The following is a 55,727-nucleotide window of genomic DNA, read 5'->3' as shown; positions in this document are numbered from 1 at the left end:
CGGGCCGCTGGCATCTTTTCTGACCGATCTCGGGGTGCCGCTTTCCGAGTCACTGCTCCAGACGGTCTCGGTGGTTGTAATCACACTGGTACTGTCCTACTTCACCCTCGTATTCGGTGAACTCGTGCCGAAGCAGCTTGCACTGCAGAAAACGGAAGGCATTTCAAATGTTGCGGCCGGCCCACTCACGATATTGTTCAAAATCACACTGCCCGTCGTCAAGTTTCTGACGTTTTCGACAAACACAATCGTACGCCTTTTCGGACTGGATCCCAATGCAAGGAACGATGAAGCGTCGGAAGAGGACATAAGGATGCTGGTCGAGCTCGGCGGGGAGAAAGGGAACATACAGCAGGCCGAAAGAATGATGATCAACAACATTTTTGAACTGGATGATACGAAGGTGACCGGCATCAGCACACACCGTACTGAAATAGCCGCCATCCCGCTCGATGCGGATCTCGGGGAAGTCATCTCCACCGTAAACAGCGAGAAGTATACGAGATTTCCGGTCTTTGACGGGGATATAGATAATATCGTCGGTATACTGCGGGCGAAAGATCTGCTGGAACTCATGGAGGATGGAACAGAGAAGGCGTTCAATCTGTCGGAGTTATGCCATGAGCCGTTCTTCACGTCATCAAGCCGGAGCATCGACCGTCTGCTCCGGGATATGCAAAAAGGCAATGCCCATATCGCCATCATCCTGGATGAGTTCGGCGGTACCGAAGGTCTAGTTACGATCGAGGATGTCATCGAAGAAGTCGTGGGCGAGATCCTGTCAGAACACAATGATATCGGGAAAGAAGAACCGATCAGGAAAGTTTCACCCGGGAAATACCGCATGAAGGCAACCATCCATCTGCTTGATGTGGAGGATTTCTTCGAAAAAGAACTGCCGGTCGATGAATATGAAACGCTGAATGGTTTCATGATCGGCCGGCTGGGGTACTTCCCGGAACCCGGCGACCAGCCGGAACTCACATATAAGGGCCTTCACTTTAAAGTGGAGGAGTCCGGAGAGAGGCGCATAGAGGAAATCACGGTATCGGTAAACGAGGAAAGTGAATAGACGATGGACAAAGCTCCGGGCAAGGGTGCCGGAGCTTCTATCCGTTCAGGGCATATATTTCGCGGGCCATCGCTTCAAGTGCATACATGACGGGGATCTGTGTGGTGATGTTGGCGTTTTCAAACCACTCTTCAGTAATATAATACGAAATGTTCACATCTGATATTCTGGCGATGGTGGAGTGTTTATGATTCGTTATGCTGATGATGGTGCTGCCCTCCTGCTTGCGCTGGTTGAGGTGCCTGACTGTGGATTCATTTTCACCGGATACGGAGAGGGCGATCGTCACGCTGTTATCCCTCAAGTTCGAATGGATGGGAAAATAGGGGTCCTTGATGTACATGGAGAATTTCCCGAGGCTTGAGAAGTAGCGCGCGCCGTATTCGGCCAGGATTCCCGAACTGCCGATACCGATGAAGATGACGTTATCGGCACGGGCTATGAGGGCGGCTGCGTGTCTGATTTTCTCATCAACATCCCCTTTCAGTGTCCGTTCGAAAAACTCGGCAACGGTGTGCTGCACATTCTGCGGTATTGTCGTCTTTTCCTTCTCAAGCTGCATTTTGAGCCGGACTTTGAATTCGGAGAACCCCTCACAGCCGACTTTCCTGCAGAAACGCAGTATCGTGGTAGTGGATACATGTGTGGCGTCGGCAAGCTCGCGTATCCTCATGTAGGCAACCTTGTCCATATTGCCTGCGATGTAGTTATACAGAGACGTTTCGAGTTCATTGAATGATGCGATTTCTTCCTGGGTAAACATATGCGGGCGCCTCCTTTATCCGAGAGTGGTCCGATCAGTTAAAGCGTATCATAATATATTTATAAAACACAGTGTTACATATAAGTGACAAATTCCTAAACGGGGCACTCTGTACTTAATTTCCATGATGACTGTTGCCAAGGGACATGTACAGCTACAATTGGGATATCAATTATTTATACGGAGGTACTCAAATGGATAAAGGTATAAAGATTGCAACGATTGGCGGCGGATCAAGCTACACCCCGGAACTTGTGGAGGGGTTCATTAAAAGATATGATGAATTTCCCCTCAGTGAGCTCTGGCTGGTCGACGTTGAATCAGGCCGTGAAAAACTGGAGACCGTCGGTAACCTGGCAAAAAGGATGGTCCAAAAAGCCGGCCTGCCGATTGATGTCCATCTGACACTCGACCGCAGGAAAGCATTGAAGGATGCGGATTTTGTCACGACACAGTTCAGGGTGGGGCAGCTCGATGCACGTGCAAAAGATGAAAGTATACCGCTGAAGTACGGGGTGCTTGGACAGGAGACGAACGGGCCGGGCGGGCTCTTCAAAGGACTGCGCACAATCCCGGTGATACTCGATATATGCAGGGACATGGAGGAGCTCTGTCCGGATGCATGGCTGATCAACTTCACAAATCCTGCGGGCATGGTGACTGAAGCGGTGCTCCGCCACTCGAACATAGAAAAGGTGATCGGTCTGTGCAACGTGCCGATTGGCATGGAGATGGGCATCGCAAATCTTCTTGATGTCGACCATTCAAGAATCCGTATCGATTTTGCAGGACTGAACCATATGGTCTACGGGCTCGACGTCTACCTGGATGGAGTGAGTGTCAAGTCTCGGGTCATTGGAAAACTCTCAGATCCGGCAAACAGCAGTTTTGTCAAAAACATCGACGGGATGGGCTGGGAGCCTGAATTCATGGAGGCGCTCAATTTGATCACCTGCCCGTATCATATGTATTATTATAAATCCGGCGAGATGCTGGAGAAGGCGAAAATCAGCGAAAAAGAGGAGGGGACGCGCGCCGAAGTGGTGCAGGCGCTTGAGAAGGAGCTTTTCGAGCTGTACGAAGATGAGAGCCTGGACATCAAACCGCCGCAGCTGGAAGAACGCGGGGGCGCCTACTATTCGGATGCGGCGGTCCGTCTGATCACATCGATCTACAATGACAGGCGGGACATCCAGCCGGTGAACACGATGAACCGCGGGGCCATCAGCAGCCTGCCGTACGGCTCGGCAGTCGAAACCAGTTGTGTCATCACAAAAGACGGGCCGGCCCCCCTCGCTTTCTGCGATCTGCCGGTGGCGGTCCGTGGCCTCATCCAGCAGATAAAATCATTCGAGCGCATCAGTGCAGAAGCTGCTGTGGAAGGTGATTACAATAAGGCGGTGCTGGCGCTTACAATCAACCCGCTGACGCCGTCCGATAAGGTTGCGAAAGACATCGTCGATGAAATGATGGAAGCCCATAGAGAGTATCTGCCGCAGTTTTTCCAGGCGGTAAAATAGAGTGAAACCAGGTATAATGGAGTACAGATGCGCTAGTCGAGGAGGATTATATTGACAGTAAAATTGATTGCTGTGGACATGGACGGGACATTCCTGAATGACACGAAGGAATATGACCGGGAAAGATTCACAGGGCTCTATGGAAAGATGAAGGCCGCAGGCATCAAATTCGTCGTGGCGAGCGGTAACCAGTATCATCAGCTGAAATCATATTACGGCGATATCCAGGACGAGATCAGCTATGTCGCTGAAAATGGGGCATTTGTCGTGGACGGGGGCGAGGAAGTATCCTCTGTAAGCATCCCGAAGGCACATGTTGAAGTGGTGACCGGTGAAATTGCCAAACACGACAAACTCGAAACAATAGTCTGCGGCAAAGAAAGTGCCTATGTACTGGATTATGTGACGGATGAATATTTCGAAATGATCCGGAAGTTCTACCGGCGTCTCAGGCGGGTGGAAAGCTTTGACGACATAGATGATCAGGTATTGAAATTTGCCCTCTCATGTCCGGCGGAGGATACCGACGGGTTGAAGGGTTTTCTCGGGGACATACTGGGAGATTATGTGACACCGGCATCCAGCGGCCACGGCAGCATCGACCTGATTGTGCCCGGGCATCACAAGGCAAGCGGCATAAAAGCACTGCAGGAGCGGTGGAACATCAAAGACAGCGAGACAATGGCATTCGGTGACGGGGGCAATGACCTGGAAATGCTGGCCCACGTGGAATACAGCTTCGCCATGGAAAATGCACCGAATGATGTGAAATACGCGGCAAAATACACCGCCCCCCATAATAACATGAGCGGTGTGCTTGAAACGATCGACCAGTACTTTAAAAAAGAAGGGCCGTTCAGGTAGAAGTTCAAAACTCCTTTGGGTATGATTGCCCAAAGGAGTTTTTTATATGTAGTAGCCCAGCACCTGCCAGCCAAAATAGAATGAAACGAGTGTCAGAGCGCTGAATATGAGATTTTCAGCCAGGCTTCCGGTGCGTATCGTTACCGGAAACCTGACTTTGAAGCTGATCGGAAAGAACAGCTGGATGCCGCTCCTGGTCGCCATATCGAGCACGAGATGGCTGATCATGCCCACCATCAGACCGTTTTTAAGCGCCTCGTACGGCAGGAGCCTGTCCATCAGAAATGAGATGATCACCAAAAACAGCAGGCTGTGAGTGAACGAACGGTGGCCGAATATCAGGTTTATCAGTTTTGATATTATGGGCAGTGCCCTGCCCATCCTGCTGCCGCCGTGGCAGATGTCGGGAACGAGGGAGCCTATGATGCCGGCACCGACCATGATGACGGGGTCCAGTCCCGTTAGTTGTGCGAATGCAAGGCTTGAGGCGATGCCCCCGATGATATGTGTCTTACCTGTCATGATGTCTCCTCCTCCAGTCTGTATATGATATCACGATGGATATACCAACGATAGGAGATGTGTAATATTGGTATAAAACAAGTTTTTGGAAATAAGAAAAGGTTCATCGATCTGCTTCTCCTCGCCGATGAAGAGGAGGAGATGATCGACCGCTACCTCGGCCGGGGTGATATGTTCATCCTGGAAGCGGCCGGGGTGAAGGGAGTCTGTGTCGTGACGGATGAAGGCGGCGGCGCGTTTGAAATAAAGAATATTGCCGTGGCTCCCGGTGAGCAGGGGAAGGGATACGGCAAGAAACTGGTCCGGCATATTCTGCATTTATATAAGGACAGGGGCACTGTCATGTACGTCGGCACAGGCGACAGCCCGCTGACCCTCCCGTTTTATGAAGCATGCGGCTTTGAGAAATCGCATCAGATCGATAATTTCTTCATCGACAATTACGCAGAACCGATATTCGAAGCGGGGAGACAGCTGAGACATATGATCGTATTGAAGAAAAACCTTTAAAGGAGGCAGGACGGATGCAGCATATTAAATGGGTGGAAAACCGGTTTAAAGGCAGATCGCAGCACATGAAGTCTGTGGATCTTTACTCCGCAGAGCGGATGGAAAAAGTGAATGATTTTCATGCATCGATGCCGGGTTATGAACAAACGCCCCTCCATGAACTGAAAAATCTGTCTGAATTACTTGGAGTCGGCAGCATCTATGTAAAAGATGAGTCTGAACGCTTTGGTCTGAACGCGTTCAAAGGTCTCGGCGTATCCTATGCCATGGCTGGATACTTTGCCGGAGAACTGGACATTGAGCTGGATGATTTCACATTCGATCAACTGCTCGGGAAGATCCTGGACCGTCCTCCTGTCATCTTTTCGACAGCAACAGACGGCAACCATGGCAAAGGTGTGGCCTGGGCATCAGAACTGTTCTACCAGGAGGGCAGAGTATACATGCCGGAAGGCACTGCAAAATCGCGGCTGGACGCCGTACTGGAATACGGCGCTGAAGGGGTAATCACTGAAATGAACTATGATGAAACGGTTGAATATGTCCAGGAGATTTGCCGGGAAAATGGCTGGGTCCATATTCAGGATACCGCATGGGAGGGCTATACAGAGCTGCCGAGGTATATAATGCAGGGATATACGACAATCGTTGCTGAACTAAAAAGGCAGCTGCAGGGCACAAATCCTAGCGAAGTGACCCACGTCATCCTCCAGGCGGGTGTCGGCTCATTCGCCGGGGCAATGGCTGCTGCCATATATAATCTGACAAACGGCCGGCCGCCCCGCATCATTGTGGTTGAACCCCAAAAAGCGGACTGCCTGCATCAGTCAGCAAAAAGCGAGGACGGCAGCCCGGTCCGGGTGCACGGCAGTCTGGATTCGATGATGGCAGGCTTGTCATGCGGAGCACCGAGCCCGGCCGGCTGGGAAATATTGAAGTCCGTCGCAGACGGCTTCGCCTCGTGTGGCGACTCCGTCAGTGCAACAGGTATGCGCGTACTCGGAAACCCGGCAGGGGAGGACGAAAAAGTGATATCAGGCGAATCCGGTGCAGTCCCGCTCGGCTTCCTGTATGAAGTGATGACGAAGGAAGAATACAGGCGTCTGAAAGAACAGCTCGGGCTGGGTGCAGATTCAAAGGTATTGACGATCAGCACAGAAGGCGATACAAATCCGGACAACTACAGAAGAGTGGTATGGGACGGCAAAGACGGATACGGATGAAACAGACGGCCGCCCGGATGTTATAATGAATGTATTAAGCTATGATCCAAAGACGGAGATCAAAGGAGAATGAATATGCAGGGAACGAGAAGAGCGGATATAAAACCGGGACAGACGGTAAAAGTTGTCCAGAAGCAGGATCAGAGGTCGGGGAAGCTGACCGAAGGTGTTGTGGCGAGGATACTGACGAATTCACCGCAGCATCATCACGGCATCAAAGTAAAGCTTGAGGATGGCACTGTCGGCAGAGTGAAGGAAATCATGGGTTAGACATATAAAAAACTTCCCGAAAATTTTTCGGGAAGTTTTTTTAATCATGCCTTCATATCCGACTGTTCCATCGTCATGCTGTCAGAAGGTTTGGCACGATAGACGAAAAACGACATGATTACAGCAATGATGGAAATGGTGAAGGCGATGAAGTATACGAGTTCGACGCCTGCCACCATTGCCTGGTCGATTGTGGCAGGATCATTTGGATCCGATGCATTCCCCAGGAAGTTCATCTGTCTGGCATTCATGATGCTGATGAAGACGGACACGCCGATGGCTCCAGCCACCGGCTGCAATGTTGAAACGACGGCGGTGCCATGGGGGTAGAGCCTTTTCGGCAGCTGATTGAGCCCGTTCGTCTGTGCGGGCATCATTGTGGCAGAGACTGAGATCATCAGCAGCATGAACCCGACGAGGATGACCCATGGCGGGCTTTCTGTATCCAGGCGGCTCATCATGAACATCGTGCCGCTCAGTATGAGCGTTGCGGGTATCATGAGCGGCCGGGGTCCGAGTTTATCGAACAGCGCCCCCATGAAAGGGGACAGTGCACCGTTCAGAAGACTGCCGGGCAAAAGCAGTATGCCGGCAGCGGCCGCGCTCAGCGCAAGCGGCCCCTGCATGTAGATCGGCAGGATGATTTCTGAAGCGAACATCGTCATGATGATGATCAAAAACAGGATTACTGCGTGGGCATACATCGGGTACTTGAACACACGCAGATCCATGATCGGTTCATCCAGTCTGAGCTGTCTGAAGGCGAACAGTCCGATGCCGATCACACCGGCTGCGATTGCAACCATCACTTCCGGGCTCATGAATCCGGCGTCACTTTTACCGACGGAGCTGAATCCGTAGATTGTGCCGCCGAATCCAATTGTGGAGAAGATGATGGATGGAATATCGATCTTCGGTTTCGTCACTTCAGATACATTCACCAGGAAGATGAAGGCGAATATGATTGAGAACAGTGAGAACGGGATGACCGTGATAAACAAAAATCTCCATCCGAGATATTCGACGATGATTCCTGACAACGTGGGGCCGATTGCTGGCGCGAACATGATGACCAGGCCGACGATGCCCATGATCTTACCGCGCCTCTCCGGCGGATAGAGCAGCAGGAAGACGTTGAACATGATCGGCATCAGCATGCCGGTGCCGATCGCCTGTATCAGACGGCCGGACAGGAGTACCGGGAATGTCGGTGCCATTGCACAGATGGTGGTGCCGACTGTGAATATGATCATCGTCCCGAGGAACAGCTGTCTGGTCGTAAACCACTGGAGCAGCAGGGCCGAGACAGGGATGACGATGCCCATGACAAGCATGAAGCCCGTTGCCATCCACTGTACCGTCGGCAGTGTAATATCAAACTCATGCATCAGGGTTGTCAGTGCAATATTCAACAGCGTTTCATTCAGAATGGCGAAAAATGCACCGATGATCAGAGACAGCATGATAGGGAGTGTTTTTACGTCCGGGTTTTCGGATAAGTATCCGTATTTGGTGGTATTATCCATATATGTTACCTCGCTTTAATGATTATCGGCTGCAAAAGGATGGCAGCTTAAATCAGCCGACATTAGATTATAATATGCACATAAAATAAAAACAACAAAAACAGATACTGGAAAAGAAAAATATTTTTTCTGACTTTTACGGCAGACCGACTCTGTTCTAAATTGGGCAAAGCTTATGTATAATGGGTATATAAGCAGAGGTGAATGCCATGGAAACAGATTTTCTTTCAAAGTGGCCGCAGTATAAGACGGAAGTCGCAAGGATCATATTCGAACGTTTCCATCTGGATGAGCGCAGGAAGGGGACATTCAAGGAAACAGTGAAATTTTTTTCACAGTCGGGGATCACGGACTATCCGATCACCATGATTGCGCTGAAGGGCGGTAAATGCATCGGGACGGTCTCCATATACAGGAACGATCTGCCGGAACGGCCGGAATACCAGCCCTGGCTGACGGCATTGTATGTCCTGCCGGATTTCAGGGGCCAGGGCGTGGCCGACAGGCTGGTCCGGGATATGCTCAATCATCTCTCGGGCCTTGGATATGAAACCATCTATGCGAAGACAGAGACCCAGTCAAGATATGACTACTACTTGCAGAAGGGCTGGAAACTGCTCGAAACGGTTGATGTTGACGGCCGGGATAATTATATATTCAGGAAAAGGAATGACTGATATGAGATGCGGGACAAAATGCTTCATCGTTACAATTGAACAGGATGATGAACAGACTGTAAAGGAAGTGCCGGCACGTTCACAGGTGGATGCGAGAAAGATGGTGCGGAAGCGTTTCGGTGAAGATATGACAATCAGATCTGTTAGAAGAAAGTGATCCGTGCGCGGGAATCGTATCCGGATCATTTTTTAATCAGGATATCAGTTTTTAGTAAATTGAATTTCTGTTACTCTTGTAGATGACAAGAAATGAGGAGGGCTCAATTTGGCTGAAACAGCGATGGAACTCAATGGTCTTACGAAGAAAATCGGTTCCAAAAAGATCATTAAAGACCTGGATTTTGAAATACATAAAGGGGAAGTATTCGGATTTCTCGGACCGAATGGAGCGGGGAAGACGACAACGATCAGAATGATGGTCGGATTGATGGGCATTACGGGTGGTGACGTGCGGATTCTCGGCAAGAGTGTCAAATCGGATTTCAAGGACGCCATTCGAGAAGTGGGCGCGATTGTGGAAAACCCGGAAATGTACCCGTTCATGACCGGTATGCAGAACCTGAAGCATTTTGCGCGGATGAGCCCGGGAGTGACGAAGGAACGCATCAGCCAGGTGATCAGGCTCGTCGGGCTTGAAAATGCAATTAAAACAAAAGTCGGGAGATATTCCCTCGGCATGCGCCAGCGACTGGGAATTGCCCAGGCGCTGCTCCATGATCCATCGGTGCTGATACTTGATGAGCCGACCAACGGACTCGACCCTGCCGGCATACGCGAGATCAGGAAGTATATCAGAAGGCTTGCCGACGAAGAGAATGTGGCCGTGATCATATCCAGCCATCTGCTGTCCGAGATCGAGTTGATGTGTGACAGGATCGGCGTCATAAAAAACGGCGAACTGATCGGCATCCAGTCTGTGCATGAACAGCAGGCAGAAGAGGATCCGGTGCGTGAAGTTCGGGTGGAGGCCGACCCGGCGGACTCAGCGGTCCAGGTGCTGAAAACCCATCATGGCATTGAAGCCGGAGAGGATCAGGGATTCCTCACTTTCAGTGCGAAGAAATCACTGATGCCAAGCATCGTGACCAGTCTGGTTTCAGCCGATGTACTGGTGTACCGGGTCGAAGTATCAAGCGCATCACTCGAAGATAAATTCTTCGATCTGATTGGAGAGAATGTCATTGGGTAAAATATTCAGTCTGGTTTGGAATGAAGTTTCGAAGATATTCATACAGAAGTCAACGTGGATCATGTATATCTTCCTCGCCCTGCTTGTGATTGCTGTTGCCCTCATCACAACAACAACTGATATGGCGGGCAAAGAGTACGGTGCGGACTGGCAGGAGGAACTCGAAGCCGAAAACGAACAATTGACAGAAGAGATGCAGGAAGAGGAATTCCTGACTGAAGTGAATACCGGGGAGATCGAGATGAATCAGTATCACATTGATAATGATATCAAGCCCGTGCCGTATGATGCGTGGCAGTTCGTCATCGACAATGCCATGCTGTCGTCGGTCATCAGTCTGCTGACGATCATCGTGGCCGGCGGTATTGTGGCGAATGAATTCAGATGGGGGACGATTAAGCAGCTTCTCATCCGTCCGATTCCAAGGAGTATGATCCTCTTATCCAAATACATTGCTGTGCTGATATTCGCCCTGATCACCCTGGTCTTCCTGCTCGTCCTTTCATGGCTGACGGGCGCGCTCGTTTTCGGAGTGGCGGGAAGCAACCCTGAACTTGTGATCAGAAACTATGAAGGCATCGTGAGTGTATCGGCCATCGGCGAAGTGGTGAGCGGATATGGATTCAAGCTGGTCAACCTGTTCATGATGGCGACATTCGCGTTCATGATCTCGAGCATTTTCAGGAACAGCGCGCTGGCAATCGGTACTGCTGTGTTCCTGATGATGGCGGGGACTTCAATTGTCCAGTTCTTCGCAGATAAGGCATGGTCGAAATATATACTGTTCGCGAACACGGATCTGACAGTCTATGATTCCCGGCCGGGACCGGTCTCGGAAGAGATGACGATGGGCTTTTCAATCGGTGTGCTGGCCGTATACTGGATAGTATTCATGGCCGCGGCCTGGCTCTTCTTCACAAAGCGGGATGTTGCAGGACAGTAATGGCAAATGACGGACCGGTGCTTCGGCGCCGGTTTTTTGATTTCAGCCGTAAACTTTAACAGGGGTAATATGGTAGAGTGTTAAGTAAATATTTCGGGACGGGTGATTTTGTGCTGGAAAGACTGAATGGTTTCATACAGAAGTGGATTGCCGTCATCACGCCAATGAGCCTGGCGGTCGGGGTGATGCTCGGTGATTTCGGCGCGCAGTTTTTATTCCTCATTACGTTCCTGTTTGCATTCATGACGTTCACAGGCGCATTGGGGATGGATTTCAAAGATTTCAAAACAGTGCTGCATCACCCTGCAGCGATCGTGATCACCCTCGTCTTCCTGCATATTCTGATGCCTGTGTGGGCATGGCTGCTGGCATCGGCGATATTTGACGATCCGCTCTACACCATCGGCTTTACACTGGCGGTCGCAGTGCCCACCGGCGTTACATCGGTCATCTGGGTCAGCGTGACACGGGGGAACCTGCCGATCACGCTGTCGATCATACTGATTGATACACTGCTCGCGCCGATCATCCTGCCGCTTGTACTGAGCATCATCTCCGGTGAAGCGGTGGCCGTGGACAACCGTGAGCTCATCATGGGGCTGATATGGATGATCGTGCTGCCGACACTGCTCGGGGTGATTCTGAACCATCTGACAGGGGGAAGGGTCCGGGAAACACTCGGCAGACCGCTTGCCCCGTTTTCAAAGATGAGCCTGATGCTCATCATCATGATCAACGGCAGTGTGATTTCCCCGTATTTCTACGACTTTTCCGGGGAAATAATCGGGGTACTGCTGCTGGTGCTGTTCATCACCATATCGGGCTATGCCTTCGCACTGCCGGTGGGCCACTATCTGCTGAAAGATCCGGGAGTCATCACAGCCTTCACATTCAACGCAGGAATGAGGAACATCTCCGTCGGCGTCGTCATCGCCACTGCATATTTTCCGGCAAAAGTGGCGATGCCCGTCGTATTCTGCATGCTGTTCCAGCAGGTCATGGCCTCGCTTTTCAGCAAAGTGATCGAAAGGTATCAGGCGCGGGTGGGCTACTGATGCAATTTGCATTTAATCGTGCTATGCGTTATGATAACGAACATAACATTTTATCAAATATTCAGAATTTGATATCTGATAAAATGTTATAAATAAAAGCACCATAAATTATGGAGGAGATTTATTTACATGTCCAAACTTTGGAGCGCTGTGGACGATTATTTCAACGCAGAATTGAATGCCGACGACGAAGTGATGACCGGCATTCCCGCACAAAACGAGCACGGAGAGGAGGAGTTCGCCGCCCAGAGCAAACACCTTCATCTGCTTGCCAAGATCAAAGAGGCAAAGTCGATCCTTGAAATCGGATCTTTGGGAGGTTACAGCACCCTGTGGCTTGGGAAATCACTTCCTGAAGAAGGGAAGATGGCGTCGCTCGAATCCAACGCGGAATATGCGGAAATTGCTGAAAGGAATATCACAGCAGTCGGACTTGAAGACAAAGTTGAAGTGATTCATGCACCTGCAGAAGACACACTGCCAAAATTGCTTGAAAGAGGATATCCACGCTTTGATTTCATCTATATAGATGCAAACCAGGCACTCTACCCGGACTATCTGGAAGCGGCAATCGATATGGCAAAATGCGGATCTGTCATCATAACAGAGCGCAAGATCGAAGACAGATTCGAAGAGGAGGCAAACGGTCCTGAGATGCAGCGGTTCCTGAAAATCTTAAAAGACGAACCACGCATCGATGCAACTGCATTACAGACAGTAGGTGCCAAAGGACATGACGGATTCATAATGGCAGTATTGGATTAGATATAAAGAGGAAGCGGGCGGAGACTCAGTCTCCGTCCGCTTTTTAGAGTTATATGGACATCGCGGCACCGGACGGCGTCCGGAAACCTGCTATCCTTTATCAGACGGGCTGTTGGCGGAGATGGTGAACGCCATGGCTGTATGGCCGACGCTCTCTGAAACATTGCTGAAGGATTTTTCCAGTATCCTGAATATATCGCCCGCTTCCCCGTCGAGGCGTGTCGCCCCCTGGGCGGGTTTGACACTGATATCCGATTCCGCCGACAGGTCGGTCTGCGCTTCGATTTTTTTCATATAATCCATATCGCCGAGCGGATAGAGTGAAAATTTGGCACCGGCCTTCTGACTCACTTCTGCAGATTTCCCACTGTTCAGCGGTGCACCCTGCCTTGTAACGCCTTCTGGCGACGAGCCGCCCGGGCACCCGATCGCACAAGTCCCGCTCAGCGCAACGTGCTCACCGGTGCCTGCGCCATGCAGGAATATAGACTGCATCACATCGAAGATGTTGTCGATGGATCCCCTGATTTCAGTGCTGACGTTGTCGGTCTCGATCTCCACATTTTTGGTGTCTGTTTCATCCAGCGCGCCGAGTATGATGTCCGCAAAATTCCCTGACATCGGAAACAGTGTGAACTGTGCGCCTGCTGTTCTCTTTTCTGCTGTCATATAAATCCCTCCAGTAATTTTTGGAATAAAAAACTGCACCCGGCAGGGGCGCAGTCATCTATAACGAAACGGATCATAGTGTTCACTGCACTTCCCCACGCTGGTGTTATCCAGATCGGGTGATAGGGGTCCGGTTTTCCGTCTCAGCCATTTCAGGCGCCCCCAGTGTCTTCAGGTATGCAGTTTTTATTCATCCCAATCATAACAGCAGGAGAGTCCGGCAGTAAAGCGGACGGGTTCCGACAGGCCTTCAGCCGATACAGCGGAATGCATATGTATTATAATGGGGGTAACTTTGATACAAATGGAAAGGGTGTATGTGTACATGGATCGTTTCAAAGCGCTTGTAGTGGATAAAGTGGATGAGAAGATGGAGATGGAAGTGAAGGAGATCGGGCTGGATGACCTTTCGGAAGGGGAAGTGACGATAAGAGTCGCGTACTCCAGTGTCAACTATAAGGACGGTATGGTTGCGGTCAAGGGCGACCTGGCTGAAATCCTGCCGCTCGTGCCCGGCATCGATCTGGCGGGAACTGTCATCGCTTCCGGGGACGACCGGTTCAAAGAGGGGGATGAAGTCATCGCCACAAGCTATTTCATCGGTACACGCCATACGGGCGGCTTCAGTGAAGTGGCCCGGATACCGGCGGAATGGATCGTTCCGCTGCCGGAAGGCCTCACGCTGGAGGAATCGATGAAGCTGGGGACGGCGGGGTTTACCGCCGCCCTGTGCATCCAGCGGCTGGAGGACAACGGCCTCACGCCTGAAAAGGGGCGGGTGCTGGTCGACGGCGCGAGCGGCGGTGTCGGAAGCATCGCTGTGAATATGCTGGATGACCGCGGATATGAAGTCGTTGCAAGTACGGGCCGGACAGAGGAGGCCGAATACCTGAAATCCCTCGGGGCGGCGAAAGTCATCCACCGAGACCAGGTGACGGATTTCAGGGGCCGGGCGACGCGGACAAGGCAGTGGGCGGCTGCAATCGACCCGGTCGGCGGGAAGACGCTGCAGTATATACTGAGCAGTCTGGACTACGGAGGCTCGGTGGCGACATGCGGCCTGGCCGGAGGCGTGGAAGTCCAGACGACGGTGCTGCCTTTCATCTCCCGTAACATCAACTGGCTCGGCATCGATTCGGTGAAGCATCCGATGGAGCACCGCCTCAAAGTGTGGGAGAGGCTTGCAGGTGATATGAAACCGTCCGCCCTTGAGACCGATATTTCACATCAGATCGGCCTCGACGACCTGCCGGAGACCCTCCACGATATTCTGAAAGGGAAAATACGCGGCAGAATCATAGTGAAGATGTAAAAAACGCGCCAATCCGGTTTGGATTGGCGCGTTCAGCTTATCTGGCGTAATATCCCTCTTCGAGTTCCTGAATCCGTTCCTGAACGAATTCTGAGGACAGTTTATTGTCAATGACATATCTGTTTTTCGGGCTCTTTGTACACTCAATGCTGCAGCCGCCAAGATGCCTGTCCTCGTTTTCCTTAGAAGCGAGGATCTGTGCATTGCAGTCCGGATCGGCACAGTTGATATAGCGTTCACAGGGAGTGCCGTCGAAATGGTCCTTGCCGACCACCGTGTGCTCGACCTGGTTGACCGGTACTGTCAGCCTCTCGTCGAAGACATACATCATGCCGTCCCAGTTCTGGCCTTTTGCCACAGGATCCTTGCCGTATGTGGCAATACCGCCGTGGAGCTGTCCGACATCATCGAATCCTTCGCGTTTCAGCCACCCCGAGAATTTCTCACAGCGGATGCCGCCGGTGCAGTATGTCAGTATGCGTTTGCCCTCCAGCATTTCACGGTTCTCTTCAACCCATTCCGGCAGGTCGCGGAATGTTTCCACGTCCGGACGGATGGCGCCCCTGAAATGGCCAACGTCATATTCATAAGTGTTCCTGGCATCAAGAACAATCGTGTCGTGATCCTGCATCTGGCGCAGGAATTCGGCCGGTTCAAGATATTCGCCGGTCAGTTCCCGCGGGTCGATATCATCCTCCAGGCTCAGGTTGACGAGCTCCGGACGCGGACGCACATGCATCTTCTTGAAAGCATGGCCCTCTGCCGGATCGATCTTGAAGGTGATGCCTTCGAACAAAGGATGATTCTCCATATATTCCCTGTATTTTTCAGTATCTTCGACAGTACCCGAAACGGTACCATTGATGCCTTCTCCCGCTACAAGAATCCTCCCTTTGAGGTTCATGCCTTTGCAGAGTCCAAGATGTTCCCGGGAAAATTCCTCAGGATCTTCAATGTCTGTGTAGTAGTAGTAAAGTAATACTTGATATTCCATATTCGGTTTCCACCTATCAATTATATTTGCAGGATATACCTGATAGAACGCATGAAACTTCTTTCATGCAATATTAGATTATATCAAGTTTACGGGAACTTTTAAAGAGTTTTTACATCATTCGGCGCCTCTTGCATCCCCCGGGCGCGGGGAATCGGCCACGCCGTAAAGCAGATGGCCATCCGTCTGGTCGATCATTATGGCCTGCACATCCCCGAGTCTCGTATCGGCGGATTCGACTCTGAATGACTGGGTGAATTCATACCCGAGTGTCTCAAGTTCCTGCATCGCCTCTTCATTTATGCCGTCTTCCCACTCCCTGCCGAGCTCCGGCTCAATGTAGACGCGCGGTTCTTTGATCGCATCTTCGAGCGGCATATTGTAATCGATGACGTTCAGGATCGTCTGGGCGACGGAGGCGATGATGGTCGGTCCGCCGGGCGAACCGAGAGTGAAGAACGGTGCATCATCATGGAACATGATGGTCGGACATTTGGAGCTGGTCGGACATTTGTTGCTGTCCGGTTCATTGACCTGTCCGGGTTCAGGTTCAAAATCCGTCAGATCATTGTTCAATAAAAATCCGTAATTCGGAACCATGATGCCCGACCCGAATATCCTCTCGATGGAGGAGGTGCAGGAGGCAATGTTCCCCCATCGGTCGACGGCGGTAAAGTGTGTGGTCTCATATCCTTCGTTGTCAGTATAATGATTGTTCTTTACACTGCCTGCACTCTTTTTCTGGTATTTCCACGGATTGCCGGGCTCCACTTTGCCCAGGTTTTTTTCCAGGCTGATCTCACCGCAGCGCTCTTTTATATAATCTTCGTCCAGCAGCCCCTCAAGCGGCAGATCATGGAAACCGGGGTCGCCGATATAGCGCTGCCGGTCGGCAAGGACGAATTGTACCACCTGGGACACAAGATGATACTTTTCCCAGGAATGCGGTTCGTAACGGGAGATGTCAAGCGCCTCAAACATTTTCAGCTGTTGTGCGACCCCCAGGCCCCCGCCGCTCGGAGGAGCGGGGAAAGCGATCTTGTACCCTTTATAGCTGCTCCACAGGGGCTCATCTATTTTGACCTGATAGTCGAGCAGGTCTTCACGGGTGAGCGTGCCGCCGTGTTCCCGCACGGTTTCCACTATGGCATCCGCGATTTCACCTTCATATACGGCATTGAAGCCATCTTCCCTGATGATCTCAAGGGTTTTCGCGAGCTCCAGCTGGGTGATGGTATCACCCTCCCGCAGCGGCGTCCCTTTCGGCACGAATTTTTCGCGCGCCGTATCCTTGAGCCGGTGTTTGAACAGCTGGATGGTACGGTCCCACAGGGAATTGACCCTTAATTCATTTTTGGCCAGTGTGATGGCGGGATCGATCAGCTGCTCGAGCGGCAGTGTCGCATAATTTTCATGGAGGTATTCCATGCCTTTCATGATGCCGGGTACGCCGATCGATACGGCACTCTTCGTGCGCTCGTCAAACGGCATCGGCTCCCCGTCACTGATGAAGCACTCCGGTGTCAGCCCGGCCGGGGCACGCGAATGGGCGTTCACCACTTTGGTCTCTTTTTTATCGTTGTCGTAACAGAGTATGAAACCACCGGCCCCGATGCCGGTGTTCATCCCTTCCACCACCGCCAGTGACAGCTGGACGGCAATGAGTGCATCGAAAGCATTGCCGCCTGACTCGAGCATTTTATTGCCGGCTGCCGAGGCTTCTGCAATTGCACTGGCGACCATGCCGTCACGACTCGTATCCCCCTTGTTTTCATTGTCCATCTTATATCTTTTCTGTGCTTTGAATATATCTCCAATATCTGCCATCTGTATCACTCTTTCTCTGTATTGATTTGAATGCTGATTACCTCTTGATTACCTTCCGTGCCATTTATTAAACAAAATCATATATTTTTTACGGCGGCCGGACTGTGCGGTGGAAATGGCCGGTGAAAATTGTTAAACTCATATAATTACCATTGAATTGCTGGGGGACACTATAGAATGAGAGAGAAAAAAGCACTGGTAGTATTTTCAGGCGGGCAGGACAGTACGACATGCATGTTTCACGCGATGGCGCATTATGATGAAGTGGATCTCGTGACATTTGAATACGGGCAGAGGCACAGCCTTGAAATCGATGTGGCAAAACAGATTGCATCAGAACACGGTCTCAGGCATCATGTGCTGGACATGTCGCTGCTCGGACAGCTGAGTCCGAACGCACTGACCCGTCATGATATGGAGATCAGCGGGGAAGATACGGAGATGCCGAACACATTCGTACCGGCACGGAACATGCTTTTCCTGTCGTTCGCTTCGGCGCTGGCTTACCAGACAGGGGCAAAAACGATCATTACAGGCGTATGCGAAACAGACTTCAGCGGCTATCCGGACTGCCGGGATATTTTCGTCAAATCCATGAATGTCACCGCCAACCTCGCCATGGATGGGAATTTCGTCATTGAAACGCCTTTGATGTGGCTGGATAAGAAAGAGACGTGGGCGCTTGCCGACCGCTACGGGAAGCTAGATTACATAAGGGAGAAGACGCTGACATGCTATGAGGGGATAATCGGCGACGGATGCCGCGAGTGCCCCGCGTGCAGGCTGCGGAGCGATGGCCTGGATGCATATATTGAGGAAAGGGAGGGGGATTCATGATGTACCAGACACCTGTGCATGACTTTGAATACGAGCTCAATAAAGATCTCAACTTTTCGGCTGCACACCATATTCCCAATCGCCGGGCAGGGAAGTGTGCCAATATACACGGGCATACCTATTTCGTGAATATGACCATAGCAGGTGACATGCTGGATGACCTCGGGTTCCTGGTGAACTTTTCGGATGTCAAGAAACTGATCGATGAAGCTTTCGATCATACATTGCTGAACGACCACCCGCGATTTCTGGATATACCACCGACTTCGGAAACTCTGGCGAAGACGATCCATGAAATGGTCAGTGAATATTTGGCGACGCTGGATAACCGGCCTGTATGCCTTCAGGTTTTTCTGAGGGAGACACCCTCGAGCTATGTAATCTATCGTCCAAAGGAGTTCAGGAAATGATGAAAGTGCCGGTACTTGAAATATTCGGACCTACATTCCAGGGAGAGGGTGCAGTCATCGGGCAGAAGACGATGTTTGTGCGGACTGCCGGCTGCGACTACAGCTGCAGCTGGTGCGATTCGGCTTTTACATGGGACGGATCCCAGAAGGAGAACATCCGGATGATGACGTCCGAAGATATTTTCCGCTCACTGGATGGATTGGCGGCAGGGAACTATAATCACGTCACGATTTCAGGCGGCAACCCGGCTCTCCTTAAAAATCTGGAGCCGTTTGTGACGGCTGCGAAAGACAGGGGGATTGCACTCGCCATGGAGACCCAGGGAACAGTATTCCAGGAATGGATGGGCCGGGTGGATGATGTCACCGTCAGCCCGAAGCCGCCGAGCTCGGGCATGGAAACGGATTTTGACCGGCTTGACCGCGTCCTTGCAGGGCTTGAGGCGGGTTACGGGGCTTACAACCTCAAAGTGGTGGTCTTCGACAAAAGGGATTTTGAATACGCGGCATATGTCCACATGAAATATCCGTCGGTTCCGTTCTACCTCCAGACGGGCAACCCGTATCTTGGGGAAAATGTTGTGAACCATACGGAAAAACTTCTCGGACGCTATGGTGAACTGGTGGAGATGACGATGGGTGATGCGCGCATGAATGACGCGCGGGTGCTGCCTCAGCTCCATACGCTGCTGTGGAGCAACAAGCAGGGAGTCTGAGCGAGGCAGACAACAGGATAAAGGCCGCCGGGCCTGTTACAATATACATAAATAACCGGTTTTTACAAACCGGCAGGGAGGCATGTATATGAAAGTGGAAATCTGGTCGGATATCGGCTGCCCGTTCTGCTATATCGGCAAGCGGAATTTTGAAGCGGGAGTAGAGGAATTTGCCGGGAAGGATGAGCTGGAGGTTGTCTACCGCAGTTTCCAGCTCGACCCGACCGCAGAGAAGGAACCGGATGAGACTATGGCTGAGCTGCTCGCCAAAAAATACGACAAGAGTGTCAAGGAAGCGGAAATCATGAACAGTCAGGTCGCTGATACAGCAAAAGCTGCCGGACTTGAGTTCAATATGGAGAAAGTGGTGCCGTCAAACTCGAGGGATGCCCACCGCCTTGTCAAATTTGCCCGGGAGGAAGGGCTGGATGCCGAAGCGATGGACCGTCTCTACAAAGCGTATTTCACAGACGGCGTCAATGTCGCTGATACAGAAGAGCTGGTCGAGATCGGCACCGGTCTCGGACTCGACGAGGAAAAAGTCCGTGAAATGCTTGACAGCGATTTGTACAAGGAGCAGGTGATCGAAGATCAGAATGTGGCGAACCAGCTTGGTGCGCAGGGTGTCCCTCTCTTTGTCATCAACAGGAAGTACGGTATCTCCGGCGCACAGCCGCCCCAGGCATTCAAGGAAGCGCTGACCAAGGCCAGCGAGGAGTAGGAAAAGCATTCTTCCAATTGATGAATGGATATAGTATAATATGCCAGGTGCAAATGAATAGTGAAGAGGTTCTTAGCCCAAACCCTCTATAAAAAACTAAGACGCGGATCGATCATTGATGCCATGTGCCTTAGACGGGGTGCATGGCATTTTTTATTGGAAAATGCATTTATCTGAAAAGGAGAATCATGATGAGTGAAGATTATACAAAAGACTTGAGCCTGCTCGGCAGCCAGGAGGTCAAATATGATTTTGACTATAACCCGGATGTGCTGGAAACTTTCGAGAATAAGCATCAGGGCCGGGACTACTTCGTAAAATTCAACTGTCCGGAATTTACGACGCTGTGCCCGATAACGAACCAGCCCGATTTCGCAACGCTGTACATCAGCTACATACCGGACATCAGAATGGTGGAGAGCAAAGCTCTGAAGCTGTATCTTTTCAGCTTCAGGAATCACGGCGGTTTCCATGAAAACAGTGTGAACATGATCATGGATGATCTGATAGAACTGATGGACCCGAAATATATCGAGATATGGGGCAAATTCACGCCGCGGGGCGGTATCTCGATCGACCCCTTCTGCAACTACGGGCGCGCCGGGACGAAATATGAGCGCATGGCTGAACACCGCATGATGAACCACGACATGTACCCGGAGCACGTGGTCAACCGCTGAGTTTTTAGAGGGCTGATAAGGATTTCTTCCTGAAGATATGAGGAGGAAATGATATATGTTATTTTATTTGACCGCACTTTTCTCAGGACTGCTGGTCGTCTCCAACATCCTGGGAGTCAAGCTTTTCGCGGTGGGGGAGTTCATGCTTCCTGCTGCAGTCATCGTCTACATGGCAACGTTTCTGATCACCGATGTCGTCGGGGAGGTATACGGCAAAAGAAACGCAAGGCGGATGGTACAGGCGGGGTTCTTTACGCAGCTCGTCGTTCTATTGTTCATCTACCTGGCGATAGAGCTGCCGCCGGCCCCCGCCTTCACCATGCAGGCGGAATATGAAATGATACTTGGCGGGAGCTTCCAGGTCATCGCTGCCAGCCTCGTTTCGTACATGGTTAGCCAGCATCTCGACGTATCGATATTCCACAGGCTGAAAGCCCGCCACGGCAAGCGCAGGCTGTGGCTCAGGAACAATGTGTCGGCTGGTGTCACGCAACTCGTGGATACGGTCATATTCATCACCATCGCCTTCTTTGGCACAGTGTCTTTTGAAGCGATGGTCGGGATGATTGCGGCGCAGTACGCCGCCAAGATGGTCATTGTACTTTTTGATACACCGATAGTCTATCTGCTTGTCAGGATGGCACGTGTGAGGGAAGAGGGAGATGCGGGTTATGAAACCCGGGTCCAGATGTGAATTATCGGGCAACAAAGAAGAGCCGGCGCCAAGATGCGCCGGCTCTTCCTTCATTTATATCAGTTTTCCGCAGTTTCCGGATGCTTCCCGAATGCAGCGGCTTTATACAGGTGGTAGGCTGCCCCGAACAGTACCATGAGCGGCACGATTATGAGCACCAGGAAGAACAGTGATCCCCCGAATTCACGCAGTCCGAACGTTGCGAAAAAGTCCCCTGATGTCACTTCGGCAATGGGCGGATAGAAGCCGTATACGTAGATCAGACCAATCACAACCAGTGTGAACAGGTAGAAAATCATGTTTGAGATGTGGTAGGCCCTCGTATACTTATCGAATTTAAACATTTTACAAAACCCCTCTGTAATAATTCTCAATCACATTATACACTATTGATATGCACATATGAACAGTAAAATAGTGAAAATAGAGATTTGTGAGAAAATTGAAGGAGAGATCAATATGACTTTGAGGAAAGCGGAAAGAAACGATCTGGCGCGCGTGATGGAAATAACAAGGGCGGTCGTGCCATTGATGCAGGCTGCGGGCAATACGCAGTGGAGTGATGCATACCCCGGGCTGCCGCGTTTTGAGCAGGACTGTAATAACGGCTCCCTCCATGTATACGAAGAGGAAGGGGGAATAATGGGTTTCGTCGTGGTTGATGATGAACATCCGGAAGCCTATGGCAAGATTGGATGGAAGGTTCCGCAGTCGAAAAGCGCAGCGATGCACAGGATGGCGGTGGACCCGGAAAGCCAGGGGAAAGGATTTGCAGGACATATGGTGAAAAGTGTAGAATCCATGTTGGTGGATGCAGGATATGCGGGTATTCACACCGATACATCGTTGGAAAATGAAAAAATGCAGTACCAGTTTGAAAAGCGGGGCTTTGAATTCAGAGGCCGGCTTCATCTGGATGAAAATGAAGACGATTGGTACGTTGCGTATGAAAAGGTTTTCAAAATGGACAAATAGTGTACAATTTAAACCTTCTGTTATCCATGCCAATGAGGTAATATGGAATCATTACATAAGTAGGGGGAATTTTAGGTGAAGTTATTACTTAAGCTGATTGCTGGTATCATCGTCGGTATCACGGTCGGTTCACTGTATTATGGGGTGGATGCAACAGGGGGGCTGGAAACATTCCTTACGCTGCTTGCAAGGTTGTTCGTAACGATAGAATCACTGCTCGGCGGATTCATATTCTTCATGATTCCACTGATCATCCTGTTCTTCATCACGAACGGTATTTCAAAAATCGGGGAAGGATCGGGCAAAGTTGTCGGTGCGACGCTGGGTACGGCGTACCTGTCAACTTTGGGAGCCGGTACATTGGCTTATCTCGTGGCGATGTTCGTAATGCCAAAAATCACGGACGGCGGCAGTGTGCCGGAAGAGTCCGGCGGACTTGAACCATTTTTTGAATTTGAAATCGCGCCGCTTATGGATATTCTGACAGCGCTTGTGCTGGCATTTGCGTTCGGCATTGTCATCACACTTACGAAGTCACAGCTGATGGCAAAATGGTTCGAAGAAGGGAAGAACATCACCGAGTTCCTCATCGAGAAAGTGGTCATCCCGATCCTGCCGTTCTACATCGCGGGAGTGTTCGCGGGAATGGCTTCAGAAGGGACAATCTTTACAACACTTGCAGTCTTCGGTGTCGTCCTGCTTGTAGCTGTACTCTTGCACTGGGTATGGATCATTGTCCAGTACTCGATTGCGGGTGCCGCACTGGGCAAGAACCCGCTCAGAATGATCAGGAACATGATTCCGGCCTATTTCACAGCCCTGGGCACGATGAGCAGTGCTGCAACAATTCCGGTAACGCTCAAACAGACCAAACAGAACGGCATCCGCAACAGGATTGCGGACTTTGTTGTTCCGCTCTGTGCAAACATCCATCTCTCGGGAAGTACGATCACGATTGTCAGCTGCTCAATCGCAGTGATGTCGGTGCTTCCGGAATATGACCTGCCAGGATTCGGAGCCATGTTCGGCACGATCATGCTGCTCGGTGTTGTAATGATTGCTGCACCGGGGGTGCCGGGCGGCGCAATCATGGCTGCGAGCGGCATACTGATGTCGAACCTCGGATTCAGTGAGGCGGCGGTTGCATTCATGATTGCGCTCTACATGGCGCAGGACAGCTTCGGCACAGCTGCAAACATTACAGGCGACGGCGCTGTCAGCGCAATCATCGATGCATATGAACAAAAATTGAATAAGAAGGCGTGAATGACACAGCCGCCGGGTGACATACCGTTACCCGGCGGCTGGTTTATTTTCACACCTCTACAAAATGAGTGTCATCGCCTGAGCCATCCAGTCCCGCCGGCGTTGAAAAATTGTTATAATACAGAGTGGCAGTAAAAATCAGTTAAAGGAAAATTCAAATGCACAAATTTTTATATATAATTATTGTAATATGCTTCCTGGATCTGTTCATCCAGCTTCCGATCATCACACCGTTCGCGATTTCCCTCGGAGCGAGTGAATATACAGCCGGTATCATTGTTGCTGTGTATTCACTGTTCAACATGGCGGGAAACGTTTTCGGCGGGTATTTTTCAGATAAGATCGGCCGGAAGAATATGCTGGTGTTCGGCATGGCGCTCCAGGTGCTGATCATCCTGACGTACACGATTGTGCCGTCAGTGAGCCTGCTGCTCCTCATACGGGTGGTCCACGGGTTTTCAAGCGGTCTTTTGACACCGGCTGCATTCAGCCTGGTGGCGGACATATCCAAAAAGGCGACAATCGGCCGTTCCATGGCGCTGACCGGTGTCTCGATCGGCACAGCAGCGGTAGCAGGCCCCGCCCTTGGCGGAATCATCTCAAGCCAGGCCGGCTACCAGATGGTCTATCTTGTCCTCGCCTGCATATTTATCTTTGGGCTGCTCCTTCTGCTGCTGACGGTGAAGGAAAGTACGACAGAGGAGACGAGAGAAATCCACTATTCCACAAATTACTGGGAAATCATCAAAAGGCCGTCACTCATCGTGGCATATGTCTCTGCGTTCACGCTGATGATCTCCAATGGTTCCCTGGCTTTCGGCCTGCCGCTGAAGACCGCGGCCCTCGGTCTGTCCGACCAGTCCACGGGGGTGATGCTGAGCGTCTTCGGCATCACGGCCATCATCGTATTTGCCACGCCGTTCAACCGGATCTACAGCAGATACAGTCCGGTCGTCCTCGTAAGCACGGGCATTTTCATTGTTGGCATATCGATGATACTGCTGCATTTCATCCCTTCGGCAGCACTGGTGTATATGACCATGGTGATATATGGCGCAGGGTTCAGCCTCATCTTCCCATCAATGAATAAGATCATCGGACAGAATACGGAGATGCACGAGCGTGGCAAAGCGAACGGAATATTCTATTCCTACTTTTCGATCGGTTCCGTGGCAGGATCGTTCCTGTCAGGGATTTTCGCCACCTATTTCGAAACGCCTTTCCTGTTCATCGGCATCACGATCATCCTGCTGCTCAGCATCATCTTCACTGCCCACAGGAAATCGATGGGGAATGTTGAAGCACTGTAATGGTGTTTTTAAATACTGCATACGCGGGTAATCAGTACTAAGTAAGGAAGTGAGACTATGGAAAACCTGCTTTTGATGGGGATACACGGCAGAATCGGCCAGCATCTCTACCATGAACTGAAAGACAGTTATAATCTGTTCGCCTTTTCCAGTCCGAACCAGGATGACAGCAATCTCGACATCACGCTTTTGAAAAACGATCTGTTCATCCTTCCGGAAGTGGAAAAGGCGCTGTCGGATATCGATGCCGTCATCTTTTTCGAAGACCCGATCATGCGGCTGAACCGTCTGACACAGGGGCGTTTCGAAGATCTGTATGTGCTGATTGCGGATAATATCGCACGGGCGTGTGAAATGAATGAAGTCCATCAGATCATATTTGTGGAGGATGAAGTCAGCCCGGATTACATGAAGGATGTACTCGGTGCATACGGGGCGGATGTGAATGTCACTTCCACACCGGTGAAGAGGTACGGGAAGAACCTGTCGTACAAGACTTCGGATTACAACAATGTGAGGAGTGTGCAGCGGGCGCCGCTGCCGCCGGGCTGGACGGTGAAGGATGTCGGGCAGTACTATTTCGAATGGCTGGATGAGATACTGTACGGAATGATCAATGTGGAATTTTCCGGCCGACTTATAAAAGTGCATTTTGCCAAAATCGGCCGTCCCGTCCTGATCATCGAGTATGACGGGGAAGCAAGCTACAACGGCGTGGAAATATACCGCATAAAAGGCGGCGGGCTGTCGAAAAGGGAACCGAACAAGACACCGAGACTCGAGTTCCGTGCACTTACCGGCAGGAACGAATTCATCACAGCACTGCACGATTTTGAACCCAAGCTGCCGTGGGCAGTCTACATGATGACACAGGCACCGATACACAGTCTCGTCAACCGTATATACCAGGTGGAGATGATCATCAATACCGAAGCACCGAGAAGCGGATCAAAACAGCGCAGAAACGGACCGGGACACTAAAGAATCCCCCTCAGATCAATCTGAGGGGGATTTGTCATTAATGGATGAAGTTGTGTCCGGATACCTGGGAGGAACTGATTGTCCTGAAAGTCTTGACGCCCTGGCCGCTGCCAAAGTTCATCTCAGAAACAAGGATGGAACCGTCGGAGTTGATTCTTTCTACTACCGCAACGTGGCCCATGCCCCATGCGAAGTTTGTCCATGCATTCGCCTGCAGGATTGCGCCCACTGAAGGTTTGCTGCTTACTGAATAGCCCTGACTTCTTGCCGCGTTGTCCCAGTTGGATGCATTGCCCCAGTTGTTGCCGACCGGTTTGCCGAGCTGCTGACGGCGTTCGAAGACGTACCATGTGCAGTCTCCCCAATAGTAGTAGTTCTTACCGTAGGATACGTTGGACGGTGATGGAGCAGATACTGACGGGCTCTTCGACTCTTCTTTTTTCTCAGATGCAGAAGAGTTGTTTGAAGAAGACTGGGAGCTGCTGGAACTTGATGAAGAGCTGCCGTTCACAGTAAGCTTCTGACCCGGATAGATCAGGTGTGATGAAATATTGTTGTTGTTCATCAGAGTCCTGTAGTTCATGCCGTGGGCCCTTGCAATGCTGCTGAGCGTGTCGCCGGATTTTACAGTGTATGTACCGCCTGTCTGACTGCTTGAACTGCTGGAATTGTTTGAGCTGCTGGAACTGTTCGAACTGCTGGATGATGAAGATGAACCTGCGGAGCCGCTTTTGCTCACTGTCAGTGTCTGGTTGATCAGGATCAGATCTGAAGACAGGTTATTCCATGATTTAAGCTGTGAAACGGATACACCGTTTTCCTGGGAAATCTTCCAGAGTGTGTCCCCGCCTTTTACTTTATATGTAGATGATGCTTCAGCGTCGTCCGCCATGCCGTAGGCGGCAAAAGCAGCTGTTGCTGTAAGTGCTGTGATGACTTTTTTCATTTGATTTGTTATCCTCCCTGAATTCTAATAATATTATATGTATTCCATTATGTTTATGTTCAAAAACTTTCAGATGTCTGTAGTTCACTTTGAATATGATAGCAGATACTGAAAGATAATGGCGCTTTGTAATGCAATTGTAATATAAATAAAATATTTGGTATATAATCTGAAAATTCCAGCAGTGTAAATGTTGTACTGAGACGTTAACAGAGGAAATTTCAGGGTAGTTAAAGATATATGAATGGAGGCATTGGATGGCCAACTCAAAAAATCTGAAGCTCGTATGGCTGTATTTTGCCTATTACTGGGTAATTTTCGGCATCGGTACCTATTTCGGCCAGTATCTGCCCGATGCATGGCGGCCGACGGCATCCATGGTGGTGTTCGGCATCCTGATGATTTCGCTGTTCGTACGCGGATTCAACCGCAGCGGCCCGATCATCAGCCATATCTATGCAATCCTGATCGGGCTGGTCTCCTACGGCCTGTTCGAATCGTTCATCAGGGATTTCGGCCCCGGGGTATTCTACCGCATCGTACTGCTCGGGATACTTGTCTTCCTGTTCTTTGGTGTCATCGGCTATTTTTTCCTGCGGGACATCACGCACTGGGGCAGGTATTTATTCGTCGCGCTGCTGGTACTGATCTTTGCATCACTGATGAGCTTCTTCATCGATCTGCCATATCTGCACCTGGGCATAACGATTGTGGGACTCATCCTGTATGTGCTGTTCACCATGTATGACTTCAACAGGATGAAGAACAGGAAATTCTCCGAAAGGGAAATGGGCTTCAATCTGTTCATCAACCTGCTCATCATCATCAAACGCATGCTGAGACTGTACCGCTACATGAATAAAAATCGTTGAGATGGTATATTATATAAAAGAAATCTGATTTGAAGGAAGATAAGAACATGGGAAGAAAGTGGAATAACATTAAAGAGAAAAAGGCTCAGAAGGACCAGAGCACGAGCCGGGTGAATGCAAAATTCGGCCGTGAGATATATGTCGCGGCCAAAAAAGGCGAGCCGGACCCTGAGAGCAACCAGGCGCTCAAAGCGGTACTGGACCGCGCGAAGACCTATTCCGTACCCCGGCACATCATCGACAAGGCGATTGACAAGGCCAAAGGCAGCGATGATGAGTCATTCGATGAACTGCGCTACGAAGGCTTTGGACCAGAGGGTTCCATGCTGATAGTGGACGCCCTGACGAATAACGTCAACCGGACAGCCTCTGATGTACGGGCCGCCTTCGGTAAAAACGGCGGTAACATGGGTGTCAGCGGAGCAGTCAGCTATATGTTCGAATCAAGGGCGGTATTCGTCTTTGAAGGGTTCGATTCAGAAGAGACGATGATGTATCTGATGGAGAACGATGTGGATGTCGAGGATGTCACTGAAGAGAATGGATATACAGTCGTGTATGCAGTGGCCCAGGCCTTCCACGAAGTGAAGCGCGCCCTGGACGGGATGGGTGTCGATGAATACGAAGTCGCGGAGCATACGATGATTGCACAGAATGAGGTCAGCCTGGATGATGAAGCGCGTGAGCAGTTCGAGAAACTGGTCGAGGCACTGGATGATCTTGAAGATGTGTCGAACATCCACCATAACGTCAATCTGGGAGCTTAATTCACAAGGGGGAGAGCATATGGATTTCGGATATGAAGGCAAAGTGGCGGTAATTACAGGATCGAGCAAAGGCATCGGACGTGAAACAGCCGGCCAGCTGGCCGCGCTCGGGGCGAAAGTCATGCTTGTTGCCAGGGGTGAGGAAGAACTGATCAGGGCCAGAGAAGAAATCTCACAGCATGGTGAGGTGGATTATATCCAGATGGATGTGACAGCCCAGGATGCTGCGGATGAAATCATCGATGGTACCATCAGCAGATTCGGCAGGATCGATGTCCTCATCAATAATGCCGGCGGTTCGTTCGCCAAACCATTTGATGAAGTGGATATTCCAGACTGGGAACAGGACATCGACCTCAAGCTGATGGCGGCGGTAAAGGTATCCAAGGCAGCCCTGCCGTACTTGAAAGAACGGGGCGGAGCGATACTCAACATGACGGCAGTGCTCGGCAAGACGCCGCCCGCCTCCTCCCTTCCGACCACGGTTTCCCGTGCAGCGGGGATGGCTATGACAAAAGCGATGAGCAAAGACCTCGGACAATATGGCATCCGGGTCAACACGGTGTGCATCGGTCTGATCAAAAGCGACCAGATCATGAAAAAATGGCAGAATGACGCGCCCGAATTGAGCTGGGAGGAATATTCCCGGCTTGATAAGCACAATATACCGCTCGGCAGTATCGGTGATACACATGAAGCGGCAAATGTCATCACATTCCTGTGTTCGGACCTTGCATCATACGTAAGCGGGGCCGCTGTCAACATTGACGGCGGTGCCGGGCACGCTTTATAAGAAACACCTTCGGGTGTTTTTCTTATTGTCAAAAATCATTTCAGCTGCCGAATTAGAAGCTTCAGCTGTATACATGATACCTGGTGTTGAATAGTGCAGCCCTTCCGGGGTCATTTCCCTTCACATTCTTTCTGCGATTTCTGTATAATTGGGGGAAGGAGATGAGTGTGATGAAGACCAAGTATCTCGATAAAAGAGGGTGGAGACGTCTCCTCCAATCCGATTACCATGAAAAGATCATCCAGTATGACGGTGAAAAGATACTCACAGGCATCATAGAGATAAAGGCAGTCCGGTCGCCGCTTACGGTGCCTATACTTAATCAGGATGTACTGGTCTGCGATGCGGGTTTCCGCTGGCTGCAGATTCTGCCGGAGGGCCGCAATTACAGCATCACAGTGATGTATGATAAAGAGTGGAATGCGCTCCAGTACTATTTTGATATCAACTACAAACATTTCCTGGAACTGGGGAAGGCCCGCAGGCAGGATATATATCTGGATGTGCTGGCACTGCCTGACGGACAGTACGAGCTCGTGGATGAGAGTGATCTGAAGCGTGCATATAAACGCCGGGAAGTGTCAAAGGAGCAGTTCGATTTTGCCTATGCGGCAGCAAACGGGGTCATGGATGAGCTGGAAAGGGATTTCGGCTGCTTCGAGAGAATGGCGTCACACTGTTTGGAACAATTGGATATGAAACGATGAAACGCCGGTCCGATGACCGGCGTTTCATCGTGCTCGTCCTTAACTTGTCATATAGTCCCCGCCGTTTATGTGGATGACCTGCCCGGTCATATAGCTTGCGTCCCGGGAGGCGAGGAATACATAGGCGGGTCCGAGTTCCGACGGCTGACCGCGGCGTCCCATCGGCGAAGTGCCGCCGTGATGTTCCACTTTTTCAGCGCTGAAGCTTGCCGGGATCAGCGGGGTATAGATCGGGCCGGGGGCGACTGCGTTTACACGGATGCCTTTTTCTGCCAGGTTGCCCGCGAGTGAACGTGTGAGCGAAGTGATGGCCCCGTTTGTCGCTGAGTAATCCATGAGGTCAGGCGAGCCGTTGTATGCTGTAATGCTCGTCGTGTTGATGATGCTGTCGCCTTTTTCGAGGTGCAAAAGGGCAGCCTGTGTCAGGAAGATGATGCCGTAGATGTTGGTTTCGAATGTCTCCCTTACCTGCTCCTCCGAAATGTCCAGGAAATCCGTAGTCGGATACTGCACGCCTGCGTGATTGACGAGGATGTTCAGCTTCCCGAATTTCTCGAGAGTGAAATCCACAAGTGCACCGCATTCCTCTTTCTTCTTCACATCAAACGGGTAGATGGCGCATCTGACACCGTGGGCTTCGACCATTTCCTTCGTATCTTCAGCGTCTTTGTGCTCGTCAAGGTAGGCGATGACGACATCCGCCCCTTCCTTTGCATAGAGCAGTGCGACAGCACGGCCGATGCCGGAATCGCCCCCGGTGATTATGGCTGTCTTATCCTTCAGTTTCCCGCTGCCTTTATAGTACTCCGCCTCGTATAGGGGCTTGGGATCCATTTCCCGTTCAAAGCCCGGCTGCCGGTCCAGCGTGTAACCGTCAATCTGTTCGTCTATTTTCTCGAATTTGTTCTTCTCTGCCATTTTTAACATCAACTCCCGTCTTATTGTATGTGTAAGGCATATACCCATACAGGGCTGAATCCACACAAAATTACAGCTTGAAGATTGAAAGTGGTGGAATTTATGATAAGATTTCCTTATGTATGAAAGGATGTTGGCCATGAAAGTCGATGATTATAAATTGCTGGTTACACTGGATGAAACGAAAACATTGAGGCGTGCTGCTGAAAAGCTGTTCATCTCCCAGCCTGCGGTCAGTCAGAGATTGAAATCGATCGAGGATGAATGGGGAGTGAAAATCTTTGTCAGGACAAAAAAGGAGCTTTACGTCACGGGCGAAGGGGAAAAGATCATTGAACACGCAAGAAGTGTGGTGGAGAAGGAATCGCTCGTAAAGGAATATATAAGGATCAACCAGAATTCCATACAGGGTAACCTGTCCATCGGCGTGTCCTCCCTTATCGGGCATACAATACTGCCGGAGATCGTTGCGCAGTATCTGAATCTCTACCCGAACGTCAACATCAAGATCAAAGTGGGCTCCTCACAGCAGATCATTGAAGAGCAGAATGACTTCCATATCGCGATTGTGCGCGGAAACCGTATGATGAACAAGCAGAATGAACTGCTGTTCATCGACAAGCATTACCTTGTGACGCCGAAATCGAATGAAGGGGACAGATCGCTCCCGATCATCGAGTTCCAGGCGGATCCCATCTATCTGAGTGAAATAGAGCTGTTTTTCGAGCAGCGGTTCAACCGGAAATATGATCCGCAGATCAAAGTCGACCAGATTGCAACATGCAGGGCACTGCTGCTTGAAGGCATCGGTGTGACTGTACTTCCCGAAATTGTGCTGGATGATTTTGATGAGGACAAGTTCAATCTCGATGAAGTGCTCTTTGATGGCCGGCCGATCACAAGGGACACCTATATCGCATTTGATAACAGTGTGCTCGAACTGCCGCAGGTCAAAGCATTCCTGACGCTCGTCCGGACTTTTGTCAACGCCTCCTGAATCAGACTGAATGAAAGAATGGTATAAATGATCAGAGACCTTTTTCAAATACAGAACTATAAACTGTTCCTGTTCAACATGACGCTCCTCGGCATGGCCGTCTCCCTGACCGCGCCGTTTCTGGTCATATTCATGACGGAGACACACGGCATGCCCACTTCCACGTACGGTATTTTCATGGCGCTTGTTGCCGTCGGCAGCTTCTGCATGAATACGATCATAGGGAGGAAGAGTGACACCCTGAACTTCGACCGTAAATACCTGATACTCGCAGCACTTGTGATGATGGTCATTGCTTTCTCGACCTTCCTCGTCATCGGCAATGTCTGGCTGCTCGCTCCGGCGTACATCCTGTTCGCAGCACTCGGGGCGCCCGCAATGCCCCAGCTGTATGCCTCGGCGCGTGAATCCATAAACGCCTACCGCTCGAGTCTTGCTGTGATGGCCAATACAGTCCTCCGTTCCATGTTTTCGTTCGGCTTCCTCTTCGGGCCGCTGATCGGCTCGGTGCTGCTTGGCATATACGGGTTCAAGGGGCTGTTTTCCGGTACGGTAATCATGTTCATCGTCGTACTGGGACTGTCGTTCTTCATAAGGCCGGCGACCGGGAAAGTTGTGCCGGAAACGGCGCTTGATGTCATGAATTATGAAGAGCCAAAAGCGCCGAATCTGATGAAGAACATGATGCTTCTGATTCCGTTTGCAGCATTTACCATGCTTCATGTGGGACAATGGATGTACCTGCTCAACATGCCGCTCTACGTGACGAACTATCTGGGCGAATCGGAAAGTGCGGTGGGTATACTCGCAAGCCTCTGCGCAGGGCTTGAAGTGCCCTTCATGATATTCACCGGCTATATAGCCGGTAAGGTGAGCTCGAAAACGCTGCTGATTGCTGCCGGATTTTTAGGAAGCATGTACTTCCTCTCCATCGGGGCTTTCAATGACTTCACCATGATGGTGATCGGGCAGGTGCCGCTTGCTATGTTCCTTGCCGTGCTCCTCGGCCTCGGCATCAGCTACTTCCAGGATCTGCTGCCGCAGTTTCCCGGATACGCATCGACACTGTTTGCGAATGCCATGATCATCGGCCAGCTGCTCGGCAATCTGCTCGGCGGGGCGGCAAGTGACATGGTGGGACTTGAGAACTCATTCTTCATCTCCGGTGCATTTCTATTCGCGGCGTTCATATTGTTTTTCTTCACTAAATCAGAAATTAGAAAAGGAGAAGTTTGATGGATATACTTTGGTGGATTATTATTGCTGCTTCGATCATCCTCGGTTTTGCGGGACTCGTGTTCCCCGTACTGCCGTCCATACTCATGTTCTGGATCGGCTTCCTGGTGTTCCATTTCGCAGTGGACCCGGAGGCGCTGTCATGGATGTTCTGGGTCATCGTGTTCATTCTGACACTGCTCGTCCTGTTCAGTGACTTCATAGCAAACAGCTATTTCGTCAAACGCTACGGCGGCACAAAACGCGGAGAATATGCGGCGATCGCCGGTGTCATCATAGGGATGTTCGTATACCCGCCGTTCGGTGTCATCTTCGTGCCGTTTGTCTTCGTGCTGATTGTCGAGCTGATCGGTTCCAGGGATATGGACCAGGCGTTCAAAGCCTCCCTCGGCTCACTGCTTGCCTTCCTGTCCAGTACGATATTCAACGCACTGATCTATCTGTTCATGACAATCTGGTTCCTGCTGGACGCACTCGTCTTCTGATAATGAAAATACCGCCTGCACAGCTGATGTGCACAGGCGGTATTTTTCAGTTTTTGGCGTCTTCGCGTTCCTTCGCCATGCTTTCATTGTCCATGCCCTCTTCATCAAGGACTTTGCGGACGTTCGTCATTTCGTATTTCGCTTCATGCTTACCGGACTGGATATCAAGGGCATAGTGGCATGCCACCGTGTGTCTGCCTTCATAGATTTCATCCTTGGCTTCCAGTACAGGGATTTCTTCACGGCATTTGTCCGTGGCGAACGGGCACCTTGTATGGAATCTGCAGCCCGACGGCGGATCGATCGGTGACGGTACATCCCCGCGCAGGAAGATGCGTTCTGATTTCTTTTTCGGATTCGGTACCGGTATCGCCGACAGCAGCGCTTTCGTATACGGGTGCTGGGGGTTTTCAAAAATGCTTTTCGTTTCACCCATCTCAACGATCTTACCGAGGTACATGACGATGATCCTGTCGGAAATATGGCGGACGACACCGAGGTCGTGCGCGATGAACAGGAAAGTCAGATCCATTTCGCGCTGCAGCCTTTTCAGAAGGTTCAGCACCTGCGCCTGGATGGATACGTCCAGTGCACTGACCGCCTCGTCACAGATGATGAGCTTTGGGTTTACGGACAGTGCCCTTGCGATACCGATCCTCTGGCGCTGGCCGCCTGAGAACTCGTGGGGGAAGCGGTCGATCTGGTGCCTTTGGAGACCGACCGTCTCCATCAGTTCAATGATCTTGTCGTTGCGTTCTTTTTTGGGTACGACGTTCTGGATCTCCATCGCCTCATTCAGCGTCTGTCTCACCGTTTTACGCGGGTTGAGGGATGCGTAAGGGTCCTGGAAGATGATCTGCATATCCGACCTCATTTTGCGCATCTCGGCTTTGCTCAGCCCGAGAACATCCTGACCGTCAAATTCGACGGTCCCCTCTGTCGGCTCGTCCAGCCGCAGGATGGCGCGGCCGGTGGTTGATTTGCCGCAGCCCGACTCCCCGACGACCGATACGGTCTCTCCTTTGTTGATGGTGAATGTAATATCATCCACAGCTTTGACATGGTTGACGGTACGGCCGAGGAAGCCGCCTTTGATCGGGAAGTATTGTTTAAGGTTTTCCACCTTAAGAAGTTGTTTCGTTGTCATAGACTTTTACCCCCTTCTCTCCGTCCCACTGTTCAGTATAGATCCAGCACCTTACGTCATTACCGTCTTCCTGGGTCTCCAGTTCAGGCAGTTCGCTGCATATGGCCGATGCATGCGGGCAGCGCGGTGCAAAGCGGCAGCCGGAAGGCATTTCGTCCGGCGCCGGCACATTCCCTTTGATCGGCACGAGTTCATCCTGGTCGATATCATGACGGGGCAGTGAACTGAGCAGCCCGACGGTATATGGATGTCTCGGATTTTCGAATAAAGTTTCAACGTCCGCGAATTCAACGACTTTACCGCAGTACATGACCGCAACGTAGTCGCATGTCTCGGCAACGACCCCGAGGTCGTGTGTGATCATGACCACACTCATGCCGATTTCTTCCTGCAGGTTTTTGATGAGTTCAAGGATCTGCGCCTGTATGGTGACATCGAGTGCCGTGGTCGGCTCATCGGCAATGAGCAGTTCAGGTTTGCAGGCGAGTGCCATGGCAATCATGACACGCTGCCTCATGCCGCCCGAGAGTTCGTATGGATACTGGTCCACGCGTTTTTCCGGGGAAGGGATGCCGACAAGCTCCAGCATTTCAATGGAGCGTTTCGTCCCTTCCTTCTTGCCGAGCCCCTGGTGGATCTTATATGCCTCCCTGAGCTGCTGGCCGATGGTATACACAGGGTTCAGTGAAGTCATCGGCTCCTGGAATATCATGGAAATTTCATTCCCTCTGATATTCCTCATCCTTGAGGTTTTGGCTGTCGTGAGCTCTTCATCCTTGAAGCGGATGCTTCCGCCGACGATCTTGCCCGGATCATCAATGAGCTGAAGGACCGACAGTGCGGAGATGCTTTTCCCCGATCCGGACTCCCCGACAATGCCGAGTGTCTTGCCTTTTGGCACCTGGAAAGTTACACCATCGACCGCTTTGATTTCATTACCTTCCACGAAGAAGGAAGTCCTGAGATCTTTTATATCGAGTATATTTTCTGACACGTATGTCACTCCCAACTTAGTTTAAATCTACACGCTTGTTGAGGAACCTGTAGGAAATGTCCACGACCAGGTTCACTATTACGAAACTGACAGAGATGACGAGGATTGCACCCTGCACGACAGGGAAGTCCCTCTGCAGTATTGAGTCGATGATCAGACGGCCGAGGCCGTTGATTGCGAATACACTTTCGGTCAGTATGGAACCGCCGAGGAAATAGCCGAACTGGAGCCCGATTACTGTGACAACCGGAATCAGGGCATTTTTGAGTGCATGACGGAAAATGACGATGCGTTCCTTGACCCCTTTGGCGCGGGCGGTCCTTATATAGTCCTGCGACAGGACATCCAGCATGCTGCTCCGTGTCATACGCGCAATGATCGCGGCGCCTGCCGTCCCCAGCGCAATTACCGGAAGCGCGATCTGATTCGGGTCCCCCCAGCCTGTCGGTGCAAACCAGCGCAGTTCGATGGCGAACCACTGGATGAGCATGAGGCCAAGCCAGAAGTTCGGCATGGAAAGGCCGAACAGAGCAACGACCATCAGTGCCACATCAGAGAAGGAGTACTGGCGGGCTGCAGAAACGATGCCGACCAGAAGTCCGAATACGACTGCGAAAATAGTGCCGTAGATGGCAAGTTCCATCGTGATGAAGAATCTTGGCCTGATGTGGTCGAACACCGGAATGTTGTCACGGATGGACACCCCGAAATCGAGCTGCAGGGCATTGGACAGGAAATTGAAATATTGTATATGAAGCGGATCGTTCAGGCCGAGCCGCGCTTCGATCGCTCTGACCGTCGCTTCCGGTGCACTCTCGCCGGCCATGATCACTGCCGGGTTACCCGGAGTGAGGTGCATCAGACTGAATACGAGTACCGTCACTCCGAGAAGTACCGGAATGAGTTGTAAAAGCCTTCGGATTATAAAAGTAGTCATGTAATGCCTCCTATTTTTTCATTTTCGGATCGAGAGCGTCTCTCAAACCGTCTCCGAATAAGTTGAATGCGAGTACGATAATAACGATCATCATACCAGGGAAGAATGTGATATGGCTTGCCTGGTACATATAGTTTCTACCGTCGTTGAGCATGGCACCCCATTCAGGAGTTGGAGGCTGTACGCCAAGACCAAGGAATGAAAGTCCGGCAGCAGACAATATTGCCGTAGCGATGAAGAGTGTTGTATTCACGATGATCGGTGACATGATGTTCGGGAGGATATGCTGGAAGATGATCTTCCCGTTTTTCGCACCGAGTGCACGAATGGCATCCACATATTCGAGTTTCTTCGTAGTCAGTGTAGAACCGCGTACAATTCTGGCAAACTGGGGAACGGCCCCGATTGCGATGGCGATTGTCACGTTGATGGTGCTTCCGCCGAGCACACTCACGATTGCAAGAGCGAGCAGGATGCCCGGGAATGCGAGCAGGATGTCCATGAGCCTCATGATGACCGTATCCACCCAGCCGCCGAAATAGCCGGAAATGATGCCCAGAGGGACACCCACGAGACCGGCGAGGAAAGTGGCTGCAAAGCCGACACCCAATGTTATGTACATACCGTGGAGTATACGTATGAATATGTCACGGCCGAGATGATCCGTGCCGAACCAGTACTCGGCTGACGGCCCCTGAAGTTTGGCTGTCAGGTTCGTCGCGTTTGAACTGACGCCGGTTATACCATAATTCGCATCTATCGCGCCGAATATCGAAACGAAAAAGAAGAATAATAACACGTAGAAACCTACGAGGGCAGACTTATTCTTTTTAAGGCGCTTATAGAAATCTTTCATGCTTTTCACCCTGGGATTGACCGGTTTGGTCTCCAGGACGCTTTCTTTGGAAACGACTGCCATTTGTTGACCCCCTAATAATTCTGATTGAATTTAAGAAAAATTCTAAAATGTCCTTTAGTAATAATAACGTTACGGGGGCAAGATAGCAATACAGTTTCAGTAAATTCTGAATGGGACAACATTACTAATTATGCAAAAATTTAAGTTTAGTGTAATAAGTTTTAGTTATTCCGAGTCATAAGGTATAGTAAAGTTAAATATTAAACTATTTACATGGTAGAAACAGGGCCGGATGAGGGTTCTGTAAATAATTTTTAACATTTCTGAATATTTGGTATTGCGGGAAAACTCAAGCTGATATAATATGGCATTATCCATACAGGATTTAATTGAAAAATTCCGGGGATGGAATCAAATGGATACATAGTTCAGGAGGGGGAAAATCATGAAGCATTTCTGGAAGATATTGTTGATGGGCGTTTTCGTAATGGCGCTTGCCGCATGTACGGATGACAGCGAAGTTGAACCTGAAGGCGGGGAGGGCGGTGAGGCTGCATCCGGCGGGGATATGACGCTTGCGTTCCCGAGCGATGCTGTGTCGATGGATCCGCACGGCAGCAATGACGTGCCGTCGGAACAGGTCCGTGATACCATTTATGAACCGCTGGTGACACAGGATGAAAACCTTGAAATCGTACCGGCGCTCGCGAGTGAATGGGAGCATAAGGATGATACGACATGGGAGTTTACACTGCAGGAAGGTGTCAAGTTCCATGACGGCTCCGCCTTCAACGCGGAAGCGGTGAAGGCGAACATCGACCGCCTGCTGGACCCTGCGATGGCGTCACCCCGTGCATTCCTGCTTGAAATGGTTACTGAAGTGAATGTGATCGATGAGCATACGGTTGAGATCGTTACGGAATATCCGTTCGCGCCTCTGCCGGGCCACCTGTCCCACGGGGCGGGCAAGATGATCAGCAAGGACCTCATCGATGAGGACTATCAGAATGCGATTGATGAAGCCGGTCTCGATATGACGGTGGAGGGATATTACGAGCTCCGTGCCGACGGGGGATCGGAACACGAAGAAGCGGCTGATGCAATGGGGCAGTACATGGGTACAGTCGTCGAGCAGAACCCGGTGGGAACCGGCTATATGAAGTTCGAAAGCAGGACACCAGGCGAGAGCACAAGCCTTGTTGCCAATGAAGACTACTGGGGCGGGGCGCCGAATATTGATTCGGCAACGTTCAAAGTGGTATCCGAAACCGGTTCAAGACTCGCCGAACTTGAAACCGGCTCATCCGACTTCATCGCTCAGGTTGAGTCCAGCAATATCCAGAGGGTCGAAGAGAATGAAAACGTGACGCTGGAGCGTACGGATTCAGTCTCCATCGACTACATCGGATTCAATACCCAAAAAGAACCTTTTGATGATAAACGTGTCAGACAGGCGATCACCCATGCATTCGACAAGGAAGCAGTGCTTTCAGGCGTCTACAATGATTCAGGTACACCGGCTGCCGCACCTCTCGCCCCGGGAGTGCTGGGTTATGATGAAAACCTGGAAGGTCCTGAATACGATATGGACAAAGCCAGGGAACTGCTTGCAGAAGCAGGCTATGAGGACGGTTTCGATGTGAACCTGATGGTGAACGATGACAACCCTGAGCGGATCGATATGGCTGTCTGGCTGCAGGAATCACTCGCAGAACTGGGCATCAACGTCACGATCGAACAGGTTGAGTGGGGCGCATACCTTGAAATGACAGGCAGCGGAGAGCATGACATGTTCATCCTCGGCTGGTCGAATTCCACAGGTGATCCGGACAATGGCATCTCACCGTTGTTCCATTCCGATATGGTGGGCGCCCCGGGTAACCGTTCATTCTTTGAAAATGATGAGCTCGATGCCCTCCTCGATGAAGGAAAACGCGAATCTGACCAGGACGCAAGGGAGGAAATCTACAAAGATGCACAGGAACTTCTTGTAGAGGAAGCGCCGGCCATCTTCGTCAGACACTCTGAAAACCTGAATGCCTATCAGAATTCTGTGGAAGGGCTCGGCATCGACAGCTACAACATCTTTGATCTCAGGGACGTGTCAGTGGAATAATTTCAATTTATTTGAGAAAAATATGAAAGTTTGGAAAGAGGCTGTATCCCTTGTGCCAGAAGGCATCGGGGAATAGTCTCTTTTTTGTTATGGTTTGCATAATTGTAAAAAGTTTGAAAATTCGTCTTGAAGCGTTTTCCCGCTTCAGGTATTATGAGGGTAATTAAATACATATTATTTAATTAAAAATTATTAGGAGGAAAGAAAATGAAAAATTTAAAACTGCTTCTTATGCTGAGCATGGTTTTAATTTTGTCATTTGCTCTTGCAGCCTGTACGGACGACAGCGAAGTCGAACCTGAAGGCGATTCAGCCGAATCCGGTGAGGGTAGCGGAGAAGAAGCGGCTGGCGGAGGAGAAGGTGGAGAAGGCGGAGACCTTGTCATTTCCGAGACAAGCGACATCGTCAGCCTGGATCCACACGGAAACAATGACGTACCGTCAAGTAACGTACGTTCCAACATATACGATACGCTGACAGTACTTGATGAGAATATGGAAGTTCAGCCGGGTCTTGCGACTGAATGGGAAGAGGTTGACGATACTACATGGAGGTTCACTCTCAAGGAAGGCGTCACTTTCCATGACGGAAGTGATTTCACCGCTTCTGATGTTGTAGCCAACTTCAACCGTATTCAGGACCCTGCAATGGCGTCACCGCGTATGTTCCTGTATGAAATGATCACGAATGTGGAGGCAGTGGACGATTATACTGTCGAAATTACGACGGAATATCCTTTCGGACCGCTGCTTGCACATCTGGCGCATGACGCCGGCGGTATGCTGAGCGAAGAAGTCATCGATGCAGACTACGAGCAGGCGCTTGCCGAGGAGGACATGACCGTAGAGGAATACTATGAACTCCGCAGCGAAGGCGGCGAAGAACACGAAGAAGTTGCGAATGCAATCTCTGATAATATGGGACAGCATGTGTCTGAAAATCCTTCAGGTACGGGACCGTTCAAACTCCAGTCACGTTCAGCGGGTGAGAATGTGGTCCTTGAAAGAAATGACGAGTATCATGAAGATCCGGTTGCGCTTAACACCGTAACTTTCAAAGTAATACCTGAGACGGCAGCGCGTATCGCAGAAATCGAAACAGGTGCAAGCCATATTGCGGGGCAGGTCGGTTCGAGCAATATGGAGCGCGTGGAATCCAATCCGGATACAACGCTCGATAACACTGAATCACTGTCTCTCTCATATATCGGGTTCAATGTTGAGAAAGAGCCGCTGGATGATGAAAAAGTGCGCCAGGCCATCTCTCATGCAATTGACCGCCAGGCCATCATCGATGGTGTGTATGAAGGTGTAGGTACCCCTGCAAAAGGACCGCTCGCGCCTGATGTGTTCGGTTATGATGAAGATGTAGAGGGTATTGAATATGACCTTGACCGTGCAAAAGAACTCATGGCAGAAGCCGGTTATGAAGACGGCTTCTCAATCGATCTCTGGACAAACGATGAGCAGCAGCGTATAGATACTGCGGTATACCTCCAGGAGGCACTCAAAGAAATCAACATCGATGTGAATGTTGAACAGCTTGAGTGGGGTGCGTACCTTGAAAGGACTGCACAGGGAGACCATGATATGTTCATCCTCGGCTGGTCCACTGTAACAGGTGACGCTGACTACGGCATGTATCCGCTGTTCCATTCAGAAATGGTCGGGGATCCGGGTAACCGTTCATTCCTCAAGAATGAAGAGCTCGATGCACTGCTTGAAGAGGGACGCATGTCCACAGATCCTGATGAAAGACTCGAAATATACAGAGAAGCACAGGAAATGCTCGTGGACATTGCTCCGATGGCGTATATCCACCATCAGAACTACCTGACAGGCGTGCATAACTCAGTTCAGAACTTTGAAGTCGACGCACTGGGTATCTATCAGCTGGATGAAGTGACTATGAGTGAATGATGAATCGAAGGCTTTCCGCTTAATGCGGGAAGCTTTTTTTCTTGGCTGAAGTTTCTCTTGTATCCAATGAAGTGCTATAATGTTAGGGAAGATGCGTGAAGGGTGATTGGATGAAAAAATTGGCAGGCGCAGCATTGGTGCTGACACTCGCACTTGCAGGATGCGGCGGGGAGGAGAGCCAGGCTGAGAAGGATCTGGATAAGATCAATAATCAGATCGGGGACCTCGAAAATAAGATCAAGAATCTCAAGAGCGAGAACGATCAGCTGGAAAAGAACATACAGATAAAGGAAGAAGAGCTTGAGAAGCTGCAGGAAACGGAACGCAGCGGTGAAACAGACGGCAGTGACACTTCCGAAGAAGGTTCTCAGGAAGAAGAAGACCCGGAATCCTAAACGATTACAATGTTGCCTGAGAGGGAATGCAGTATATAGGAAACCATGAGAGTGAGGAGATTTTAATGCACGAGAACAAATTCAATATCGTGGAAGGCAGGGTCATGTCACTTGATGAGCTGCGGCATGAGATCGGAGAGATTACCGGCATGCAGGTGAAGCGGTTTGAAGGCATGGAGTCCAGGGTGGTTGCCCAGAAGCCGAGCCCTGATCAGGAGTTTGAAACATTCAATATCAGATTCGATTTTGAAGAATCATACGATTTCGTGGATGTAGTGTTTACTACGGACAGGAAAAGCCGCATCGAGGATTACGACTTCAAAAAAGACAGGGTCAAAGTGCAGCTGATGTCCTACAAAAGGATGGACGCGCCAAAAGAGAACGAAAGCAGCAAGGTGGAAGAGTAGGAGAATAATTTCTTCTTTCTCTTTCATTTTTATTTGAAGCGGGCTTGGAATCAATAATATACAGTAGAGAGTGGCTGAGATCGTCATGAAATATATCAAGACAAAAAGGCTGATAATGAGAGACTGGAAGCAGAGTGATATCCCGGAATTCGTCAGGATGAACATGGACCGGGATGTCAGAAGATACTTTCCGAATGTCCTGTCAGCCGGAGTTTCGGAGAAACTGGCCGTGGAAATACAAAAGGACATCGAGGACAGGGGCTTCGGGCTGTTTGCTGTGGAACGCCGCGATACCGGCGAGTTCATAGGCTTTACCGGCATGCAGGTGCTGGAGGAGGACGGACCGTTCCGCCTGGAAATGCTGCCGGGCATCGAAATCGGCTGGAGGTTCTCGAAGAAGCACTGGAACCAGGGTTTTGCCACAGAAGCTGCCCGCGGCGTCCTGAAGTTTGCCGAACGGCATACCGACATAAAGGAAATATATGCGCTTGCAGCAGAGCGCAATCTGCCATCCATAAATATCATGAAGAAGATTGGCATGGAAAAGATGGATGAATTCGATCATCCGCTGATCGTTGATGGCCATTCTTTGAAAAAACATGTCATCTATCATATAGAATTGGAAAAACGCCGACGATTCCCATTGTAATCATCGGCGTTTTATATCGTCATAAGTCCTGACTTCCACAGGCGTAAAACCTTTGAATTTCCGGAGCAGCTCGCTGCCGCTTTGCCCTGTGAAAAGCTGGTCCATGTATTTTTCGTGGAGGAATCCTTCATCGATCAGTTTTCCGAACAACCGCAGTAGCTCATCATAGAAGCCGCCTGCATTCAGCAGGCCGATGGGCTTTTCATGAAGGCCGATCTGCCCCCAGGTAAATACCTCAAAAAACTCTTCGAGTGTGCCGGCGCCGCCGGGAAGCGAAATGACTGCATCCCCGAGCTCCTCCATCAGTTCTTTACGCTTATGCATCGTCTGTACTATTTCCATGTGCTGGACCTTTTGGTGCGCCATCTCCCGGTTCACGAGAAACCGGGGGATGACACCGGTCACTTGTCCCCCGTTATCAAGGGCACCGTCGGCGACAGCACCCATGAGACCGACGGCACCGCCGCCGTATACAACGCCGATGCCGCTTTTCGCAAGGTGGGCCCCGAGTTCGTAGGCGGATTTGATGTAGATGGGATCATTCCCCGTGCGTGCGCCGCAGAATACTGTGATGTTCTTAATCTCCATTCAGCAAACTCCTGTCATTATTAAAGGTGCCGTCTACTCAGGAATGGTGTTTATCCAGATGCCTGTCTATTTTCCTGTCGAGCTTCTGCTGATGTTTCGATCTGGACATTGCACCCGCGACACCCGTTTTACGGCCGTGTTCAGTCACCTTCTGCTCCTGCATCGCACGGTGCCTGTTGAACAGGGAGTTTTCAGGTTCACTCTGCGGTGCCTCATTATACGAAGTGCCGCGCGGATCAAGAGCCTGCTTATGCTTCCTGTGGAGCGCGCCGCTCTCATAGCTTTCCTCCGGATGACCTTTTACTTTTTCTTCGATATATGGATTGATACTGTCCGTCATGCTGCCCATTCCTTTTTCTGTGATATTTTCTTCATTATAATTCTCTTCTGAATACTCCCTGCTGTCAAGACCAAGGCGTTCCTCATCACGTTCACTGAGACTGGAACGGCTGTCCGGATGATCTTCCTGATAGGATTTGGCTATGCCGTAGTTGTCGGGAAGCGATTTTTTCTCTGCATAGATCCGAGGGTCGGGTGAGGAGGCTTCCATATGTCCGCTGTCCACCGTCATCAGGTCTGATTTTTCATCATTGTCCGGCTGGCTGTGGGACTGCATGATTTTCGGCACTTTGACCTCCGCGCTGTCAGACAGCCGTTTCCTGCGGTGCTTCTCTTTTTTCTTTTCGAACTGTCTGAGAAGGGAATCCTCTTCCTGTACACTTTTTTGGTAGGATTTCATCTCTTTTTTGTAGGCCGTCATGCGGCGTCTGTCGGAGATTGCACCGCCAACTGTGGAAACTGCAGATTTCCCTGTATTGTATGTGCTCGTGCCCGCACTTTTGACAGCCCGGGCAGCCGTCGTCCCCCTGTTTTTGGCGGTGTGGTATACATCAGCAGATGCGGATCCGAGCTTCTGCATATCCGGATGCTCTTTTATACGGTTCCGTTCATTGAAAAGGGGAACAAGTATGACAGGTAACAGTGTTACAGCCATTCTCACTTTATCATTCATCACTTCTACCTCCAGCATTACTTATATCATGATTATAATATACCCATGCAAATGTTGCATTAAACTGTGTGCCTCACTATCATTCCCTGTTTAAATTTCCTGTGATTAAGGTATTAGGAATAATAAATGAGGAGGAATGCATGGTGAAAACGATAACTGGAAATATGACGCTGGGTGAAACCGTAACCGAAGTCCCGAGGGCAGGGAATATACTGAGGGAAATGCATATAGATTTTGTCAACGGCGGAGACCGGAAGCTTTCCGATGCCGCTTTCGAACAGGGTGTCCCGCTGGAGAACATCCTATACGAGATAAACGCACTGGATACAGAGAACGCGGACGGCATCGACATAAAATATATGGATGAGCTGAGCATCATCAAATATATACAGAGGCGGTACCACGAAGACCTGAAGGACGAACTGCCTGTGCTTGCCCCCTATGTGGAAAAGGTGGCGGATGAGAACGAAGCACTTTCAGAAGTGGGGGAAATATTCAAAAGCCTGAGAAAATCGATGGCGGAACACAGTGAGGAGGAGGACGTCAATGTATTCCCGCTGCTCGAATCCTATATCGACGATCCGTCGGATAGTAAGCGTGAGGCGCTCAAACCACGCGTGGAGAAAATCAGGAATGATCACAGGGACATCACCGACTTCTTCCACAGGCTGCGTGAAATCACGAATGACTTCACTCCCTACGCCGGAGCGAACGGGGTTCTGCGACTGGTCTATGACAGGCTGGAGAGGCTCGAGAGGGACACGCTCGATCACATACATCTCGAGAACAATATACTGTTCCAGAGGGTGAAATCAAAAGTTCAGGGATGACGGATAAGGCCGGACCCGGGGAGGCCCGGGTCTTTTTCATGACTTCACCACCTAATGGTATGCCCGGCCCCGTTCACCCAAAAAGATGGGCGTAAATAAACACGGCCTCCCGCAGGATGCCGTGTTGTGAATCTATTTTTCCTGATCCTGCGTTTTCGGCAGGATGACGGTGATGGTTGTACCTTCCCCTTCGGTGCTCTCGATTTCGATGCGCCCCCTGTGTGATTCGATGAGGTGCTTTACGATTGCGAGTCCGAGGCCGGTGCCGCCTGAATGGCGGGAGCGTGCTTTATCCACTCTGTAGAAGCGCTCGAAAATACGGTCGAGGCTCTCCTCGGGGATGCCGATGCCGTTGTCGGCGACGATCATCCTGACTTCGTAGAGGTTCTCCCGGAGACTCACGCGGACAGTGCCGCCTTCCGGTGTATAGTTGATGCCGTTGGCGATAAGGTTCAGTATGATCTGTCGCAGCCGGTCGCGGTCCGCTTCGAGCATGACCGGCCGGTCTCCCCCGGGCAGCACGAGCTGTGTCTGTTTCTGTTCTGCCGATCCTTCGAGGGTGACCGCTGTTTCATGGATGAGTTCTGCAATATCCACCCGGTCGATGTTGAGCGGGATTTCCTTCCTCTCGATTTTGGAGAGGTTGAGAAGGTCTCTGATAAGGCGGTCGAGCCGCTGGCTTTCATCATGGATGATCTTCAGGAACTGTCTTTTTGTCGCGTCATCTTTGACCTCGCCGGAAAGGAGCGTTTCGGAAAATCCTTTGACGCTTGTCACCGGTGTTTTGAGCTCGTGCGATACGTTGGCCACGAAATCACTGCGCATTTTTTCAAGACGCCGTATATCCGTTATATCGTGCAGTACGATGATGACGCCCTTTTTCTGCCAGCCCTGACCGTAATACGGGGCGAGGTGTGCATCCATGATGCGTTCCTCCGGATAGTACGAATGGACTTCGTCATGCACTTTCCTGTTGTCTTCGAACACCCGGCGGATCAGTTCGCCGAGGCCGATGCCCTCTCCGACTTTGTCAAACCGCTGTCCGACGATATTTTCGGAATGCTGTGAGAAGAATCTTTCCATCGCTGAGTTGACCAGTTCGACCCTGCCGTTCTGGTTGACGAGCATGACGCCGCTGACCATGTTGGACATGATGCTGGTGAGCTGCTGTTCGTTTTCCTGGATTTCCGTCATCTGGCGCTGCAGACTGGAGGCGAGCGTGTTCACAGCTGTCGAGAGTTCTCCGATTTCACCGCTGACTTTCGTGTTCACGCGGCTGCTGTAGTCTTTTTCACTGAGACGTCTGGTGACGTCCATGACCCGTCCGATCGGTTTCGTAATGCCCCGTGCGATGAGGATGCCGGCTATGGTCGTCAGCACAAGCATTATGCCGAGAACGAGGGTGAGCGACAGCCAGAGCCTGTTCATGGCCTGGTCGATGATCTGCAGGGAGAGGGAAGTGCGGATTGCCCCGACTGTTTCCCCATCCCTTACTACAGGCGTCGCAATATACATCATGCTCAAATCCTGAGTTTCACTGTAGCGGATGGTCTCCCCGTATTCATCGCCGGATTCAAGCACGGCTTCGAATTCCGGGCGGTTCCGGTGGTTGTCCATTGTGGCGGGATCATTCTCCGAATCCGCAATCACTTCACCCCGGTCGTCAATGACGGTGAACCGCATTTCGATAGGGGCGTCAAAATTGCTCACCCACTCCTGCAGCCGCTCCCCGTCTTCGATTGCCTCTGTAGCGATGATGATCTGTGACACCATCTCCGCGTTTTCAATCAGATGTTCCCTCGTGGTTTCCGTATAGGCATTCTGCATGATTGATGCCAGAAGGAACCAGAGCACCAGGGTGAGGGCGAGTATGAGCCCGAAGAACGCCAGGGAGATTTTCAGCCAGAGGCTTTTCATTCCGCCGGTCCTTCGAGTTTATAGCCGAAGCCCCGTATTGTGCGGATGTATTCGGGGCGTTTCGAGTCCTCTTCGATCTTTTCCCTGAGGTGGCTGATATGCACATCCACGATGCGCGTATCCCCGTCATAATGGAAGTCCCAGACACCGTTAAGAAGCTGGTCGCGGCTCAGGACCCTTCCTTTGTGATTCGCCAGGTAGAGCAGGAGTTCGAATTCCTTCGGTGTGAGGACGAGCAGCTCCCCTTTATGATAGACATCATACTTATCCAGGTGTATTTCCAGGTCGCCGATGGTAATCACTTCCTCCTCCGCTTTTTCGGCAAGCGCCTCCACCTGGCTCCTTCTCAGGATCGCTTTGACGCGGGCGACGACTTCGCGCGGACTGAAGGGTTTTGTCATGTAGTCGTCGGCGCCGAGTTCGAGGCCGAGGATCTTATCGAACTCCTCATCTTTTGCCGTCAGCATGAGGATGGGGGTGTTCATCTTCTCCTGTCTCAGGGTTTTGCAGACGTCCATGCCGTCCATACCGGGAAGCATCAGATCGAGAACGATGAGATCCGGCTTTTCATCAAGTGCAAGATCAAGGCCTGTGTCGCCGTCCTCTGCAGTCAGCACCGAATAGCCGGACTGCTCCAAATTGAACTTCAAAAGCGTTACGATTGATGGCTCATCATCAACTACCAGTATCTTTCGCATGCCAGTGGCTCCTTTCATTTTGAGGGAATCATTTTATTATGTACTTCACCTGTTTCAGTTTATCATAGCTTAACGGAAGTATACGAAATCTTTACAGTACTGTAACATACTCTTAAAAGCGTGCGGGCAGGAGCCTCGGCAGGTGACGGATATTAAACTTTTTGATTCCATTTATAATGGTCTATAATGAAGATTGAAAGCATCAATAAATTTACACAAAATGAGTGTGATGAAGTGAAACAGTATTCAAGGCAGATTCTATACAGAAATATAGGCAGTGAAGGGCAGAAGCGGGTTATGGAGGCGACGGTGCTGATCATCGGTGCCGGGGCGCTTGGTTCGGTATCGTCGGAAATGCTGGTGCGTGCCGGGGTGAAGAAGATCATCCTCGTAGACAGGGACTATGTCGAGGCATCGAACCTGCAGCGGCAGACGCTGTTCTCCCGCCGCCACGCCCGGGAAAAGACGCCGAAAGCGGTGGGGGCGAAGGAGCGGCTCCTCGAGGTCCGGCCGGACCTCGAGCTCGATGTCCATATCGGCCATTGTGACGGCCCGCTTCTCGAATCCCTTGCAGCAGGGGCGGACATCATCCTGGACGGAACGGATAACTTCGATACCCGTCTCCTCATCAATGATGTGGCCTGGAAACTCGGCCTCCCGTGGGTGTATGCGGCGTGTGTCGAGGCCTCATACAGCAGCTGCGGCTTCGTGCCGGGAGTAACGCCCTGCTACCGCTGCCTGGTGCCGGTCCTGCCGTCTTCTACCCTGACATGCGATACAGCGGGCATCATTGCTCCGGCGGTCCAGATGGCGGTATCGGAACAGGTGACGACGGCGCTCAAAATACTGACCGGGCAGTACCATGCGCCGCATTACATGCGGATAGGGGACATATGGGAAAGTGAACACAGCCGGTTTTGCATCGACCGGATGAAAGAGGAAGCGTGCCCGACATGCGGCGGGCATCCTTCGTATCCTGCGCTCAGCGAACCGTCCGGCCAGACGATGAAACTGTGCGGCCGTGATACGGTCCAGGTGATGGATGCGCGCATCACCAAAGCGTCAGTGGATGAAGCGGTGGATAAAATGGGCATTAAAGTCAACCGGACGCCGTATTTCAGTGAGTTCTACTATGATGATGCACGGCTGGTCTGCTTCAACAACGGACGGATACTGATCCATGATACCGACGGTATCGACCGGGCGCGGACGCTGGTCGACCAGCTGTTTGGCTAGACATACAAGGGGGGAATGATTATGAGCATCATAGACAGGGTGGAGGGCACCATCAAGGCGGCCGTCATCACCATCAGCGATACGCGGACGAAGGAGACGGACAAAGGCGGCAGGAAAGTGCTTGAATATTTGCGGGAAATGAACGTGGAAGTGGCTGCGGAGGATTATATCGTCGTTACGGATGATATGGAGGAAATCAGCCGTACGGTGGAGGGTCTTGCCGCCGGGGGCATCGACGCCATCATTACGACGGGAGGCACCGGCATTGCGGCCCGTGATGTGACGATAGAGGCGGTGCGGCCTCTATTCGACAAGGAGATTGAAGGATTTGGTGAAATATTCCGCATGCTCAGTTTCACTGAAGACATCGGTTCAAGGAGTATATTATCAAGGGCGGTGGCCGGCGCCATCGGAAGCACTGTGGTTTTCACACTGCCCGGTTCGACCGGGGCGGTGAAGCTCGCCATGGAGCGTCTCGTCGCCCCCGAGCTGAACCATTGTGTGCATGAGCTGCATAAATGATTCAGTTCCGTCGGTAATCCCCCGACTTCCCGCCGGTTTTCTCCATCAGTTGTGTGTCCCTGATGATCATGCCCTTATCCAGGGCCTTGCACATATCGTAGATGGTGAGTGCGGCAGCCGAAGCAGCTGTCAGTGCTTCCATTTCGACGCCGGTTCGGCCTGTGGTCTTCACGGTTGCCGTAATGTGCAGCAGATATGAACCGCCGGTCTCCCATGTGAATGAAACATCGATGCCCGACAGGGGCAGCGGATGGCACATCGGGATGATCTGGGCAGTGTTTTTCGCAGCCATGACCGCAGACACCTGTGCGACCGCAAGTACATCCCCCTTTTTGACAGTGCCTTCTGTAATCCCCTGGTAAATTTCCGGAGTGACTTCGAGTATGCTTTTAGCGACGGCGGTCCGCACGGTTATATCCTTATCCGAGACATCGACCATGCGGGCCCTGCCTTCCTGATTGAAATGACTGAATTCTGACATTTAAAACACCCTTTCCATTATAATGAGTATAACAAAATAACTGTGATGAAAGTAGGAATAGAATGACGATCAACCGTATACCAATCAGCGTCCGGGAAGCCCTGGGCCGTGTAATTGACAATGTCGGGCGGCTGCCGCATGAGAAGGTCCCCTATACTGAGAGCTACGGGCGCATACTGGCGGCTGACCTTACAGCGACAGACGATGTGCCGCTGTTTACCAAGTCTGCGATGGACGGGTTCGCCATCCGTTCGGAAGACAGTACAGGGGCATCGGGCGAGCGCCGGATCGCCTTCAAAGTGGTGGAGGAAATCCCGGCCGGCGCGAGCAGCGACTACGTACTCGCACCGAATGAGGCGTTCAGGATCATGACCGGTGCGGAAGTGCCGAAAAGTGCGGATGCGGTCGTCATGTTCGAACAGGCGAAAGAGACAGCGGATGGTTTTACTGTCAGGAAAGCGTTCCGTCCGGATGAAAACATCGCGCTGCAGGGTGAGGAGTGCAAAACCGGCGATGTAATCGTGCCGGAGGGGACATTCGTCAATCCGGGGACCGTCGCCACACTCGCCACTTTCGGCTACAGCAGTGTGGAAGTATACCGCCGGCCGGTGGTCGGCATCATGTCGACGGGCAGTGAACTGCTTGATGTCGATGCACCGCCTGAGCGCGGGAAGATCCGCAATTCGAACGGGCCGATGATCCAGAGCCAGCTGAAGCGCATGAATATCGACGGCAGGCTGTATAAACTTGAGGCGGATGATCTGGATACGCTGACGGCGCGCGTCCGGGAGATGCTTTCGGAAGTCGATGCGGTCATTACGACCGGCGGCGTGTCCGTCGGGGATTACGATCATCTGCCCGGCTTGTACAAAAATCTCGGGGCTATCGAGCTGTTCAACAAGGTCGGCATGCGTCCCGGGAGCGTGACGACGGTAAGTGTCCTCGGGGATAAGCCGCTGTTCGGCCTGAGCGGCAACCCTTCGGCCTGCTATTCGGGATTTGAGTTGTTCGTGCGTCCGGCGCTCCTTAAGATGATGGGGCACGATAAGATCTATGCGCCGGTGGTGGAAGGCATCCTTGATGAGGACTTCAGAAAAGCGAACCCGTTCACCCGCTTTATCCGGGCGGAGCTCGAATACCGGGACGGCCGGATCATGGCGCGTCCATCCGGGTTCAATAAATCCAATGCCGTGACCTCGATTGCCAAAAGCAACGGTGTCATCGTGCTGCCGGGCGGTACACGAGGTTTTGAAAAAGGGAATGCCGTCAGGGTGATGATGACCGATATGACGACCGGAACGGACCGTTTTGACATATGAAAATACTGCAGATTACAGGATACAAAGATTCCGGGAAGACGGCCGTGGTCAACCGCATGGTTGAAAGCCTCAAAGCAGAGGGGCGTACAGTCGCGGTCATCAAACACCACCATGATGACGATGTGGTTATGGAAGGCAGGACCGACAGTGAATCTTTCACCCGCTCGGGCGCCGACTACAGCATACTGAACACCCCCGGGATGTCGATGCATGTGAAAAGGGAGGCACCCGATCTGAAGCAGCAGCTTGCACACCTTGAGAATCAAGGGGTCGACTGCGTACTGATCGAAGGCTACAAAACGCTTGGCTGTCCCAAGATCTTTCTGAGCCATTCATTTCGGCACGGTCATACAAATGTTGATAATATCGGCCTTCAGAATGTGTTAAAGACCTTTGATATAAGGTATGATGTAGAGAGAATAATGGATTGGTTCAAGGAATGGAGTTCTGACATATGAAACAATATGAAATTACAGAAGAGCCGCTGGATATCAGTAAATATCATTCATATACAATCAACGCGAGCCAGGGGGCGGTCTGCATGTTCACAGGCCATGTCCGGGAGTGGACCAAAGGTACGCGCACCGTCCATCTGGATTATGAAGCCTACAAGCCGATGGCGGAGAAGAAACTTGCAGAGATCGGTGAGGAGATCGGTGAAAGATGGCCGGGGGTGATCACGACGATCGCCCACCGCACAGGCAAGCTTGAAATATCCGACATCGCGGTGGTGATCGTCACGAGCGCTCCGCACCGCGCGGACAGCTACCGTGCCAATGAATATGCCATCGAGCGCATCAAGGAAACTGTACCGATATGGAAAAAGGAAATATGGGAAGACGGCGAAGAATGGATCGGGGATTCGCGCCGGTATCATTCCAGTCTGGAGGAGGATAAGTGATGAATGTACTGCTTTTTGCCGGCCTGAAGGAAAAGATCGGAAACAGCCGCATCACATTGCCTGTTGAGGAAACGATTACGGCAGGGAACCTGAGAAAACTCATGTATGAAGAATTTCCGCAGATAACAGGAGATGTGTTCCAGATTGCCTGCAATGAATCATTTGTCAAAGATGCCCATATTATTTCACCGGCTGACGAAGTGGCACTGATCCCGCCTGTGAGCGGCGGATGATGAAAACCGTCGGAGTGATCCTGGCGGGAGGGAACTCCACCAGATTCGGTGAAGATAAGGCACTTTATGAACTTCGGGGGAAACCGATGTATGAACATATTGCGGAGGCGATGAAGGAATCGGGCACAGTCAAGGAGATCATGGTGAGCACCAACAGGAGGCTCGCCGGCTCATTCAGCTACGAAACAGTGACGGACTTGCCCGGGTTCCTGGATAAAGGCCCGCTCGGCGGAATCTATGCTGCCGCAAAACACCGCCCCGGCTGCAGGCTCATGGTAGTCTCGTGCGATACGCCCTATGTGCCGGCCGGATGGCTTCTGAAACTGCACGGGGTGGCACAGGCTTATGAGGAGACGCTCATACTTACTGAGGAAGCAGGGCAGATCCATCCTCTGATCGGCATCTATCAGGGGACGGATCTCGCCGGAGCACTGAGAACACAGCTTGAAACGGACAGACTGAGCATGCGTGCATTTTTTGAAAACAGGCAAACGGCAACACTCGACGCAACAGCGCACGGAGTGCATGGGGACGCACTGGTAAATATAAATCGGAGGATGGACATCCTCTAGGGAGGGGAAGCTATGGTCGAATCAATTACAGATAAATTCGGCAGACCGATCAGGGATCTGCGCATATCGGTCACTGACCGGTGCAATTTCAGGTGCAGGTACTGCATGCCGAAAGAGATTTTCGGTGATGATTTTGAGTTCATGAAAAGAGAGGAGCTCCTGTCATTCGAAGAACTGGAACGTATCGCCCGTATATATGCGGAACTCGGTGTGAAAAAACTGAGGATCACAGGCGGTGAGCCGCTTCTCAGAAAAGACCTCCATGAACTGATTGCAAAACTTGCCGGCATCCCGGGAATCGAAGATATCGGCATGACGACCAACGGCATGCTGTTGAAAAAGCACGGACAGAAACTGTATGACGCAGGGCTGAGGCGCCTGAACATCAGCCTGGATGCAATGGATGACCAGCTGTTCGGTGAGATCAACGACCGGGGCATCGGGACATCACGCATCATAGAACAGATAGAATATGCGATATCCATCGGCTTTAAGATAAAGATCAACATGGTCGTGCAAAAGGGGCTGAACGAACATGAAATACTGCCGATGGCACGCTTCTTCAAAACGCTGCCGGTAACGCTCCGTTTCATAGAATTCATGGATGTCGGAAATGACAACGGCTGGAACTTCGATAAAGTAGTGACAAAAAAAGAGATACTTGAAACACTGCAGGGCGAATTCGACCTGGAACCGCTTGAGCCGGCGTATTTCGGCGAGGTGGCGAAAGTTTACCGACACAGGGATGCAGAGTCCCGCCTGGGCTTCATCACAAGTGTTTCAGAGAGCTTCTGTTCAACCTGCACACGGGCACGGCTGTCATCCGACGGCAAATTCTATGGCTGCCTGTTTGCAACTGACGGTTTCGATATACGGACGCTGCTCAGGGAAGGGATATCCGATCGTCGGCTCAAAGAAACGCTGACAGGTGTATGGAACAAAAGGGATGACCGCTATTCCGATCTGCGGACGGAGATCACCGCAGAACGCCGCAGACAACGCAAAAAAATCAATATGAGTTATATCGGGGGATAAACGTGGAGGCAACTTCACGTTTTTTGTAACTGGAAAGGAATGTTATGAAAATCAATATACCCGTAAGACAACTGGCACTGTATGTGCTGATATGCCTCGGCGCCGTCAGTGCGTTCATATTATTCGGGCATAATATTTCAGAGGTGCTGTCGGATATCGTGATCGGGGGCAATGCTCCCCGGACAGCCGATGTCGTGTGGATGGCCGTCTTCTTTGTGCTGTCTGCCCTCCTTACGTTTCTGTACAGGATTGTGAGCAGACGGACGGCGAATGCGCGTATTGAAAGGCTCGGGCAGAAGGTGCTCGGGAAAATTGACGACAGTACCATGAAATATTCAGAATCCATGATGAATGCCGTCTTTGTGCACCTTGAAAAATACCGTCCGTTCGAGAAGGTGTTCATCCCGACGATCACCCAGACCATGGTGCGGCTTTGTGCCATCATCATCGCCATGTTCTTCATCCACAGGGCCGCGGCTTTCATCATGCTCTTCACCGCACCCTTTGTGCCGCTGTACTATGTGCTGGTCGGGCTCAGGACTGCGGACGAATCAAAAGACCGTGCCACCCAGTTCGATGCGCTCGGGACTTTATTCCTCAACCTGATCCGCGGGAAGAACACGGTGAGGAATACGCAGTCGGGACAGACCGTGGCGGACCGCCTAAAGGCGTTCAATGAACGGTATGTCAAAGACACGATGGCCATTTTGAAGTATGCCTTCCAGTCCACCCTGATGCTCGAGTTCATCACGATACTTGGCATCGGGCTGATTGCACTTGAGGTGGGTCTCGAGATCATCATCTTCGAAAGCATCACTTTCTACGCAGCGTTCTTTACGCTGCTGCTCGCCCCGGAGTTTTATAATGCGCTGAAAGTGCTCGGCATAGAATTCCACAACGGCAAGCTCGCGCAGGGGCATCTGGAAGTGATCGCGGAATGGCTCGAA

The 55,727-nt window shown here is 51.2% G+C and carries 63 protein-coding genes and 2 riboswitches (2 of these 65 cut by a window edge); of the genes, 45 read left to right on the top strand and 18 right to left on the bottom strand.

Translation table 11 applies throughout. The features are described from left to right. Positions 1–1,072 carry the 3' portion of a hemolysin family protein gene (locus WN59_RS07555; protein WP_046515230.1) on the top strand. 242 nt of this gene lie to the left of the window's left edge, so 1,072 of the gene's 1,314 nt are visible here — the last part of the coding sequence; its start codon lies off the left edge, out of view; it ends in the stop codon at positions 1,070–1,072. 37 nt (positions 1,073–1,109) lie between these two features. Here WN59_RS07555 and WN59_RS07550 read toward each other — a convergent pair whose 3' ends face one another. Next, on the bottom strand, positions 1,110–1,835 hold the full coding sequence (locus tag WN59_RS07550) for a MurR/RpiR family transcriptional regulator (RefSeq protein ID WP_046515226.1): 726 nt from the start codon (positions 1,833–1,835) through the stop codon (positions 1,110–1,112). Between the two features lie 194 nt (positions 1,836–2,029). Between WN59_RS07550 and WN59_RS07545 the strand changes: the two genes are divergently transcribed. Then, positions 2,030–3,355 (top strand): 6-phospho-beta-glucosidase, encoded by a 1,326-nt coding sequence (locus WN59_RS07545; RefSeq protein ID WP_046515223.1) that lies wholly within the window; start codon positions 2,030–2,032, stop codon positions 3,353–3,355. Positions 3,356–3,406: 51 nt separating this feature from the next. Further along, positions 3,407–4,219: a Cof-type HAD-IIB family hydrolase gene (locus WN59_RS07540; RefSeq protein ID WP_046515220.1), complete on the top strand. Its 813-nt coding sequence runs from the start codon at positions 3,407–3,409 to the stop codon at positions 4,217–4,219. 42 nt (positions 4,220–4,261) lie between these two features. Here WN59_RS07540 and WN59_RS07535 read toward each other — a convergent pair whose 3' ends face one another. After that, complete coding sequence (locus WN59_RS07535) at positions 4,262–4,741, bottom strand: metal-dependent hydrolase (RefSeq protein WP_046515216.1); 480 nt, start codon at positions 4,739–4,741, stop codon at positions 4,262–4,264. A 141-nt stretch (positions 4,742–4,882) separates the two neighbouring features. Here WN59_RS07535 and WN59_RS07530 point away from each other — a divergent pair, with 141 nt between their 5' ends. The 3 genes from WN59_RS07530 to WN59_RS07520 all read left to right on the top strand — a co-directional run bounded on the left by WN59_RS07530 (position 4,883) and on the right by WN59_RS07520 (position 6,744). After that, positions 4,883–5,251 carry a GNAT family N-acetyltransferase gene (locus WN59_RS07530; protein ID WP_231577172.1) on the top strand — a complete coding sequence of 123 codons (369 nt, stop codon included), beginning with the start codon at positions 4,883–4,885 and terminating at the stop codon, positions 5,249–5,251. Positions 5,252–5,265: 14 nt separating this feature from the next. Next, complete coding sequence (locus tag WN59_RS07525) at positions 5,266–6,474, top strand: diaminopropionate ammonia-lyase (RefSeq protein ID WP_046515214.1); 1,209 nt, start codon at positions 5,266–5,268, stop codon at positions 6,472–6,474. Between the two features lie 75 nt (positions 6,475–6,549). Next, positions 6,550–6,744 carry a YwbE family protein gene (locus WN59_RS07520; protein ID WP_046515211.1) on the top strand — a complete coding sequence of 65 codons (195 nt, stop codon included), beginning with the start codon at positions 6,550–6,552 and terminating at the stop codon, positions 6,742–6,744. Positions 6,745–6,788: 44 nt separating this feature from the next. Here the strand turns inward: WN59_RS07520 and WN59_RS07515 are convergent, their stop codons facing one another. Then, a complete protein-coding gene (locus tag WN59_RS07515) occupies positions 6,789–8,270 on the bottom strand; it encodes an MDR family MFS transporter (protein WP_046515207.1) in 1,482 nt (493 codons plus the stop codon). Positions 8,271–8,479: 209 nt separating this feature from the next. Here WN59_RS07515 and WN59_RS07510 point away from each other — a divergent pair, with 209 nt between their 5' ends. The 6 genes from WN59_RS07510 (at position 8,480) to WN59_RS07490 (ending at position 12,899) form a co-directional block, all read left to right on the top strand. Next, the gene (locus WN59_RS07510) at positions 8,480–8,947 is read left to right on the top strand and encodes a GNAT family N-acetyltransferase (RefSeq protein ID WP_046515204.1); all 468 of its coding nucleotides are present in this window, start codon (positions 8,480–8,482) and stop codon (positions 8,945–8,947) included. 1 nt (position 8,948) lies between these two features. Then, on the top strand, positions 8,949–9,104 hold the full coding sequence (locus WN59_RS13725; RefSeq protein WP_197073400.1) for a hypothetical protein: 156 nt from the start codon (positions 8,949–8,951) through the stop codon (positions 9,102–9,104). Positions 9,105–9,212: 108 nt separating this feature from the next. Further along, entirely contained in the window at positions 9,213–10,136 is a 924-nt protein-coding gene (locus WN59_RS07505) for an ABC transporter ATP-binding protein (RefSeq protein ID WP_046515201.1), read from the top strand. Next, positions 10,129–11,079, top strand: a complete 951-nt coding sequence (locus WN59_RS07500) for an ABC transporter permease (protein WP_082099216.1) — start codon at positions 10,129–10,131, stop codon at positions 11,077–11,079. The genes WN59_RS07505 and WN59_RS07500 overlap by 8 nt, the downstream gene beginning before the upstream one ends. 77 nt (positions 11,080–11,156) lie before the next feature. Continuing rightward, positions 11,157–12,134 (top strand): bile acid:sodium symporter family protein, encoded by a 978-nt coding sequence (locus WN59_RS07495; protein WP_231577170.1) that lies wholly within the window; start codon positions 11,157–11,159, stop codon positions 12,132–12,134. A gap of 129 nt (positions 12,135–12,263) precedes the next feature. Further along, entirely contained in the window at positions 12,264–12,899 is a 636-nt protein-coding gene (locus tag WN59_RS07490) for an O-methyltransferase (RefSeq protein ID WP_046515194.1), read from the top strand. 90 nt (positions 12,900–12,989) lie between these two features. On the opposite strand, the gene WN59_RS07485 is transcribed toward WN59_RS07490, so the two are convergent. Further along, a complete protein-coding gene (locus WN59_RS07485; protein ID WP_046515189.1) occupies positions 12,990–13,568 on the bottom strand; it encodes a YkoF family thiamine/hydroxymethylpyrimidine-binding protein in 579 nt (192 codons plus the stop codon). Between the two features lie 75 nt (positions 13,569–13,643). Next, positions 13,644–13,742: riboswitch (TPP riboswitch) on the bottom strand. Between the two features lie 151 nt (positions 13,743–13,893). On the opposite strand from WN59_RS07485, the gene WN59_RS07480 reads away from it, so the two are divergent. Next, on the top strand, positions 13,894–14,880 hold the full coding sequence (locus tag WN59_RS07480; RefSeq protein ID WP_046515391.1) for an acrylyl-CoA reductase family protein: 987 nt from the start codon (positions 13,894–13,896) through the stop codon (positions 14,878–14,880). A gap of 37 nt (positions 14,881–14,917) precedes the next feature. Here WN59_RS07480 and trhO read toward each other — a convergent pair whose 3' ends face one another. Beyond that, positions 14,918–15,874 carry an oxygen-dependent tRNA uridine(34) hydroxylase TrhO gene (gene trhO, locus WN59_RS07475; protein ID WP_046515186.1) on the bottom strand — a complete coding sequence of 319 codons (957 nt, stop codon included), beginning with the start codon at positions 15,872–15,874 and terminating at the stop codon, positions 14,918–14,920. Between the two features lie 117 nt (positions 15,875–15,991). After that, entirely contained in the window at positions 15,992–17,701 is a 1,710-nt protein-coding gene (ggt, locus tag WN59_RS07470; protein ID WP_046515183.1) for a gamma-glutamyltransferase, read from the bottom strand. 177 nt (positions 17,702–17,878) lie between these two features. Here ggt and queC point away from each other — a divergent pair, with 177 nt between their 5' ends. The 6 genes from queC to WN59_RS07440 all read left to right on the top strand — a co-directional run bounded on the left by queC (position 17,879) and on the right by WN59_RS07440 (position 21,759). Continuing rightward, a complete protein-coding gene (gene queC, locus WN59_RS07465) occupies positions 17,879–18,538 on the top strand; it encodes a 7-cyano-7-deazaguanine synthase QueC (protein ID WP_046515179.1) in 660 nt (219 codons plus the stop codon). Beyond that, positions 18,538–18,948 carry a 6-carboxytetrahydropterin synthase QueD gene (gene queD / locus WN59_RS07460; RefSeq protein WP_017547793.1) on the top strand — a complete coding sequence of 137 codons (411 nt, stop codon included), beginning with the start codon at positions 18,538–18,540 and terminating at the stop codon, positions 18,946–18,948. Before queC ends, queD begins: the two co-directional genes overlap by 1 nt. Continuing rightward, positions 18,945–19,664 carry a 7-carboxy-7-deazaguanine synthase QueE gene (gene queE, locus WN59_RS07455; RefSeq protein WP_046515174.1) on the top strand — a complete coding sequence of 240 codons (720 nt, stop codon included), beginning with the start codon at positions 18,945–18,947 and terminating at the stop codon, positions 19,662–19,664. Before queD ends, queE begins: the two co-directional genes overlap by 4 nt. Positions 19,665–19,752: 88 nt before the next feature. Continuing rightward, on the top strand, positions 19,753–20,385 hold the full coding sequence (locus tag WN59_RS07450; protein WP_046515171.1) for a DsbA family oxidoreductase: 633 nt from the start codon (positions 19,753–19,755) through the stop codon (positions 20,383–20,385). A gap of 59 nt (positions 20,386–20,444) precedes the next feature. After that, a riboswitch (PreQ1 riboswitch) is annotated at positions 20,445–20,491 on the top strand. Positions 20,492–20,576: 85 nt separating this feature from the next. Continuing rightward, the gene (gene queF, locus WN59_RS07445) at positions 20,577–21,065 is read left to right on the top strand and encodes a preQ(1) synthase (protein ID WP_046515167.1); all 489 of its coding nucleotides are present in this window, start codon (positions 20,577–20,579) and stop codon (positions 21,063–21,065) included. 55 nt (positions 21,066–21,120) lie between these two features. Continuing rightward, a complete protein-coding gene (locus WN59_RS07440) occupies positions 21,121–21,759 on the top strand; it encodes a queuosine precursor transporter (protein ID WP_046515163.1) in 639 nt (212 codons plus the stop codon). A 59-nt stretch (positions 21,760–21,818) separates the two neighbouring features. Here the strand turns inward: WN59_RS07440 and WN59_RS07435 are convergent, their stop codons facing one another. Continuing rightward, entirely contained in the window at positions 21,819–22,103 is a 285-nt protein-coding gene (locus tag WN59_RS07435) for a hypothetical protein (protein WP_017547798.1), read from the bottom strand. A gap of 115 nt (positions 22,104–22,218) precedes the next feature. Here WN59_RS07435 and WN59_RS07430 point away from each other — a divergent pair, with 115 nt between their 5' ends. The 4 genes from WN59_RS07430 to WN59_RS07415 all read left to right on the top strand — a co-directional run bounded on the left by WN59_RS07430 (position 22,219) and on the right by WN59_RS07415 (position 26,291). Continuing rightward, positions 22,219–22,734: a GNAT family N-acetyltransferase gene (locus tag WN59_RS07430; protein ID WP_046515158.1), complete on the top strand. Its 516-nt coding sequence runs from the start codon at positions 22,219–22,221 to the stop codon at positions 22,732–22,734. A gap of 75 nt (positions 22,735–22,809) precedes the next feature. Then, positions 22,810–24,000: a dicarboxylate/amino acid:cation symporter gene (locus WN59_RS07425; RefSeq protein WP_046515154.1), complete on the top strand. Its 1,191-nt coding sequence runs from the start codon at positions 22,810–22,812 to the stop codon at positions 23,998–24,000. A gap of 158 nt (positions 24,001–24,158) precedes the next feature. Further along, entirely contained in the window at positions 24,159–25,310 is a 1,152-nt protein-coding gene (locus tag WN59_RS07420) for an MFS transporter (RefSeq protein WP_046515151.1), read from the top strand. 57 nt (positions 25,311–25,367) lie between these two features. Then, positions 25,368–26,291: a Rossmann-fold NAD(P)-binding domain-containing protein gene (locus WN59_RS07415; protein ID WP_046515148.1), complete on the top strand. Its 924-nt coding sequence runs from the start codon at positions 25,368–25,370 to the stop codon at positions 26,289–26,291. Positions 26,292–26,328: 37 nt separating this feature from the next. Here the strand turns inward: WN59_RS07415 and WN59_RS07410 are convergent, their stop codons facing one another. Then, positions 26,329–27,237 (bottom strand): LysM peptidoglycan-binding domain-containing protein, encoded by a 909-nt coding sequence (locus WN59_RS07410; protein ID WP_046515145.1) that lies wholly within the window; start codon positions 27,235–27,237, stop codon positions 26,329–26,331. 257 nt (positions 27,238–27,494) lie between these two features. On the opposite strand from WN59_RS07410, the gene WN59_RS07405 reads away from it, so the two are divergent. From WN59_RS07405 to WN59_RS07390, 4 genes are all read left to right on the top strand, one after another. Next, positions 27,495–28,109 carry a Bax inhibitor-1/YccA family protein gene (locus WN59_RS07405; protein ID WP_046515142.1) on the top strand — a complete coding sequence of 205 codons (615 nt, stop codon included), beginning with the start codon at positions 27,495–27,497 and terminating at the stop codon, positions 28,107–28,109. A gap of 47 nt (positions 28,110–28,156) precedes the next feature. Further along, positions 28,157–28,876: a YebC/PmpR family DNA-binding transcriptional regulator gene (locus tag WN59_RS07400; RefSeq protein ID WP_046515140.1), complete on the top strand. Its 720-nt coding sequence runs from the start codon at positions 28,157–28,159 to the stop codon at positions 28,874–28,876. Between the two features lie 19 nt (positions 28,877–28,895). Then, positions 28,896–29,669 (top strand): SDR family NAD(P)-dependent oxidoreductase, encoded by a 774-nt coding sequence (locus WN59_RS07395; RefSeq protein WP_046515137.1) that lies wholly within the window; start codon positions 28,896–28,898, stop codon positions 29,667–29,669. Positions 29,670–29,839: 170 nt separating this feature from the next. Continuing rightward, entirely contained in the window at positions 29,840–30,376 is a 537-nt protein-coding gene (locus WN59_RS07390; protein ID WP_046515135.1) for a DUF402 domain-containing protein, read from the top strand. Between the two features lie 39 nt (positions 30,377–30,415). Here WN59_RS07390 and WN59_RS07385 read toward each other — a convergent pair whose 3' ends face one another. Further along, positions 30,416–31,294 (bottom strand): SDR family oxidoreductase, encoded by an 879-nt coding sequence (locus tag WN59_RS07385; RefSeq protein WP_046515133.1) that lies wholly within the window; start codon positions 31,292–31,294, stop codon positions 30,416–30,418. A 139-nt stretch (positions 31,295–31,433) separates the two neighbouring features. On the opposite strand from WN59_RS07385, the gene WN59_RS07380 reads away from it, so the two are divergent. The 3 genes from WN59_RS07380 to WN59_RS07370 are packed head-to-tail and all read left to right on the top strand — an operon-like array spanning position 31,434 to position 34,012. Beyond that, entirely contained in the window at positions 31,434–32,291 is an 858-nt protein-coding gene (locus WN59_RS07380; protein ID WP_046515131.1) for a LysR family transcriptional regulator, read from the top strand. A gap of 27 nt (positions 32,292–32,318) precedes the next feature. Then, a complete protein-coding gene (locus tag WN59_RS07375; RefSeq protein WP_046515129.1) occupies positions 32,319–33,527 on the top strand; it encodes an MFS transporter in 1,209 nt (402 codons plus the stop codon). Further along, positions 33,527–34,012: a DUF456 domain-containing protein gene (locus WN59_RS07370; RefSeq protein ID WP_046515127.1), complete on the top strand. Its 486-nt coding sequence runs from the start codon at positions 33,527–33,529 to the stop codon at positions 34,010–34,012. Before WN59_RS07375 ends, WN59_RS07370 begins: the two co-directional genes overlap by 1 nt. 46 nt (positions 34,013–34,058) lie before the next feature. Here WN59_RS07370 and WN59_RS07365 read toward each other — a convergent pair whose 3' ends face one another. The 4 genes from WN59_RS07365 to WN59_RS07350 are packed head-to-tail and all read right to left on the bottom strand — an operon-like array spanning position 34,059 to position 38,009. After that, on the bottom strand, positions 34,059–35,159 hold the full coding sequence (locus WN59_RS07365; RefSeq protein WP_046515125.1) for an ABC transporter ATP-binding protein: 1,101 nt from the start codon (positions 35,157–35,159) through the stop codon (positions 34,059–34,061). After that, positions 35,137–36,153: an ABC transporter ATP-binding protein gene (locus WN59_RS07360; protein WP_046515122.1), complete on the bottom strand. Its 1,017-nt coding sequence runs from the start codon at positions 36,151–36,153 to the stop codon at positions 35,137–35,139. The genes WN59_RS07365 and WN59_RS07360 overlap by 23 nt, the downstream gene beginning before the upstream one ends. Positions 36,154–36,169: 16 nt before the next feature. After that, positions 36,170–37,090, bottom strand: a complete 921-nt coding sequence (locus WN59_RS07355) for an ABC transporter permease (protein ID WP_046515118.1) — start codon at positions 37,088–37,090, stop codon at positions 36,170–36,172. Positions 37,091–37,100: 10 nt separating this feature from the next. Continuing rightward, positions 37,101–38,009 carry an ABC transporter permease gene (locus WN59_RS07350; protein ID WP_046515114.1) on the bottom strand — a complete coding sequence of 303 codons (909 nt, stop codon included), beginning with the start codon at positions 38,007–38,009 and terminating at the stop codon, positions 37,101–37,103. Positions 38,010–38,394: 385 nt separating this feature from the next. On the opposite strand from WN59_RS07350, the gene WN59_RS07345 reads away from it, so the two are divergent. The 5 genes from WN59_RS07345 to WN59_RS07325 all read left to right on the top strand — a co-directional run bounded on the left by WN59_RS07345 (position 38,395) and on the right by WN59_RS07325 (position 43,436). Continuing rightward, positions 38,395–40,065: a glutathione ABC transporter substrate-binding protein gene (locus WN59_RS07345; protein WP_046515110.1), complete on the top strand. Its 1,671-nt coding sequence runs from the start codon at positions 38,395–38,397 to the stop codon at positions 40,063–40,065. A 207-nt stretch (positions 40,066–40,272) separates the two neighbouring features. After that, positions 40,273–41,985 carry a glutathione ABC transporter substrate-binding protein gene (locus WN59_RS07340; RefSeq protein WP_046515106.1) on the top strand — a complete coding sequence of 571 codons (1,713 nt, stop codon included), beginning with the start codon at positions 40,273–40,275 and terminating at the stop codon, positions 41,983–41,985. Between the two features lie 110 nt (positions 41,986–42,095). After that, a complete protein-coding gene (locus WN59_RS07335; RefSeq protein WP_046515103.1) occupies positions 42,096–42,380 on the top strand; it encodes a hypothetical protein in 285 nt (94 codons plus the stop codon). Positions 42,381–42,445: 65 nt separating this feature from the next. Further along, positions 42,446–42,787 carry a hypothetical protein gene (locus WN59_RS07330; protein ID WP_046515100.1) on the top strand — a complete coding sequence of 114 codons (342 nt, stop codon included), beginning with the start codon at positions 42,446–42,448 and terminating at the stop codon, positions 42,785–42,787. Between the two features lie 85 nt (positions 42,788–42,872). Further along, complete coding sequence (locus WN59_RS07325; protein WP_046515094.1) at positions 42,873–43,436, top strand: GNAT family N-acetyltransferase; 564 nt, start codon at positions 42,873–42,875, stop codon at positions 43,434–43,436. Here WN59_RS07325 and WN59_RS07320 read toward each other — a convergent pair whose 3' ends face one another. Both WN59_RS07320 and WN59_RS07315 read right to left on the bottom strand, forming a co-directional pair. After that, the gene (locus tag WN59_RS07320) at positions 43,437–44,024 is read right to left on the bottom strand and encodes an LOG family protein (protein ID WP_052747338.1); all 588 of its coding nucleotides are present in this window, start codon (positions 44,022–44,024) and stop codon (positions 43,437–43,439) included. 37 nt (positions 44,025–44,061) lie between these two features. Continuing rightward, positions 44,062–45,036: a hypothetical protein gene (locus WN59_RS07315; RefSeq protein ID WP_046515090.1), complete on the bottom strand. Its 975-nt coding sequence runs from the start codon at positions 45,034–45,036 to the stop codon at positions 44,062–44,064. A 143-nt stretch (positions 45,037–45,179) separates the two neighbouring features. On the opposite strand from WN59_RS07315, the gene WN59_RS07310 reads away from it, so the two are divergent. Continuing rightward, complete coding sequence (locus WN59_RS07310; RefSeq protein WP_046515382.1) at positions 45,180–45,866, top strand: DUF542 domain-containing protein; 687 nt, start codon at positions 45,180–45,182, stop codon at positions 45,864–45,866. A 132-nt stretch (positions 45,867–45,998) separates the two neighbouring features. Here the strand turns inward: WN59_RS07310 and pnpS are convergent, their stop codons facing one another. Then, positions 45,999–47,783 carry a two-component system histidine kinase PnpS gene (gene pnpS, locus WN59_RS07305; RefSeq protein WP_046515087.1) on the bottom strand — a complete coding sequence of 595 codons (1,785 nt, stop codon included), beginning with the start codon at positions 47,781–47,783 and terminating at the stop codon, positions 45,999–46,001. After that, positions 47,780–48,481: a response regulator transcription factor gene (locus WN59_RS07300; RefSeq protein ID WP_046515083.1), complete on the bottom strand. Its 702-nt coding sequence runs from the start codon at positions 48,479–48,481 to the stop codon at positions 47,780–47,782. The genes pnpS and WN59_RS07300 overlap by 4 nt, the downstream gene beginning before the upstream one ends. A 234-nt stretch (positions 48,482–48,715) precedes the next feature. Between WN59_RS07300 and WN59_RS07295 the strand changes: the two genes are divergently transcribed. Together WN59_RS07295 and WN59_RS07290 are read left to right on the top strand one after the other, a co-directional pair. Then, the gene (locus WN59_RS07295) at positions 48,716–49,717 is read left to right on the top strand and encodes a ThiF family adenylyltransferase (protein ID WP_052747343.1); all 1,002 of its coding nucleotides are present in this window, start codon (positions 48,716–48,718) and stop codon (positions 49,715–49,717) included. A 21-nt stretch (positions 49,718–49,738) separates the two neighbouring features. After that, a complete protein-coding gene (locus WN59_RS07290) occupies positions 49,739–50,239 on the top strand; it encodes a MogA/MoaB family molybdenum cofactor biosynthesis protein (RefSeq protein ID WP_156172412.1) in 501 nt (166 codons plus the stop codon). A gap of 1 nt (position 50,240) precedes the next feature. Here WN59_RS07290 and moaC read toward each other — a convergent pair whose 3' ends face one another. Next, a complete protein-coding gene (gene moaC / locus WN59_RS07285; RefSeq protein WP_046515073.1) occupies positions 50,241–50,720 on the bottom strand; it encodes a cyclic pyranopterin monophosphate synthase MoaC in 480 nt (159 codons plus the stop codon). Positions 50,721–50,782: 62 nt separating this feature from the next. On the opposite strand from moaC, the gene WN59_RS07280 reads away from it, so the two are divergent. The 7 genes in view from WN59_RS07280 to WN59_RS07250 are tightly spaced (at most 44 nt apart) and all read left to right on the top strand, a layout consistent with a single transcriptional unit that may run on beyond the window. Continuing rightward, positions 50,783–52,039 carry a molybdopterin molybdotransferase MoeA gene (locus tag WN59_RS07280; RefSeq protein WP_046515070.1) on the top strand — a complete coding sequence of 419 codons (1,257 nt, stop codon included), beginning with the start codon at positions 50,783–50,785 and terminating at the stop codon, positions 52,037–52,039. Further along, positions 52,036–52,497 (top strand): molybdopterin-guanine dinucleotide biosynthesis protein B, encoded by a 462-nt coding sequence (mobB, locus tag WN59_RS07275; RefSeq protein WP_046515066.1) that lies wholly within the window; start codon positions 52,036–52,038, stop codon positions 52,495–52,497. The genes WN59_RS07280 and mobB overlap by 4 nt, the downstream gene beginning before the upstream one ends. Beyond that, positions 52,494–52,940 (top strand): molybdenum cofactor biosynthesis protein MoaE, encoded by a 447-nt coding sequence (locus WN59_RS07270; RefSeq protein ID WP_046515063.1) that lies wholly within the window; start codon positions 52,494–52,496, stop codon positions 52,938–52,940. The genes mobB and WN59_RS07270 overlap by 4 nt, the downstream gene beginning before the upstream one ends. Beyond that, positions 52,940–53,173, top strand: coding sequence for a molybdopterin converting factor subunit 1 (gene moaD, locus WN59_RS07265; RefSeq protein ID WP_017547835.1), 234 nt, complete (start codon positions 52,940–52,942; stop codon positions 53,171–53,173). Before WN59_RS07270 ends, moaD begins: the two co-directional genes overlap by 1 nt. Next, positions 53,173–53,745 carry a molybdenum cofactor guanylyltransferase gene (mobA, locus tag WN59_RS07260; protein WP_231577168.1) on the top strand — a complete coding sequence of 191 codons (573 nt, stop codon included), beginning with the start codon at positions 53,173–53,175 and terminating at the stop codon, positions 53,743–53,745. Before moaD ends, mobA begins: the two co-directional genes overlap by 1 nt. Positions 53,746–53,757: 12 nt before the next feature. Next, positions 53,758–54,780 (top strand): GTP 3',8-cyclase MoaA, encoded by a 1,023-nt coding sequence (gene moaA / locus WN59_RS07255; protein ID WP_046515055.1) that lies wholly within the window; start codon positions 53,758–53,760, stop codon positions 54,778–54,780. 44 nt (positions 54,781–54,824) lie between these two features. Continuing rightward, positions 54,825–55,727: the 5' portion of an ATP-binding cassette domain-containing protein gene (locus WN59_RS07250; RefSeq protein WP_046515052.1), read on the top strand. It continues 669 nt past the right edge of the window; the window shows 903 of its 1,572 coding nt (coding positions 1–903); it begins with the start codon at positions 54,825–54,827; its stop codon lies off the right edge, out of view.

The sequence above is a fragment of the Salinicoccus sediminis genome, from assembly GCF_000986795.1.
In the GTDB taxonomy this organism is placed as follows: domain Bacteria; phylum Bacillota; class Bacilli; order Staphylococcales; family Salinicoccaceae; genus Salinicoccus; species Salinicoccus sediminis.
This window is presented reverse-complemented; position numbering and strand designations above follow the sequence as displayed.

Excerpts from the sequence above, each read along its gene's own strand:
- WN59_RS07550 (WP_046515226.1), bottom strand. The coding sequence starts at position 1,835 with ATGTTTACCCAGGAAGAAATCGCATCATTCAATGAACTCGAAACGTCT.
- WN59_RS07545 (WP_046515223.1), top strand. The coding sequence starts at position 2,030 with ATGGATAAAGGTATAAAGATTGCAACGATTGGCGGCGGATCAAGCTAC.
- WN59_RS07535 (WP_046515216.1), bottom strand. The coding sequence starts at position 4,741 with ATGACAGGTAAGACACATATCATCGGGGGCATCGCCTCAAGCCTTGCA.
- WN59_RS07530 (WP_231577172.1), top strand. The coding sequence starts at position 4,883 with ATGATCGACCGCTACCTCGGCCGGGGTGATATGTTCATCCTGGAAGCG.
- WN59_RS07525 (WP_046515214.1), top strand. The coding sequence starts at position 5,266 with ATGCAGCATATTAAATGGGTGGAAAACCGGTTTAAAGGCAGATCGCAG.
- WN59_RS07520 (WP_046515211.1), top strand. The coding sequence starts at position 6,550 with ATGCAGGGAACGAGAAGAGCGGATATAAAACCGGGACAGACGGTAAAA.
- WN59_RS07515 (WP_046515207.1), bottom strand. The coding sequence starts at position 8,270 with ATGGATAATACCACCAAATACGGATACTTATCCGAAAACCCGGACGTA.
- WN59_RS07510 (WP_046515204.1), top strand. The coding sequence starts at position 8,480 with ATGGAAACAGATTTTCTTTCAAAGTGGCCGCAGTATAAGACGGAAGTC.
- WN59_RS13725 (WP_197073400.1), top strand. The coding sequence starts at position 8,949 with ATGAGATGCGGGACAAAATGCTTCATCGTTACAATTGAACAGGATGAT.
- WN59_RS07490 (WP_046515194.1), top strand. The coding sequence starts at position 12,264 with ATGTCCAAACTTTGGAGCGCTGTGGACGATTATTTCAACGCAGAATTG.
- WN59_RS07485 (WP_046515189.1), bottom strand. The coding sequence starts at position 13,568 with ATGACAGCAGAAAAGAGAACAGCAGGCGCACAGTTCACACTGTTTCCG.
- WN59_RS07480 (WP_046515391.1), top strand. The coding sequence starts at position 13,894 with ATGGATCGTTTCAAAGCGCTTGTAGTGGATAAAGTGGATGAGAAGATG.
- trhO (WP_046515186.1), bottom strand. The coding sequence starts at position 15,874 with ATGGAATATCAAGTATTACTTTACTACTACTACACAGACATTGAAGAT.
- ggt (WP_046515183.1), bottom strand. The coding sequence starts at position 17,701 with ATGGCAGATATTGGAGATATATTCAAAGCACAGAAAAGATATAAGATG.
- queC (WP_046515179.1), top strand. The coding sequence starts at position 17,879 with ATGAGAGAGAAAAAAGCACTGGTAGTATTTTCAGGCGGGCAGGACAGT.
- queD (WP_017547793.1), top strand. The coding sequence starts at position 18,538 with ATGTACCAGACACCTGTGCATGACTTTGAATACGAGCTCAATAAAGAT.
- queE (WP_046515174.1), top strand. The coding sequence starts at position 18,945 with ATGATGAAAGTGCCGGTACTTGAAATATTCGGACCTACATTCCAGGGA.
- WN59_RS07450 (WP_046515171.1), top strand. The coding sequence starts at position 19,753 with ATGAAAGTGGAAATCTGGTCGGATATCGGCTGCCCGTTCTGCTATATC.
- queF (WP_046515167.1), top strand. The coding sequence starts at position 20,577 with ATGAGTGAAGATTATACAAAAGACTTGAGCCTGCTCGGCAGCCAGGAG.
- WN59_RS07440 (WP_046515163.1), top strand. The coding sequence starts at position 21,121 with ATGTTATTTTATTTGACCGCACTTTTCTCAGGACTGCTGGTCGTCTCC.
- WN59_RS07435 (WP_017547798.1), bottom strand. The coding sequence starts at position 22,103 with ATGTTTAAATTCGATAAGTATACGAGGGCCTACCACATCTCAAACATG.
- WN59_RS07430 (WP_046515158.1), top strand. The coding sequence starts at position 22,219 with ATGACTTTGAGGAAAGCGGAAAGAAACGATCTGGCGCGCGTGATGGAA.
- WN59_RS07420 (WP_046515151.1), top strand. The coding sequence starts at position 24,159 with ATGCACAAATTTTTATATATAATTATTGTAATATGCTTCCTGGATCTG.
- WN59_RS07415 (WP_046515148.1), top strand. The coding sequence starts at position 25,368 with ATGGAAAACCTGCTTTTGATGGGGATACACGGCAGAATCGGCCAGCAT.
- WN59_RS07410 (WP_046515145.1), bottom strand. The coding sequence starts at position 27,237 with ATGAAAAAAGTCATCACAGCACTTACAGCAACAGCTGCTTTTGCCGCC.
- WN59_RS07405 (WP_046515142.1), top strand. The coding sequence starts at position 27,495 with ATGGCCAACTCAAAAAATCTGAAGCTCGTATGGCTGTATTTTGCCTAT.
- WN59_RS07400 (WP_046515140.1), top strand. The coding sequence starts at position 28,157 with ATGGGAAGAAAGTGGAATAACATTAAAGAGAAAAAGGCTCAGAAGGAC.
- WN59_RS07395 (WP_046515137.1), top strand. The coding sequence starts at position 28,896 with ATGGATTTCGGATATGAAGGCAAAGTGGCGGTAATTACAGGATCGAGC.
- WN59_RS07390 (WP_046515135.1), top strand. The coding sequence starts at position 29,840 with ATGAAGACCAAGTATCTCGATAAAAGAGGGTGGAGACGTCTCCTCCAA.
- WN59_RS07385 (WP_046515133.1), bottom strand. The coding sequence starts at position 31,294 with ATGGCAGAGAAGAACAAATTCGAGAAAATAGACGAACAGATTGACGGT.
- WN59_RS07380 (WP_046515131.1), top strand. The coding sequence starts at position 31,434 with ATGAAAGTCGATGATTATAAATTGCTGGTTACACTGGATGAAACGAAA.
- WN59_RS07375 (WP_046515129.1), top strand. The coding sequence starts at position 32,319 with ATGATCAGAGACCTTTTTCAAATACAGAACTATAAACTGTTCCTGTTC.
- WN59_RS07370 (WP_046515127.1), top strand. The coding sequence starts at position 33,527 with ATGGATATACTTTGGTGGATTATTATTGCTGCTTCGATCATCCTCGGT.
- WN59_RS07365 (WP_046515125.1), bottom strand. The coding sequence starts at position 35,159 with ATGACAACGAAACAACTTCTTAAGGTGGAAAACCTTAAACAATACTTC.
- WN59_RS07355 (WP_046515118.1), bottom strand. The coding sequence starts at position 37,090 with ATGACTACTTTTATAATCCGAAGGCTTTTACAACTCATTCCGGTACTT.
- WN59_RS07350 (WP_046515114.1), bottom strand. The coding sequence starts at position 38,009 with ATGGCAGTCGTTTCCAAAGAAAGCGTCCTGGAGACCAAACCGGTCAAT.
- WN59_RS07345 (WP_046515110.1), top strand. The coding sequence starts at position 38,395 with ATGAAGCATTTCTGGAAGATATTGTTGATGGGCGTTTTCGTAATGGCG.
- WN59_RS07340 (WP_046515106.1), top strand. The coding sequence starts at position 40,273 with ATGAAAAATTTAAAACTGCTTCTTATGCTGAGCATGGTTTTAATTTTG.
- WN59_RS07335 (WP_046515103.1), top strand. The coding sequence starts at position 42,096 with ATGAAAAAATTGGCAGGCGCAGCATTGGTGCTGACACTCGCACTTGCA.
- WN59_RS07330 (WP_046515100.1), top strand. The coding sequence starts at position 42,446 with ATGCACGAGAACAAATTCAATATCGTGGAAGGCAGGGTCATGTCACTT.
- WN59_RS07325 (WP_046515094.1), top strand. The coding sequence starts at position 42,873 with ATGAAATATATCAAGACAAAAAGGCTGATAATGAGAGACTGGAAGCAG.
- WN59_RS07320 (WP_052747338.1), bottom strand. The coding sequence starts at position 44,024 with ATGGAGATTAAGAACATCACAGTATTCTGCGGCGCACGCACGGGGAAT.
- WN59_RS07315 (WP_046515090.1), bottom strand. The coding sequence starts at position 45,036 with ATGAATGATAAAGTGAGAATGGCTGTAACACTGTTACCTGTCATACTT.
- pnpS (WP_046515087.1), bottom strand. The coding sequence starts at position 47,783 with ATGAAAAGCCTCTGGCTGAAAATCTCCCTGGCGTTCTTCGGGCTCATA.
- WN59_RS07300 (WP_046515083.1), bottom strand. The coding sequence starts at position 48,481 with ATGCGAAAGATACTGGTAGTTGATGATGAGCCATCAATCGTAACGCTT.
- WN59_RS07290 (WP_156172412.1), top strand. The coding sequence starts at position 49,739 with ATGAGCATCATAGACAGGGTGGAGGGCACCATCAAGGCGGCCGTCATC.
- moaC (WP_046515073.1), bottom strand. The coding sequence starts at position 50,720 with ATGTCAGAATTCAGTCATTTCAATCAGGAAGGCAGGGCCCGCATGGTC.
- WN59_RS07280 (WP_046515070.1), top strand. The coding sequence starts at position 50,783 with ATGACGATCAACCGTATACCAATCAGCGTCCGGGAAGCCCTGGGCCGT.
- mobB (WP_046515066.1), top strand. The coding sequence starts at position 52,036 with ATGAAAATACTGCAGATTACAGGATACAAAGATTCCGGGAAGACGGCC.
- WN59_RS07270 (WP_046515063.1), top strand. The coding sequence starts at position 52,494 with ATGAAACAATATGAAATTACAGAAGAGCCGCTGGATATCAGTAAATAT.
- moaD (WP_017547835.1), top strand. The coding sequence starts at position 52,940 with ATGAATGTACTGCTTTTTGCCGGCCTGAAGGAAAAGATCGGAAACAGC.
- mobA (WP_231577168.1), top strand. The coding sequence starts at position 53,173 with ATGAAAACCGTCGGAGTGATCCTGGCGGGAGGGAACTCCACCAGATTC.
- moaA (WP_046515055.1), top strand. The coding sequence starts at position 53,758 with ATGGTCGAATCAATTACAGATAAATTCGGCAGACCGATCAGGGATCTG.